The following is a 56,839-nucleotide window of genomic DNA, read 5'->3' on the forward strand; positions in this document are numbered from 1 at the left end:
CTTCGGCGCCAAAATCCTCAGCGACAACTTGCACGCCCTATGCTGCCTTAGCGCCGCGCAGGAACATGAGATTGACTCGGACCGTCGTATCAACCGAACCTTCGCCATCACGGCTCTCAAACCTGTCCTGTCAGCGGCGCTGCTCGGCTTGCGCTGGGCCAAGGCTGCCCTGAATGAGACCTTGGCTTTGATCGCAACACGTGCCCATCGCGTGCGACCGGATCGCAACAAACCTCGTCCGCCTCGCCCAAAGCCTCATCGACATGCTGCTTATAAGGCTTGTTGATGCTTACAGTAACTTGGGTGGATTGGGGAGTTGGTGGGGTAGGGTGTTTATTCTGATAGTGCCTTGCGGCTGGCATCAGGTGGATATCAAATATCCACCTGATGCCGGCCCGCAGGGAAAAAATCACCCCAAATCCCCCGGCGTATCAATATCCCGAAACGCTCCCTCATCCTCAGTCAATATCCGCGTCACCGGCTTCCCCTGAAGAAATCCCCGCGCCCCTTCATCCCCATCGAGCTTCAGCAGGTCGTCCCGCCAGGCAGCACCGAAGCCCACGGGATGCCCGCGCTGGCCATTGCGCCATGGCGCGGCAATCGTTTCAGGGGTGGTGATCGTCAGCGCCACCGCCCGTACCAGTTCCATCGGCAGCCAGGGCATGTCAGCAAGCGCAACCACCCATCCCCGCGCATCAGGCGTCGCCGCCACCGCCGCGCGCAGCGCGGCGCCCATGCCCTGCTCGGCGTCGGCCGATTCGAGCACGCGGCACCCCCCGCGCCTGAGTTCTTCCGCCAATGCCGGATTTCCCGGCCGAATCACCGCAACCGAATCCGGCAACGCCGCCGCCAACGTACGCGCACTGCGCCAGGCGACAGTGCGCCCGCCGGGCAACACTTCAAGCAACTTGTTCCGCTTGCCGGCAGCATCAAACCGCCGGCCAAAACCCGCCGCCAGCAAAATCCCGGTAGGCAGGTCGGTGCGAAGCAAGGGAGCATTGGGAGCGGCAGTCATGGCGGGCACTCGGCTATCACGCGTCAGGTCGACGGACCAGGGGAAACATCGCAGCTGCTGCCGGTGCTGGCAGCCATCTCGCGCGCGGCCTTGGCGCCTTCCACCTGCAGGATGTCCGGCAGCGACACATGGTTCTTGGCCGCAACCACTTCGGCCAGAATCGAGATGGCGATTTCCGGCGGCGTACGGCTGCCAATATAGATGCCAACCGGCCCATGCAGCCGCGCCAGCTGCAACTCGGTCAGATCGAATTCCTTCAGCCGCTCGCGCCGCGCCTGGTTGTTGCGGCGCGAACCCAGCGCGCCCACATAGAAGGCGCTGGTGCGCAGCGCTTCCATCAGCGCCAGGTCATCCAGCTTGGGATCGTGCGTCAGCGCAATCACCGCGCAGCGCTCGTCCAGCTTCATGTCCATCACGGTGTCGTCCGGCATGGTGCGCACCATGGTCACGCCGGGGATGTCCCAGGTTTCCGTGTATTCCTCGCGCGGATCGCACACGGTGACCTGAAAGCCCAGCCCGACTGCGATCTGGCACAGGTACTTGGACAACTGCCCCGCGCCGATCACCAGCATGCGGTAGCGCGGGCCGTGGATGGTCAGCAGCGTCTTGCCGTCGAAGACCAGCCCGTCGGTGGCACTGGCCGGCCCCAGCGTGGCCACACCCGTAGCCATGTCGAGCGTGCGCGCGACCAGCCGGCCGTTTTCCATGGCATCGAGCAATTCGGCGATGCCGCTGGACGGCTTGAGCGGCTCGGCGACCAGTTCGATGGTGCCGCCGCAGGGCAGCCCGAACCGGTGGGCTTCCTCGGCGCTGATGCCGTACTTGATGGCCTCGGGCTGGTCCGACGTGATGCCTTGCCGGCGCACGCGGTCGATGATGTCGTCTTCGATGCAGCCGCCCGAGACCGAGCCGACCACCAGGCCATCATCACGCACCGCCAGCATCGCGCCCTCGGGGCGGGGCGACGAGCCCCAGGTGCGCACTACCGTGACCAGCAGCACGCGATGGCCCTGTTGCTGCCAGTGCACGCTGTTCTTCAGGACTTCGAGATCCACGCTGTCCATGATCGTTTCCGCTTCGGTTCCTCTGTCTGTTCATTCTCGCCGGCGGCTGCGGCGGGGGCGCCCTCGGCCGCTGGCGTTTCTTGTGTGGTGTCCGGTGTGACCGCCTCGGTGAAGCGCGCAAAGAAGGTATCCGCCAGCTTGCGCGCTGCGGCGTCCACCAGCCGCGAGCCGATCTGTGCGATCTTGCCTCCCACATGGGCGTCGACGGTGTACGTCAGCACGGTCTCGTCGCCGTCAGGCTCCAGCTTCACGCGGGCAGTACCCTTGCCGAATCCGGCCGCGCCACCCTGGCCGTCGAAGCGGATGGTGTAGCTGTCCGGGGCCTGGATGTCTTCCAGCGCCATGCGGCCCTTGAAGCGCGCCTTGACCGGGCCTACCGCGGCCATCATGGCCACCTGGTAGGCATTGTCGCCGTCGGGCTCGATACTCTCACATCCGGGGATGCATTGCTTGAGCAGCGCGGTGTCGTTGAGCGCTTCCCATGCCACCTGCTGGGGAATCGGCAGGCGCTGGCTCTGGTTCATTTCCATGGCGGGGCTTCCTTTCTTGGTGGGTTGGTGGCGCCGGCCCGCGCGGGGCCGCCCTGGTCGGACAGCAGGGATTCGAGCGCCAGCAGGCTATCCAGGTTGTGCGCCGGACGCAGCGCGTCGACATGCGGCAGGATCGCCTGCACGCCGCGCGCCTGCGGCGTGAATCCAGGGTAGCGCAGCAGCGGGTTGAGCCAGACGATGCGGTGCGCAAAGCGGCGCAAGCGAGCCATTTCGTCGCCGAGCAGGTCGATATGCTCGTGGTCGAGCCCGTCGGTAACCAGCAGCACGGTGGCGCGCCCGGACAGTGTGCGGCGCGCCCAGTGGCGGTTGAAGCTCGCCAGCGCGGCGCCGATGCGGGTGCCGCCGGCCCAGTCGCGCACCTGGGCGGTGATCACGGCGACGGCTTCGTCGGGGTCGCGTTCGCGCAGCGAGCGGGTGATGTTGGTCAGCCGGGTGCCGAACAGGAACACCGACAGCCGCTCGCGCGACTGCATCAGCGCATGGCAGAAGTACAGCACCGCGCGCGAGTACTGGCTCATCGAGCCGGATATGTCGAGCAGCAGCACCAACGGCGGCTTGCGCTCGGCGTGCTTGCGGAATTTCCAGCGCAGCCATTCTCCGTGCTGGCGCACCGCCAGCCGCGCGCTGGCGCGCAGGTCGGCGTGCGTGCCGCAGGTGGCGGCGCGCAGCCGGCGCGTGCGCTGCAGTGCAAGGCGCGTGCGCCGGGTGCGTACCAGGTGCTGCAGCGCACGCCATTCCTGCGCGGTCAGGGTTTCGAAGTCGCGCTGCGCCAGGCGTTCCTGGTCGGAGAAGGTCAGCGGCACGTGGATGCGTTCCGCCTCGGTCTGCGCCGGGCGTGATGGCATTTCCGGCCGGCGCGCGGCCAGCGCATCGGCAAGGCGGTTGCTGCGCCTGGGCGGCGGCGCCCCCGCGTCGACGCGCGGCAGCAGCAGCGCGCGCAGCTTGCCTTCCCAGTCGGGGTCGCGCCAGAACAGGTCGAAGGCGGCGTCGAACAGCGGCCGCTGGTCGGGGCCGGACAGCACCAGTGCCGCCAGCGCGGCGCGCACGTCGTCGCGCCGGCCGATGTCGACCAGGCGCAGCGCGGTCAGTGCATCGACAGCGTGTGCCGGCGACAGGGCGAAGCCGCCGTCGCGCAGCAGCCGCATGAAGTGGGTGACGTTGCGCGCCAGCAGCGGCAGTCCTGCTTGCGGACCGCCGCTGCGCGCCGCGGGGTGCAGCACGGGCACGGTTCAGCCTCCCGGCGCGGCGCCCGCCAGCAGTTCCGCCACGGTGGGGCCGTCGACGCGCGCCAGGTCGTCCTGGTACTTGAGCAGCACGCCCAGCGTGTCGCGCACCGATTGCGGGTCGAGCTCGGTCACGCCCAGCGCCGCCAGCGCGCGGCACCAGTCGATGGCTTCGGCGATGCCGGGCGCCTTGAACAGGTCGATGCCGCGCAGCCGGTGCACGAAGTCGATCGCCTGCGCCTGCAGCGCCGCGGCGGCCTCGGGTGCGCGCGCGGCGACGATCTGCAGTTCGCGGTCGCGCTCCGGATAGCCCACCCACTGGTACAGGCAACGGCGCTTGAGCGCGTCATGGACCTCGCGCGTGCGGTTGGAGGTGATCACGATCAGCGGCGGCCGCTCGGCGCGGATCACGCCGATTTCGGGAATCGAAACCTGGAATTCGGACAGCACCTCAAGCAGGAAGGCCTCGAACGGTTCGTCGGCGCGGTCGATCTCGTCGATCAGCAGCACGCGCGGCACGCCCGGTGCGGCGGGATCGGGCAGCAGCGACTCCAGCAGCGGGCGCTTGAGCAGGTAGTCGTCGTGGTACAGCGATTGCGCCTCGGGCCGCTCGCCACGGGCTTCGGCCAGGCGCAGCGCCATGATCTGGCGGGGGTAGTCCCATTCATACAGCGCGCTGGCGGCGTCGAGTCCTTCATAGCACTGCAGCCGCAGCAGCCGCGTGCCGAGCACGCCTGCCATCGCCTGCGCCAGCGCGGTCTTGCCGACGCCGGGCTCGCCTTCGAGGAACAGCGGGCGCTGCATGCGCAGGGCAAGGTAGAGCACCGTGGCGGTTTCGCGGTCGGCGAAGTATTGCTGGCGTTCGAGTAGGGCGAGGGTGTCGTCGATGGAGGTGGGGAGCATGGGGCGATCTATATTGCCGACGCGTCTCGCACGCCAGCGGTTTGCTCCCCTCTCCCGCCTGCGGGAGAGGGGAGACCACAACGGGAGCGGCGAAGCGCCACTAGCCTTTCCCGGCCGCTTCCACCGCCCTGGCCGCCAGCACCGGAATCAGATGCGCCCGGTACTCCGCCGACGCATGCAGGTCGGTATTCAGCTGCCCCGCATCGACCTTCACCCCACGCGCCGCCTGCGCGCTGAAGTTGGCGGAAAGCGCCTGCTCCAGCGGCTGGCACCGGAACACGCTGTCGGCAGCCCCGGTGACCGCCACGCGCACCGTACTCCCGAAGCGCGCCACCATCACCCCCACCAGCGCAAACCGCGACGCCGGATTGTGGAATTTCACATACGCCGCCTGGTCGGGAATCGGAAAGCGCACCGCGGTAATCAGCTCATCCGGCTCCAGCGCGGTCTCATACAGCCCCTTGAAAAAGTCATCCGCCGCGATGCTGCGCCGGTCCGTGACCACGGTGGCGCCCAGCCCCAGCACCGCCGCCGGATAGCAGGCCGCCGGATCATCATTCGCCAGCGCGCCGCCGATGGTTCCCATCGCGCGCACCTGCCTGTCGCCGATGCCGCCGGCCAGCGCCGCCAGCGCCGGGATGCGCTGGCGCACCTCGGCGTTCTCGGCCACGTCGGCATGGCGCGCGGCGGCGCCGATGACGATCTCTTTGCCATCGACGCGAATCTCGGCCATGCCGGGGATGCGCGCCACGTCGACCAGCGTCGAAGGCGATGCCAGCCGCAGCTTCATCGCCGCCAGCAGGCTCTGGCCGCCGGCAAGGAACTTGGCATCGGGATCGGCCTTGAGCCTGGCCACCGCCGCCTTGGCATCCGCGGCGCGTTCAAAGTTGAATGCGTACATGTCGGTTTCCTTTGCGGTGCGGGTCAGGGGCGCGCGGCCTGGATCGCCTGCCATACGCGATGCGGCGTGGCGGGCATCTGCACATCCTTCACGCCCAGCGGCGACAGCGCGTCGATCAGGGCGTTGATAAACGCCGGCGGCGAGCCGATCGCGCCGGCCTCGCCGCAGCCCTTCACGCCCAGCGGGTTGTGCGTGCACGGTGTGCCGCTGGCGGTCTCGACGGTGAAGTCGGGCAGGTCGCCCGCGCGCGGCATGGCGTAGTCCATGTACGAGCCGGTCAGCAACTGGCCGCTGTCGTCGTACACGCACTGCTCCAGCATGGCCTGGCCCAGCCCCTGGCCGATGCCGCCATGCACCTGGCCTTCGACGATCATCGGGTTGATGATGTTGCCGAAGTCATCCACCGCGGTGAACTTGACCACCTGCGACTCGCCCGTGTCGGGATCGACTTCGACCTCGCATACATAGGCGCCGGACGGGTAGGTGAAGTTGGTCGGGTCGTAGAACGCGTTTTCGTTCAGGCCCGGTTCCAGCTTGTCGAGCGGGTAGTTGTGCGGCACGTAGGCGCTCAGCGCGACCTCGCCGAAGGTCTTGGTCCGGTCCGTGCCCGCCACGCGGAACACGCCGTTGCTGAACTCGATGTCGTTGTCCGACGCCTCCAGCAGGTGCGCGGCGATCTTCTTGGCCTTGGCCTCGATCTTGTCGAGCGCCTTGACGATGGCCGAGCCGCCCACCGCCAGCGAGCGCGAGCCGTAGGTGCCCATGCCGAACGGCACGCGCCCGGTGTCGCCGTGCACGATCTCGACCTGGTCGAGCTGCAGCCCCAGGCGGTCGGCCACCACTTGCGCGAAGGTGGTCTCGTGCCCCTGGCCGTGGCTGTGCGAGCCGGTGAAGACCGTCACCGTGCCGGTCGGATGCACGCGGATCTCGCCGACTTCGAACAGCCCCGCGCGTGCGCCGAGTGCTCCGGCGATGTTGGAAGGTGCGAGACCGCACGCTTCGATGTAGCAGGAATAGCCGAGGCCACGCAGCTTGCCGCGCTGCTTCGCTTCATCGCGCCGTGCCGGGAATCCCTTGACGTCGGCCAGTTCCTGCGCGCGCGCCAGGCAGGGCTCGTAGTCGCCGGTATCGTAGGTCAGCCCCACCGGGGTGGCATACGGGAACTGCCGGATGAAGTTCTTGCGGCGCAGTTCGGCCGGATCCGTCTTCAGCTCGTGCGCGGCGGTTTCGACCAGCCTTTCGACCACGAAGGTCGCTTCGGGCCGTCCCGCGCCGCGGTAGGCATCGACCGGCGCGGTGTTGGTGAACACCGCCTTGACCTCCGCATAGATCGCCGGCGTGGAGTACTGGCCGGCCAGCAGCGTCGCGTACAGGATGGTCGGCACGCTGCTGGCGAAGGTCGACAGGTACGCGCCCATGTTGGCGACCGTATGCACGCGCATCGCCAGGAACTTGCCGTCGGCATCGAGCGCCAGCTCGGCCTTGGTCACGTGGTCGCGGCCGTGCGCGTCGGTCAGGAAGGACTCGCTACGGTCGGCGGTCCACTTGACCGGGCGGCCGACCTTCTTCGATGCCCACGTCAGCGCCACGTCTTCCGGATACAGGAAGATCTTGGAACCGAAGCCGCCGCCCACGTCGGGCGCGATGATGCGCAGCCGCGATTCCGGCAGCCCCAGCACGAACGCGCCCATCAGCAGGCGTTCGACGTGCGGGTTCTGGTTGGCAACGTAGACGGTGTAGCTGTCGTCCTGGCGCGTATAGCTGGCGTTGACCGCGCGCGGCTCGATCGCGTTGGGGATGAGCCGGTTGTTGACGATCTCCAGCGTGGTCACGTGCGCGGCCTTGGCAAAGGCGGCGTCGGTGGCGGCCTTGTCGCCGTGGCCCCAGGTGTAGCACGTGTTGGCCGGCACGTCGTCGTGCACCAGCGTCGAAGCCGACGCCGCATCCGCGGCGCGGACCACGGCGGGCAGCTCTTCGTAGTCGACGTCGATCTTCTCGGCTGCGTCGCGTGCCTGCAGCAGCGTCTCGGCGATCACCAGCGCCACCTGGTCGCCCACGTGGCGCACCTTGCCCTGGGCAATGACCGGATGCGGCGGCTCTTTCATCGGCGAGCCGTCGATGCTGTGGATCAGCCAGCCGCAGGGCAGGCCGCCGACCTTGTCGGCGGCGAGGTCGTCGCCGGTCAGAACGGCGATCACGCCGGGCGCGTTCAGCGCCTCGGTCTTGTCGATCGAACGGATGCGCGCATGCGCATACGGCGAGCGCAGGAAATACGCGTAGCTCTGCTGCGGCAGCACGATGTCGTCGGTGTACTGGCCGTTGCCCGTCAGGTAGCGGTAGTCTTCCTTGCGCTTGACCGGTGCGCCCACCAGGCGCCCGGGGGTGTCGTGTGTGTCGGGTGCGTTCATGGCGTCTCCCCTTATTCCGCGCTGGCGGCCGTGCCCTGCATGGCCGCCTGGCCCTGCTGCACCGCACGCACGATGTTGTGGTAGCCGGTGCAGCGGCACAGGTTGCCTTCCAGGTGCGCGCGGATGGTGGCGGCGTCGGCGCCGGGATGTTCCCGGACCAGCGCGGTCGCGCTCATCACCATGCCCGGCGTGCAGAAGCCGCATTGCAGCCCGTGGCATTCGCGGAAGGCTTCCTGCATCGGGTGCAGGCCATTGCCAGGCTTGTCGCCTGCCAGCCCTTCGATGGTGGTCACGGTGGCGCCGTCCGCCTGCAGCGCCAGGATGTTGCACGACTTGACCGCCCTGCCATCCATATGGACCGTGCAGGCGCCGCACTGCGCGGTGTCGCAGCCAACGTGCGTGCCGGTCAGGCGCAGCTGTTCGCGCAGGAACTGGACCAGAAGGGTGTTGGGTTCTACCTGCGCGTCAACGGGCTTGCCGTTGACCGTCAGGCGGATCGGAATCGCCATGCTTGTCTCCATGTGGGGTGGACGCGCATGACCAATTCCCAGATCCCGAAAGCAACTGCGCGGGACTGGCCACGACGCGGTACTGCCGCTTGGTATTGCCGCTCAGGACGGCTATAGGACGGCTAATTCGTGATATTGGTGCTGCTGCTGCAACTGCTCCAGGTGCGCCAGCGAACGCTGGGGCCGGCGCATTGGCACGGCCGGCGAACGTTTGGCCGCGACAGGCTCTAACAGTTAATCACAAATCCCTGACAGGTGCCATGAGGTTTGCCCGCGCCCCAACCGGGGTAGGGCGCCTCGCTTCGGACTGACCGGGCCGCTGCTAGAATGGCCCGGCCCTCCTGCCTGCCCCGACATGGAAGCCTTCTTCGACTGGCTGTTTCAAACCGTCGCCTTGCCCAAGGTGGGCCTGCCCGCGATCTTCGTGGTCAGCCTGGTGTCGGCCACGCTGCTGCCGCTGGGCTCGGAGCCGGCCGTGTTCGGCTACGTCAAGCTCAATCCCGAGATGTTCTGGCCGGCGATCCTGGTGGCCACCGCCGGCAATACCGTGGGCGGCGCGATCGACTGGTGGCTGGGCTATGCGGCCAAGCTGGCGCTGGTGCGCTACCACCTGCGGCGCCGGGCGCGCGAGCACGAGCTGGAGCATGAACAGCACCGCGAGCACGCACGCAAGCCGCCCAAGCCCAAGCTCGACGCCAGGTATTTCCGCTGGATGCGCCGGCTGGGTCCGCCCACGCTGCTGCTCTCGTGGTTGCCGGGCATCGGTGATCCATTGTGCACGCTGGCCGGCTGGCTGCGGCTGTCGTTCTGGCCGAGCCTGGCCTGGATGGCGATTGGCAAGTTCCTGCGCTACCTGGCGATGACGGCCAGCTTGCTATGGATCCCGGACAGTTTTTGGCAGAACATTGCGCAAACGGTCAAGTCTTTCTTCTGATAAAAGTGCGCTATAGACCTTGTTTTGGGTGATGTCATCGCCGCCGGGTCACGCCTAATCCCTTGTTCCGACAAGGATTCCGCTTTGTTGCGGTGCGGCGAAACCGGGCCTTGCAGTACAATCGCACTTTAATGAACGATTCGCGCACTGTCCCCGTGCGCAGCAGGAAGCGGTCCCCTCCATGAACGCCCCACTCGTGCTCGACGCCAAGCTCGCCGCGCAGGACGCCCCGCCGCGCCTGCGTGAAATTCCTTATAACTACACGTCCTTCTCGGACCGCGAGATTGTCATCCGGCTGCTGGGCGAGGAAGCCTGGCGCATCCTGGACGAGTTGCGCAGCGAGCGCCGCACCGGCCGCTCCGCGCGCATGCTGTACGAGGTGCTGGGCGATATCTGGGTGGTTCGCCGCAATCCCTACCTGCAGGACGACCTGCTGGAAAATCCCAAGCGCCGCCAGATGCTGGTCAGCGCGCTGCACCACCGCCTGAACGAGATCGAGAAGCGCCGCGCCGCCGACCGTGCCGAGCACGCCGAGCCCGCCGCCGAGGACCGTTCGCACCGCGTGGAGCAGCTGGTCGCCTTCGCCAAGCAGGCGATCGAGGACTTCAAGAACGAATTCGCCGCCGCCTACGACCTGCGCAAGCGCGCGCAGCGCGTGCTGGGCCGCGTTACGCAGAAGGACAACATCAAGTTCGATGGCCTGTCGCGCGTGTCGCACGTGACCGACGCCACCGACTGGCGGGTGGAATATCCGTTCGTGGTGCTGACCCCGGATACCGAGGAAGAGATCGCCGGCTTGGTCAAGGGCTGCTTCGAACTCGGCCTGACCATCATCCCGCGCGGGGGCGGCACCGGCTATACCGGCGGCGCCGTGCCGCTGACGCCGATGAGCGCGGTGATCAATACCGAGAAGCTGGAGCAGCTGGGGCCGGTCGAGCAGACCGACCTGCCGGGCGTGTCACACAAGGTCGCGACCATCTTCTCCGGCGCCGGCGTGGTGACGCGCCGCGTCGCCGATGCAGCCGACAAGGCTGGCCTGGTGTTCGCGGTCGACCCGACTTCGATCGACGCTTCGTGCATCGGCGGCAACGTGGCCATGAACGCCGGCGGCAAGAAGGCCGTGCTGTGGGGCACCGCGCTCGACAACCTGGCCTGGTGGCGCATGGTGGACCCGGAAGGCAACTGGCTGGAAGTCAGCCGGATGGACCACAACCTGGGCAAGATCCACGACGTGCCGGTGGCCACCTTCGAGCTGAAATGGTCGGACGGCAACCGCGCCCCGGGCGAGAAGGTGCTGCGCACCGAGACGCTCGCCATCGAAGGCCGCAAGTTCCGCAAGGAAGGCCTGGGCAAGGACGTCACCGACAAGTTCCTGGCCGGGCTGCCCGGCGTGCAGAAGGAAGGCTGCGACGGCATCATCACCAGCGCGCGCTGGATCCTGCACCGCATGCCGAAGTTCATCCGCACCGTGTGCCTGGAGTTCTTCGGCCAGGCGCGCGACGCCATCCCCAGCATCGTCGAGATCAAGGACTTCCTCGATGCGGAGACCAAAAAGCCCGGCGGCGCCATCCTCGCCGGCCTGGAGCACCTGGACGAGCGCTACCTGCGCGCGGTCGGCTATGCCACCAAGAGCAAGCGCAACGCCTTCCCGAAGATGGTGCTGATCGGCGATATCGTCGGCGACGATGAAGACGCCGTGGCGCGCGCCACCTCGGAAGTGATCCGCATGGCCAACGGCAAGAGCGGCGAAGGCTTTATCGCCGTCAGCCCCGAGGCCCGCAAGAAGTTCTGGCTCGACCGTTCGCGCACCGCCGCGATCGCGAAGCACACCAACGCCTTCAAGATCAATGAAGACGTGGTGATCCCGCTGAACCGCATGGGCGAGTACACCGACGGCATCGAGCGCATCAATATCGAGCTGTCGATCAAGAGCAAGCTGCAGCTGGTCGATGCGCTGGAAGCGTTCTTCGCGCGCGGCAACCTGCCGCTGGGCCGCAGCGACGACGCCAACGAAATCCCCAGCGCCGAGCTGCTGGAAGACCGCGTGCAGCACGCGCTGACGCTGCTGCGCGAGATCCGCGCGCGCTGGCGCTATCTGCAAGACCACCTCGACACGCCGCTGGCGCAGGCCAAGGCCTCGCTGATCGGGCACGGGCTGGGCCTGCTGGGCCAGGAATTCGAAGCGCGGCTGCACCTGCAGCCGGACGCCAGCGTGTTCCACCTGCTGCAGGATCGCACCATCCGCGTGTCGTGGAAGAACGAGATCCGCGCCGAGCTGCGCAAGATCTTCAACGGCGGCGAGTTCAAGCCGATCCTGGACGAAGCCCAGAAGATCCACAAGCAGGTGCTGCGCGGCCGCGTCTTCGTGGCGCTGCACATGCACGCCGGCGACGGCAACGTGCACACCAACATCCCGGTCAACTCCGACGACTACGACATGCTGCAGGACGCGCACCGCGCGGTGGCCCGCATCATGGACCTGGCGCGTTCGCTGGACGGCGTGATCTCGGGCGAGCACGGCATCGGCATCACCAAGCTTGAGTTCCTGACCGAGGAAGAGATCGGCGACTTCCGCGCCTACAAGCAGAAGGTCGACCCGCAGGGCCGCTTCAACAAGGGCAAGCTGCTGCCGGGCGCCGACCTGCGCAATGCCTACACGCCGTCGTTCGGCCTGATGGGGCATGAGTCGCTGATCATGCAGCAGAGCGACATCGGCGCCATTGCCGAAAGCGTCAAGGATTGCCTGCGCTGCGGCAAGTGCAAGCCGGTGTGCGCCACGCACGTGCCGCGCGCCAACCTGCTGTACAGCCCGCGCAACAAGATCCTGGCGACCTCGCTGCTGGTCGAGGCCTTCCTGTACGAAGAGCAGACCCGCCGCGGCATCTCGGTCAAGCACTGGGACGAGTTCTCCGACGTGGCCGACCACTGCACCGTTTGCCACAAGTGCGTGACGCCGTGCCCGGTCAAGATCGACTTCGGCGACGTGTCGATGAACATGCGCAACCTGCTGCGCAAGATGGGGCAGAAGAAGTTCAACCCCGGCACCGCGGCGTCGATGTTCTTCCTCAATGCGACCAACCCCGAGACCATCAACCTGACCCGCAAGGTCATGATCGACTGGGGCTACAAGGCGCAGCGCCTGGGCAACGAGGTGCTGAAGAAGCTGGCGAAGAAGCAGACCGCGCACCCGCCCGCGACCGTGGGCAAGCCGCCGGTGCGCGAGCAGGTGATCCACTTCATCAACAAGAAGATGCCGGGCAACCTGCCCAAGAAGACCGCGCGCGCGCTGCTCGACATCGAAGACAACGAGATCGTGCCGATCATCCGCGACCCGAAGGCGACCACGCCGGAATCGGAAGCGGTGTTCTACTTCCCGGGCTGCGGCTCGGAGCGGCTGTTCTCGCAAGTGGGGCTGGCCACGCAGGCGATGCTGTGGCACGTCGGCGTGCAGACCGTGCTGCCGCCGGGCTACCTGTGCTGCGGCTATCCGCAGCGCGGCAGCGGCCAGTACGACAAGGCCGAGAAGATCGTCACCGACAACCGCGTGCTGTTCCACCGCGTGGCCAACACGCTGAACTACCTCGACATCAAGACCGTGGTGGTCAGCTGCGGCACCTGCTACGACCAGCTCGCCGGGTACGAATTCGAGAAGATCTTCCCCGGCTGCCGCATCATCGACATCCACGAGTACCTGCTCGAGAAGGGCGTCAAGCTGGAGGGCGTGACCGGTACGCGCTACATGTACCACGACCCCTGCCACACGCCGATCAAGACCATGGATCCGACCAGGCTGGTCAACGACCTGATGGGCGGCAACCCCGGGCTGGGCAAGATCGAGAAGAACGAGCGCTGCTGCGGCGAGTCGGGCACGCTGGCGGTGACGCGTCCTGACATTTCGACGCAGGTCCGCTTCCGCAAGGAAGAGGAAATGACCAGGGGCGCCGACAAGCTGCGTGCCGACGGTTTCACCGGTGACGTCAAGATCCTGACCAGCTGCCCGTCGTGCCTGCAGGGCCTGTCGCGCTACAAGGAAGATGCGTCGGTGCAGGCGGATTACATCGTGATCGAGATGGCGAAGCACCTGCTGGGCGAGAACTGGATGCCTGAGTACGTGGCGAAGGCCAACGCGGGTGGCATCGAGCGGGTGCTGGTGTAAGACCCGCTGACTCTTCCTGCTGGTTTGCTCCCCTCTCCCCCAACCCCTCTCCCGCAGGCGGGAGAGGGGAGACAACACTCAGCGTGAAAGGTAGCGCGCCGCATGATCAAGAGTCCCAACTGCCCCCTTTGCGAAACCGACGGCGGCGAACTCATCTGGATGGGCGACCGCGCCCGCCTGATCCTGGTCGAGCATGACCGCTTTCCCGGTTTCTGCCGCATCGTCTGGAACGACCACGTGGCCGAGCTGACCGACCTGGACGAGGCCGACCAGGCCTGGCTGATGCGGCTGGTGGCGCGCGTGGAGCGCGTGGTGCGCGAGGTGATGGCGCCCGACAAGGTCAACCTGGCGGCGTTCGGCAACATGGTGCCGCACCTGCACTGGCACATCATCCCGCGCTACCGCTGGGACACGCATTTCCCCGAGGCAATCTGGGCGGCGCCGCAGCGCGCGGCGGACAGCGTGCGTATGCAGGAGCTGGCCGGCCGGCTGCCGGCGCTGCGCACGGCACTTTCGCTGATCGAAGCTGACGACGCCTGAAGGGGGGCGCGGAACCCGCGCCGGCCCGTAACCGTCTGAATGCTGTTGCCGCCGCGGTCGCGCCCGCGCGCCGCGGCACGAGAACAACAAGCCCGGCCACGCATCCCGCTGGCGGGCCAGAAAGCTGCCGCTATGTCCTCGACCCCCACTTCCGTCACCGTACCGGGCCCGGCCGTTCCCGCCAAGGCCCTCAAGATCCAGAGCCGGCTGCGCATGGCCGCGACCTGGGCGCTGATCAAGCCCTACTGGAAATCCGACGACCGCATCGCCGGCCTCGGCCTGCTCGCGCTGGTGGTCGTGCTCAACCTGGGCATCGTCTATATCAACGTGCTGCTCAACGAGTGGAACCGCGTGTTCTACAACGCGCTGGAGCAGCGCGACTACGCCTCGTTCAAGGTGCTGCTGCTGCGCTTCTCGTGGATAGCGGCATTCTTCATCGTGGCGGCGATCTCGCGCCAGTACTACACCATGATGCTGCAGATGCGCTGGCGTACCTGGATGACGGGCCGCTTCATGGGCCACTGGCTTGGGCACCAGGCCTACTACCGCATCGAACAGACCCGCGCCACCGACAACCCCGACCAGCGGATTGCCGACGACCTGCGCCTGTTCACCGACGGCGCGCTGTCGCTGTCGCTGGGGCTGCTCAACTCGGTGGTGACGCTGCTGTCCTTCGTCGGCATCCTGTGGGCGGTGTCGGGGCCGATCAGCTTTGCGCTGGGCGGCAGGGAATGGACCATCCCCGGCTACATGGTCTGGTTCGCGGCCGGCTATGCGGTGATCGGCTCGCTGGTGGCGCATCTGGTAGGGCGCCCGCTGATCGGGCTGAACTTCCAGCAGGAACAGTACGAAGCGGATTTCCGTTTCACGCTGGTGCGCCTGCGCGAGAACAGCGAGCCGGTGGCGCTGTACCGCGGCGAGCCGACCGAGCAGGCCGGCCTGCGCGCGCGCTTCGACCGCATCCGCGCCAACTGGAACCAGCTGATGCGCTATACGCGGCGGCTGACCTTCGTCAGTTCCGGCTATGCGCAGTTCGCCATCATCTTCCCGATCCTGGTGGCGGCGCCGCGTTACTTCGCCGGCAAGATGACGCTGGGCGGGCTGATGCAGACCAGCTCCGCGTTCGGGCAGGTGCAGGGGGCGCTGTCGTGGTTCGTCGACAGCTATGCCACGCTGGTGGGCTGGAAGGCCGCGGCCAACCGACTGATCGATTTCCAGGAGGCCATCCGCGTGGCCGAACGCCAGGACCTGGCCCCCGGCGGCACGCGCGACGTCGAGGTCGAGCATACCGGCAAGGCGGAGCAAGGCATCGTGATCGACGGCCTCGCGCTGGCGCTGCCGGTACGCGCCGCGCGCGGCAGCGCCGTCGGCCAGCGCCCGCTGGTGGCGCCGTTTTCGCTGTCGGTCGCGCCGGGAGAGCGCTGGCTCGTCAGCGGCCCGTCCGGCTGTGGCAAGAGCGTGCTGTTCCGCGCGCTCGCCGGGATCTGGCCGTATGGCAGCGGCACCGTGACCATGCCCGCGGGCAAGCGCATGCTGTTCCTGCCGCAGCGCAGCTACCTGCCGATCGGCACCCTTGCCGACGCGCTGGCTTACCCGGATGCCGGCACCGAGCACAGCTCGGAATCCCTGCAGGCGGCGCTGCGCCAGGCGCGGCTGGCCGCGTTGACGGACCAGCTCGACGTGTTCGACAACTGGTCGCTGCGGCTGTCTCCGGGCGAGCAGCAGCGGCTGGCGTTCGCGCGCGCGCTGCTGCAGAAGCCCGACTATCTGTTCCTGGACGAGGCCACCAGCGCGCTCGACGAGGACACCGAAGGCGCGATGTACCGATTGATCGTCGAGTCGCTGCCGGACGCAGCCATCGTCAGTATTGCGCACCGCAGCACGGTGGCGGCCTTCCATGGCCGGCGCCTGCGCTATGTGCCGCAGGATGGGGAGGCCGCGCGGGCTGCGCAAGCCGGCGAGCCTGGGGTAAGCTATCGGGTCGTAAGCGAAGCGTGATGCGGCGCGAGGCGGCGCCTGGGGCGCCGCTCGCTCATGCCGCCGCGCCGGATTTCCCCCTACAGAGCGCCCGTGACGGGGCCGCGATCATCATGGCTGGCCTGGAAAAAGACACTCCCCATCCCACCGCACTGACCGTCCATACGCAATCACGCGTGCTGGAGGTCGGCTTCGACAATGGCCGCAGCTTCCGCCTGCCGTTCGAGCTGCTGCGCGTGTATTCGCCATCTGCGGAAGTGCAGGGCCATGGCCCCGGGCAGGAAATCCTGCAGACCGGCAAGCGCGACGTCGGCATCGGTGCCGTCGAGCCGGTGGGCAACTACGCCATCCAGATCCGCTTCACCGACGGCCACGACACCGGCATCTATTCGTGGGAATTGCTGTACCGGCTGGGCGACCAGCAGGACGCGCTGTGGCAGGACTACCTGAAGCGGCTGGAAGCAGCCGGCGTCGATCGCGATACCCCCATGCCTGGCGCCGGCGCGGCCGGCGGCCACGGTTGCGGCCACCACCATTGAGCCGCCCCCGACCACCCTGGAGTCTGAGAAATGAGTGAAACCCACTTCGGGTTTGAGAAAGTCGACGAAACGGAAAAAGCCGGCAAGGTCGCCGGCGTGTTCCATTCGGTGGCGAGCAAGTATGACGTCATGAACGACCTGATGTCGGGCGGCATGCACCGGCTGTGGAAGATGTTTACCATCGCCCAGGCCAATGTGCGGCCCGGCCACAAGGTGCTGGATATCGCCGGTGGCACCGGCGACCTGGCCAAGGCGTTCGCGAAGCAGGCCGGCCCGACCGGCCAGGTCTGGCTGACCGACATCAACGAGTCGATGCTGCGCGTCGGGCGCGACCGGCTGCTGAACAAGGGCATCATCACGCCGGTGGCGCTGTGCGACGCCGAGAAGATCCCGTTCCCCGACAACTACTTCGACCTGGTCACGGTGGCCTTCGGCCTGCGCAACATGACGCACAAGGAGGCCGCGCTGGCCGAGATGCGCCGCGTGGTCAAGCCGGGCGGCAAGGTCATGGTGCTGGAGTTCTCCAAGGTGTGGAAACCCCTGGAGAAGGCGTACGACGTCTATTCTTTCAAGGTACTGCCCTGGCTGGGCGAGCGCGTGGCAGGGGACGCTCCCAGCTATCGCTATCTCGCGGAATCGATCAGAATGCATCCAGACCAGGTTTCACTTGTACGCTTAATGGAACATGCGGGCCTGGAGAATGTCGAATACTTCAATCTGACGGCCGGAGTGGTGGCGCTCCACGTCGGGCGGAAGTATTAAGAATACTTGAAATTGCCATGCTCGCCCAAATATGGGTGAATCTGACAGGGGATAACAGCATATGTCGTCAATTCGTGGAAAATTCCTGGTGGGGTCGCTGGTCACGGCGCTAGCCTTCGGGATGGCGTTCGACGCCGAGGCCAAGCGCATGGGCGGCTCGCGCAGCATTGGCAAGCAGTCTGAATCGGTGACGCAGCGCCAGCAGACGCAGCCCACCTCGCCCACGCAGCAAGCGCAGCAACCTGCACAGCAGGCGGCACCGGCCACGGCCGGGGCTGCCGGCGCGGCAGCGGCCGCGGCGCCCAAGCGTAACTGGGGCGGCATCCTGGGCGGCATCGCCGCCGGCCTGGGTATCGGCTGGCTGCTGTCGCACTTGGGCCTGGGCGGCGCGGCGCTGAGCTTCCTGTCCAACCTGATCCTGATCGCGATCGTCGCCTTCGCGGTGATGTGGCTGATCCGCAAGTTCCGCGGTGGCAGCCAGCGCAGCCAGCAGCCGGCGTATGCAGGCGCGGCAGGTGCCGGCAATGCCGGCGGCATGGGCCGCAGCGCCGAGCCGATGCTGCGCCAGCCGCTGAGCACGCCGGAGAGCACGCCGGCAGCCACCCCGATGATGCAGGGCGCCGCAGCCGCGCCGGTCGCGGCGGGTGCCGTGGCCCAGCAGCCCTGGGGCGTGCCGGCCGATTTCGATACCGAAAACTTCCTGCGCAACGCCAAGGTCCACTTTGTGCGCCTGCAGGCAGCCTGGGACGCCGGCAACCTCGACGACATCCGCGAATTCACCACGCCGGAAATGTTCGCCGAGATCAAGATGGACCTGTCCGAGCGCGGCGCCGAGGTCAACAAGACCGACGTGGTCACGCTGGAAGGCCAGTTGCTCGGCATCGAGTCGACGCCGGCCCAGCATATCGCCAGCGTTCGCTTCTCCGGCATGATCCGAGAGAAGGCCGGCGAGGCGGCGCAGCCGTTCGCCGAGGTCTGGAACCTGGCCAAGCCGGCGACCGGCACCGGCGGCTGGCTGCTCGCCGGCATCCAGCAGGAGTCGTGATGCCGCGCCTCCGTGGCGAGTGATGCGCCCGGGGGAGTAGCTTAGAATGGAGGCCCACGTGAAAACGTGGGCCTTTTTTGTTTTTGGGCGCCCGGCGTGCAACCTCGCCGGATGCCTCACCGCCAGCCAACCCGCGCTGCCATGAACACTCTGCCTTCCGCCCTGGCCACTCCCGCGATCTCGGCTCTGAACCACCTGCTCGAGCAGGAGCCATGGGCCCGTAACCAGCTCGCGCCATTTGCCGGGCGCGTGATCCGTTTCGATGCCGCCGCCTTCGTCCTGTCGCTGAAGGTGACCGCACACGGCGGCACCGAGCAGGCGCCGGAAGCGGAGGATCCCGCGGTGACGCTGCGCGTGCCGCTGCAGCAGTGGCCCCTGGTTGCCGCCGATGTCGCCGAAGGCGGCCAGGCCGCGGCCATGCGCCATGTGCGCATCGAGGGCGATGCCGAGCTGGCCAACACCGTCTCGGCGCTGGCGCGCAACCTGCGCTGGGATGCCGAGGAAGACCTGTCCCTCGCGCTGCGCGGCATCCTGGGCGGGCCGCTCAGCGACAGCGTGGCGCAGCGCGTGGTCGGCGGCGCGCGCCAGGTCCACGAACAGGCTACGCGCATCGGCCGTGCGCTGGTCGACAACTTCACCGATTACCTGCTGGACGAGCAGCCGACGCTGGTGCGCCACGCGGCGCTGGACGCCTTCGGCGCCGACGTGGGCCAACTGCGCGACAGCCTCGCCCGGCTGGAGAAGCGGCTGGAAAAGCTCGAGCGCGTCAACGCGGCCGCCAGCGCCGCCGCGCCCGGCCAGCTGCCGTCGCCGCACCGCTGAGTCCGGGCCCCGCCCGCGTCCACCCCATGCCAACCGCTACCCTGACTGCCTGCCCCGGCCCCGAAAAGACTCCCGAATGACCCGCCTCCTGCGCCTTGGCAAGATCCTCTTCGTCATCCTTTACTACGGCCTGGACGAGCTGGTGCTGTCCGGCTTCAGCAACCGCAAGATCCGTTTCCTGGTGCGCGTCATCACCATCGGGCGCAAGCTCGACATGCCGCGCGGCGAGCGCCTGCGGCTGGCACTGACGGCGCTGGGACCGATCTTCGTCAAGTTCGGCCAGGTCCTGTCGACGCGGCGCGACCTGATGCCGCCCGACATCGCCGACGAGCTGGCGAAGCTGCAGGACCAGGTGCCGCCGTTCGACTCGGCGGTGGCGGTCAGGATCATCGAGCGCTCGCTGGGGCGGCCGATTGCCCAGCTGTTCGAGACCTTCGAGCACCAGCCGGTGGCCAGCGCCTCGATCGCGCAGGTCCACTTCGCCACGCTCAAGGGCGGCCCCAACCACGGCCGCGAGGTCGCGGTGAAGGTGCTGCGCCCGGGCATGCTGCCGGTGATCGACAGCGACCTGGCGCTGATGCGCGACATGGCCACCTGGATGGAGCGCTTCTGGGCCGACGGCAAGCGCCTGAAGCCGCGCGAGGTGGTGGCCGAGTTTGACAAATACCTGCACGACGAACTCGACCTGATGATCGAGGCGGCCAACGCCAGCCAGCTGCGCCGCAACTTTGCCGACACCAGCCTGCTGCTGGTGCCCGAGGTGTTCTGGGACTGGTGCAGCAGCTCGGTGTTCGTGATGGAGCGCATGCACGGCATCCCGATCTCGCGCACCGAATCGCTGAAGGCCGCGGGCGTGGACATGCACCAGTTGGCGGAGGAGGGCGTCGAGATCTTCTTCACCCAGGTGTTCCGCGATGGCTTCTTCCATGCCGACATGCACCCGGGCAACATCCTGGTGTCGGTGCAGCCGGAGTCCTTCGGCCGCTATATCGCGCTGGACTTCGGCATCGTCGGCGCGCTGTCGGAGTTCGACAAGAATTATCTGGCGCAGAACTTTATCGCCTTCTTCCGGCGCGACTACCACCGCGTGGCGCTGCTGCACGTGGAATCCGGCTGGGTGCCGCCCGAGACCCGCGTGGAAGAGCTGGAAAGTGCGGTGCGCGCGTGCTGCGAGCCGTACTTCGACAAGCCGCTGAAGGAAATCTCGCTGGGCATGGTGCTGATGCGCCTGTTCCAGACCTCGCGCCGCTTCAATGTCGAGATCCAGCCGCAGCTGGTGCTGCTGCAGAAGACGCTGCTCAATATCGAAGGGCTGGGCCGCCAGCTCGATCCGGACCTGGACCTCTGGAAGACCGCCAAGCCGTTCCTGGAGCGCTGGATGTACGAGCAGGTCGGCTGGAAGGGCGCCTGGGAGCGGGTCAAGGTCGAAGCGCCGCAGTGGGCCAAGATGCTGCCGGACTTCCCGCGGCTGGCGCACCAGTTCCTGGAGCGGCGCGCGCTGGCCGGCAACGGCGGGCAGGACAAGCTGCTGGCGCAGCTGGTGGCCGAGCAGCGCCGCACCAACCGGCTGCTGGGCACGGCGCTGCTGCTGGCCGGCGGCTTTATCGCCGGCATCGTGCTGACGCACGTGCTGGCGTGGGGCGGCTACTGACAAGCGACCCGCTATATAAGTAAGCAAGCAAGCGAGGAGACAGACCCCATGGCCGACGTGCCCAAGCCCGCTCCGGCGTTCAGCACGCGCAACGCCGCCGACCCCTCGTTCTGGGACGAGCGCTTCGCGCAGGATTACACGCCCTGGGACGCGGGCGGCGTGCCGGACGAGTTCAGCCAGTTCATCGCCGGCCGCGCGCCTTGCCCGACGCTGGTGCCGGGCTGTGGCAACGGCTGGGAGGCAGCCTGGCTGTTCGAGCAGGGCTGGCCGGTGACGGCGATCGATTTTTCGGCCCAGGCGGTGACGTCGGCCAAGCGCGCGCTGGGCCCGGCCGGGGTAGTGGTGCAGCAGGCCGATTTCTTTACCTTTACGCCCCAGCCGCAGTGCCAGCTGGTCTACGAGCGCGCCTTCCTGTGCGCGCTGCCGCCGGCGATGCGGGCGGCCTATGGCGCCCGCGTGGCCGAGCTGCTGCCGCCGGGCGGCCTGCTGGCCGGTTACTTCTACCTGGGCGAGAACCGCGGCGGACCGCCGTTCGCGATGCCAGACGCCGAGCTCGATGCCATGCTTGGGCCAGCCTTCGAGCGCATCGAAGACCGCCCCTCGGCCGCGCCGCTACCGGTGTTCCAGGGGCAGGAGCGCTGGCAGGTGTGGCGACGGCTGGGCCGCTGAGCGCACGCTTCCAGCCGTTGCGGCGCCCCCGGATGCACCCGCGTGGCGCTTTTGCCCCACCCGGGAATTTTTTTCGCCCGCGCTGGTCTGCGTCGCTATAATCCGCGTTTTGATTCGGCTACGACCGCAGGCCCTGCCGCGCGCTCCCGACCTGGGAACTCGCCAAGAAGCTCCACACGCGGCCCCGACCGATGAATTGGACTCCGGGCAGGTGCGCACCTGACGTATCACGCAAGCCGCCCGGCATTCGGTTTTTCGCCACAAGGGCACTTTCTGCATAGGGCAGCGGCATGCTGATCTGGTTCGTCATCATCTACTGGGTAATCTCGGTCGGCATCGGCCTGTGGGCGGCGCTGCGCGTGCGCAACACCACTGATTTCGCCGTCGCCGGGCGCAGCCTGCCGTTCCATATCGTCACCGCCACCGTTTTTGCCACCTGGTTCGGTTCCGAGACCGTGCTCGGTATCCCGGCCGTGTTCCTCAAGGAAGGGCTGTCGGGAGTGGTGTCCGATCCGTTCGGCTCGTCGCTGTGCCTGATCCTGGTGGGCCTGTTCTTCGCCCGGCCGCTGTACCGGATGAACCTGCTGACCATCGGCGATTACTACCACAACCGCTATGGCCGGCTGGCCGAGGTGCTGACCACGCTGTGTATCGTGGTCTCGTACCTGGGCTGGGTCGCGGCGCAGATCAAGGCGCTGGGGCTGGTGTTCTATACCGTGTCGGACGGCGCGCTGTCGCAGGAGGCCGGCATGATGATCGGCGCTGCCAGCGTGCTGGTCTATACGCTGTTCGGCGGCATGTGGTCGGTGGCGATCACCGACTTCATCCAGATGATCATCATCGTGATCGGCATGATGTATATCGGCTATGAGGTCAGCGGCCAGGCCGGCGGCGTCACGGCGGTGGTGTCGCACGCGGCCGCGGCGGGCAAGTTCGAATTCCTGCCGTCGCTGGATTTCGTGCAGATCATCGGGTTTGCCGCGGCGCTGTTTACCATGATGCTGGGCTCGATCCCGCAGCAGGACGTGTTCCAGCGGGTGACCTCGTCGCGCACCGAGCGGATCGCCGGGAGCGCTTCGGTGCTGGGCGGCGTGCTGTATTTCTGCTTCGCCTTCATCCCGATGTTCCTGGCTTATTCGGCCACGCTGATCGATCCGGGCATGGTGGCCAAGTACATCGACACCGATTCGCAGCTGATCCTGCCGCACCTGATCCTGCAGCACGCCCCGATGTTCGCCCAGGTGATGTTCTTCGGTGCGCTGCTGTCGGCGATCAAGAGCTGCGCCTCGGCGACGCTGCTGGCGCCGTCGGTGACCTTTGCCGAAAACATCCTGCGCCCTTACTTCCACCATCTCGACGACAGACAGTTCCTGCGCGTGATGCAGACCGTGGTGCTGGTGTTCACCACGCTGGTGACGCTGTTCGCGCTGAACTCGCACCTGTCGATCTTCCATATGGTCGAAAATGCCTACAAGGTCACGCTGGTGTCGTCCTTCGTGCCGCTGGCCTTCGGCATGTTCTGGAAGCACGCCACCCGTCAGGGCGGCCTGGCCGCGATCCTGCTGGGCCTGAGCTCGTGGCTGACCTGCGAGGTGGCCTTCGCCGATGCGGTGGTGCCGCCGCAGATGATCGGCCTGCTGTTCTCGATCAGCGGCATGGTGGTCGGTTCGCTGCTGCCGCAGTGGATCGCGGATCACGCGCCGGTCAAGGAAGTGCATATCGCCTGACCCGGCGGGACCGCCACCCCAGGCAGGGCCCGATAGGCCTCCATTTCCGGCCATCAGCCAGCCACAGAACGGTTTATAATTCAAGGCTTTGCATCGCCAAGCGGGTCGGCCTGCGCGGGTTTCCGCGCTCCCCGGCACGGCGGCGATGCCCGCCTTGTACCGATTTCCGTAGTTTTCTCGCGAAAAGACACCATGCCGATCTATGCCTACCGTTGCGACGCCTGCGGCCACGGGCGCGATGTGCTGCAAAAAATGAGCGATGCCCCGCTGACGGACTGCCCGTCGTGCGGCACCGCCGGTTCGTTCAAGAAGCAGCTGACCGCGGCCGGCTTCCAGTTCAAGGGCTCGGGCTGGTACGTGACCGACTTCCGCGGCGGCAGCGGCGGCACCAGCGCGCCGGCTGGTGGCGGTGCGGCGGCCGGCGCGGCTGCGGCCAGCGCCCCGGCCGCCGCGGCCGAATCCGCTTCGGCCAGCGCCACCACCGCCGCGCCTGCCGCCGGCGGTTGCGGCAGCGCCTGCGCCTGCCACTGATCCGGATCGCCACGTGGTCGCCAAGAAGACTTCCGCCCTCAAGACCTGGTTCCTGACCGGTCTGCTGGTGCTGGTGCCGCTGGGCATCACGCTGTGGGTGCTCAGCCTGATCATCGGCACGATGGACCAGAGCCTGGCGCTGCTGCCCGAGGCCTGGCGCCCGGACCGGCTCATGTTCGGCAAGCGCGTCACCGGCCTCGGCGCCATCCTGACGCTGCTGTTCATCCTGCTGGTCGGCCTGCTGGCGCATAACTTCATCGGCCAGCGCCTGGTGCGCTGGTGGGAAGCGTTGCTGGGCCATATCCCCGTGGTCGGCCCGATCTACACCAGCGTCAAGCAGGTGTCGGACACGCTGCTGTCCTCGTCGGGCAATGCTTTCCGCAAGGCGCTGCTGGTGCAGTATCCGCGCGAGGGCTCGTGGACCATCGCCTTCCTGACCGGCCGCCCCGGCGGCGACGTGCAGAACCACCTGCAGGGCGAGTACGTCAGCGTCTACGTGCCGACCACGCCGAACCCGACTTCGGGCTTCTTCCTGATGATGCCCAAGGCCGACACCATCGAACTCGACATGACCGTCGACGCCGCGCTCAAGTACATCGTCTCGATGGGCGTGGTTGCGCCGGCCGAACTGCCCCGCAAGAGCGACAGCGGGCCAGTGCCGCAGCGGCCGCCGGCCAGCCGCGCCAGCAGCGGCGAAGCGGTCGAGACGACCGATCCTTAAGCCATTCAAACAGATACGAGCCGCCCGATCTGCTGCGGGCGGCAGCGATTTACCGGGAATCTCCTTATGTCCTCCATGCGTACTCACTACTGCGGTCTGGTGACCGAACAACTCTCGGGCCAGGAAGTGGCCCTGACCGGCTGGGTCCAGCGCCGCCGCGACCATGGCGGCGTGATCTTCATCGACCTGCGCGACCGCGAAGGCCTGGTGCAGGTGGTGTGCGACCCGGACCGCCCCGAGATGTTCAAGGCCGCGGAAGAGATCCGCAATGAGTTCTGCATCCGCGTCACCGGCAAGGTGCGTCCGCGCCCGGCCGGCACCGAGAACGCCAACCTGACCTCGGGCAAGATCGAAGTGCTGTGCCACGAGCTGACCGTGCTGAACCCGTCGGTCACGCCCCCGTTCCAGCTCGATGACGACAACCTGTCCGAAACCACGCGCCTGACGCACCGGGTGCTCGACCTGCGCCGCCCGCAGATGCAGTACAACCTGCGCCTGCGCTACAAGGTGGCGATGGAAGTGCGCAAGTACCTGGACGCCCAGGGCTTCATCGACATCGAGACCCCGATGCTGGGCAAGAGCACGCCCGAAGGCGCACGCGACTACCTGGTGCCGTCGCGCGTGAACCCCGGCCACTTCTTCGCGCTGCCGCAGTCGCCGCAGATCTTCAAGCAGATGCTGATGGTCTCGGGCTTCGACCGCTACTACCAGATCACCAAGTGCTTCCGCGACGAAGACCTGCGCGCCGACCGCCAGCCCGAGTTCACGCAGATCGACTGCGAGACCTCGTTCCTGACCGAGCAGGAGATTCGCGACCTGTTCGAGGACATGATGCGCACGGTGTTCAAGAACGCGATCGATGTCGACCTGGACGCCAAGTTCACGGTGATGGAGTTCCGCGAAGCCATGGCCCGCTTCGGCTCTGACAAGCCTGACCTGCGCGTCAAGCTGGAATTCACCGAGCTGACGGAAGTGATGAAGGACGTCGACTTCAAGGTGTTCTCGGGTCCGGCCAACAGCGACAACGGCCGCGTGGTCGGCCTGCGCGTGCCGGGCGGCGGTGCCATCTCGCGTGGCGAGATCGACGCCTACACCCAGTTCGTCGGCATCTACGGCGCCAAGGGCCTGGCCTGGATCAAGGTCAACGAAGTGGCCAAGGGCCGCGACGGCCTGCAATCGCCGATCGTCAAGAACCTGCACGACGCTGCCATTGCCGAGATCCTGAAGCGCACCGGCGCCCAGGACGGCGACATCATTTTCTTCGGCGCCGACAAGGCCAAGGTGGTCAACGACTCGATCGGCGCGCTGCGCCTGAAGATCGGCCACTCTGACTTCGGCAAGGCCAACGGCCTGTTCGAGGACGCCTGGAAGCCGCTGTGGGTGGTGGATTTCCCGATGTTCGAGTACGACGAGGACGACGCCCGCTGGGTCGCCATGCACCACCCGTTCACCAGCCCCAAGGACGAGCACCTGGAATACCTGGAGACCGACCCGGGCAAGTGCCTGGCCAAGGCCTACGACATGGTGCTGAACGGCTGGGAAATGGGCGGCGGCTCGGTCCGTATCTTCCGCTCCGACATCCAGAGCAAGGTGTTCCGCGCACTCAACATCAACGACGATGAAGCCCGCGCCAAGTTCGGCTACCTGCTGGACGCGCTGCAGTACGGCGCGCCCCCGCACGGCGGCCTGGCCTTCGGCCTGGATCGTATCGTGACGATGATGGCCGGTGCCGACTCGATCCGCGACGTGATCGCCTTCCCCAAGACCCAGCGCGCCCAGGACCTGCTGACCCAGGCCCCGAGCTCGGTCGACGAGAAGCAGCTGCGCGAGCTGCATATCCGCCTGCGCGCTGCCGAGCCGAAGCCGAACGCCTGAGCTGCTTCAAGCACCTGGGTAAGGAAAGCCGCGCCGATGCGCGGCTTTTTTGCTTTCTGCGCAATACCGGGCGGTGCGGTCGTGCTGCTGGCAGCGCTTTGGTTTCGATTTGTTACTGGTAGGAACGAAGCCCGCGGCGGCCGTGTCTCCTTTCTTTGACACGTAATTTGCCGAGGGGCCTCCGCGATGAAGGCTTCCGGCGCTCGGGAGGAAATTCGTGAACCTGAACCTGGATACCGAACTGATCCGCCAGTTCCTGCTGGCCCACCAGGAAACCATCGTGACCTGGCTGGTGGCGGGGCTGGTCATGCTGCTGCTGGCCCGCTTCGAGTTGCGCCGCGCCCAGCGCCGCGCTGCGGCGACCATGTCCGAAGCGGTGGCGACCACCGTGGCCGCGTGCGTGCCCGATATCGCCCACGCCGTGCAGGCGGCGTCGCCGCAGCCGCTGGCCGAGCCGGTCGAGATGCAGCGTGCCGAAGCGCTGCGGCGGCTGGCGCTGGACACCGTCGGCGCGGTCATGACGCGCGGGCGCTGGCTCGATGAGCTGGGCAACCTGCGCCTGGCCGACGACGCGCTGCTGGACGGCCAGCGTGCCGGCGGCGCCGACCCGCTGCTGGTGGTCGCGCCGCAGCCGGCGGTGCAGGCCTACCTGGCGGCCCAGCGCGTGTTCGAGGACGAGGCCGCGCAGGTGCAGGCGCTGCGCCGCGATGCCCAGCGCCATCAGGAAGCGCTGCAGGCGCTGGACGCCGAGGCCGCGCATATCGAGCAGGAAACCGGCAGCATCGTGCTGCGCTTTGAGCAGGTCAATGCGCAGGCCGCCCAGGGCGTCGATGGCGGCGATTACCAGCGCTTCCTGATCCAGAAGTACAACGCGCTCGGCCAGCGTGAGAAGGAAATCGCGCAGGAGCGCGTACACCTGCAGGCCCAGGCGAGGCTGAGCGCCGACGTACTGGCCGAGCGCGCCCATGCTGCCGCCCGGCGCTATCGCGAGTCACTGGCGCCGCTGATGGAACAGCTGCGTGCCGCCTGGGGCCATGGCGATTCGCCGCAGGTGTTCGATACCTGGCAGCATAAAGTCACCGGGCAGGGCACCGAGCCATACCTGGCGCCCCACGCCCCCGCGCGCAACGCGGCCTGAGGCAGGGCCATCGGTCCTGGGGAACTGCGCTTTCGCGTGGCAAGCGCGCGCGGCTGCGCTATCCTTGGGTTTGTCCTTTCGCCCAGTCCCATGCCCTACAAGATTCCGGAATCCGTGCTGGTCGTGATCTACACGCCAGATCTTCAAGTCTTGCTGCTGGAACGCGCCGATCGCCCAGGATTCTGGCAGTCCGTGACCGGCAGCCTCGATACCCTGGACGAACCCCTGGCACTGACCGCCGCGCGCGAGGTGGCGGAGGAAACCGGCATCATCGCCGGCGAGCATCTGCTGGCCGACTGGGGCCATTCGATCCAGTACGAGATCTACCCGCAATGGCGGCACCGCTATGCCGAAGGCGTCACGCGCAATACCGAGCACTGGTTCGGCCTGCGCGTGCATGAAGCGCTGCCGGTGACGCTGGCGCCACGCGAGCACCTGCAATACAAGTGGCTGCCGTGGGAACAGGCCGCCGCGCAGTGCTTTTCCAGCAGCAACGCCGAGGCCATCCGGCAACTGGCCTGGCGCGCCACCGCGGCGGCCGGGAAGCAGGCACTATGCGGAGCGCAGCCATGAAACTGCGCGTGGTCACTTACAACATCCACAAGGGGGTGACCGGCCTGTCGCGGCGCCCGCGCATCCAGAACGTGCGGGCCGGCCTGCATGCGATGGATGCGGACATCGTCTTCCTGCAGGAAGTGCAGGACCGCAACGACCGCCTGGTGGCGGCGGCGCTGTTCGATCCCGACCATACCCAGCTCAACTACCTGGCGACCGATGCGTACCCGCATTCGGTCTACGGGCGCAACGCGGTCTATGACTACGGCCATCACGGCAACGCGATCCTGTCGCGCCATCCGATCCTGATGTCCGAGAACCTCGACATTTCCGACCACCGTTTCGAGCAGCGTGGGCTGCTGCACGCGGTGGCGGACATCCACGGCATCGAGACCCACCTGATCTGCGTGCATTTCGGCCTGTTCGCCCGCAGCCGCGCCCGCCAGGCCGAGGCGCTGGTCGAGCGCGTGCGCAATGTGGTGCCCGAGGGGGTGCCGCTGGTGATCGCCGGCGACTTCAACGACTGGAACCACCGGCTCGACGCGCAGATCTGCAATACGCTGCATGCGGTCGAGGCGTCGCACGCGCGCGGCGCGCGGCTGCATACGTTCCCAAGCCATATGCCGTGGTGGCAGCTTGACCGCATCTACGTGCGCGGCTTCGAGATCGAGCGTGCGCACGCGCTGACCGGGCGGGATTGGGCGCAGCGGTCGGACCATGTGCCGCTGGTGGCGGAGCTGGGGCGTCCGCTAGCGGAGGCGGTGGAAGCGGCGGAGCAGCGGGACAAGGCTGCCTGAAACCGCCCTGCATGGCGCTCTGCTTTCTCCCGTACTTTCGCAAGGCGACGGGGGAGAGCACATCCCCCAGTCAGCGGCTCGAATAGTCGCGGATAAAGGCAAAGACGGAGTCGGCGTCGTTCAGGTCCAGCACCGGCAACGACGTCATCGCCGCGGCGGCGGCCACGTCGTCGCTCGCTACCGCGATCACGCCGGGTACCTCGTCCCACAGCGGCGTACGCCCCAGTCCGGGCCGGAACACTTCCAGCTTGGGAAAATCGCTGCGCTTGTAGCCCTCCACCAGCACCAGGTCGGTGTCGGCCGGCAGCACCGCCAGCGCGTCGTCCAGCTCGGGTGATGGCACTGCCTCGGGGTAATGCCGCATCAGCGTCAGGTGGCGCGCGCCGACGAGTACGACGTTGGCGCAGCCGGCCTCGCGCATGCGCCAGGAGTCCTTGCCCGGCGTGTCGGGATCGAAGCCGTGGTGGGTGTGCTTGACGCCGGCCACGCGCAGGCCGGCGGCGACGAAACGGGGGATCAGCTGGTCGAGCAGCGTGGTCTTGCCGCTGCCGGACGAGCCGGTGATGCCGAATACCTTCACGATCGGTTCCGTGGGGGGCGCGTCGATGATGGCGACGACGATAGCAGAGATCCGCGCGCATGTGCAGGCGGCGCCTTGCAGGCAGCATTCTGTCCGATAATCTCGGCATGTCACGGATATCCCACTCCGAGCGGCCGGATACGACCGCCGCTGGCACTGCCGAAAACACTGCCGAGGGGCAACGCCATCGCATGCTGCGCTGGAACTGGCGCCGAGGCAAGCCGACCGCCGGCAACACTGTGCGCCTGCTGCACGGCGGACAGGACTTCTTTCCCGCGCTGATCGCCGCGATCGACCAGGCCGTGTTCCAGGTGGTCCTGGAAACCTACATCTATGCCGACGACGATATCGGCCGCGCCGTCAGCGACGCGCTGATCCGCGCCGCCGCGCGAGGCGTCTCGGTGCGCGTCACCGTCGACGGCTTCGGCGCCGGCGACATGCCCGCCGCAATGGCCGAACGCCTGGGCGCGGGCGGCGTGCAGCTGCGCGTCTACCGCAAGCTGCGCGGCTTCCGGCTGGCCCGGCGCCACCTGCGCCGGCTGCACCGCAAGCTGGCGGTGATCGACGGCCAGGTGGCCTTCGTCGGCGGCATCAACATCATCGACGACCTCAACCACGGCCCGTTCGAAGGCGCCAGCCTGGGACCGCGCTACGACTTCGCGGTGCAGGTCAGCGGGCCGCTGGTGGACCGCATCGCGCTGACCGCCGAACGGCTCTGGTGGCGCCTGGCGCTGCGCGACACGCACGGCAGCGGCCGCGCCGCCGCGGTGGCGGACTACCCGCTGCTGACCGACCTGCCACCGCGTGCCGAGCCCACCGGCGGCGTGCGCGCCGCGCTGCTGCTGCGCGACAACCTGCGCAATCGCCGCACCATCGAGCGCGAGTACCTGCGCGCGCTCGGCGCCGCGCGCCAGGAGGTGATCCTGGCCAACGCCTATTTCCTGCCCGGCCACAAGATGCGGCGTGCGCTGCTGGCCTGCCGCCAGCGCGGCGTGCGCGTGCGGCTGCTGCTGCAGGGTATGGTCGAATACCGGCTGCAGCACTATGCCACGCACGCGCTCTATGCCTCTTTGCTGGAGGCGGGCGTCGAGATCTACGAGTACGCAGAGAGCTTCCTGCACGCCAAGGTCGGCGTGGTCGACGAAGCGTGGGCCACCGTGGGCTCGAGCAATATGGACCCGTTCAGCCTGCTGCTGGCGCGCGAAGCCAACGTGGCCGTTTATGATGCTGCCTTTGCCGCGGAACTGCGCACCGCGCTGGAACGCGCCATTGCGCACCGCAGCGTGCGCGTCATGCCTGAAGTCCATGCACGGCGCTCGCCGCTGCACCGGTTGGCGAACTGGACCGCTTACATGCTGCTGCGGCTCGGCGTGATCATCGCCGGCGTCGCGGGGCGCTACTGAAACGGTTCCCCACTGTGCGTTTGCTGCCATGCGGCAACGCGCGGCTTGCACGCCTTTGCGCCGCCTGGCGTGACGGGCATGCTGCATTGCGGCCCGTTTAGAAACACGGGTCTAATTAAAAGCTTGAAGGTCGACTGCTGCACCAGAATAATCTGAACGACCGTTCTTTTTTGGCTTAGACTGCGTGCATTCGCGGTATGCAGCGGCAAATTCGCCGGCTGCCCGCAAACAAATGCAACGTCAGGGTCATACGCACAGGCCGCAGCAGGGCCTTTGCAGAACGGAGAAATAACATGCGACACCAGTCAGCCCGTCTCGAATCCGCCGCCGCTTCCCCCGCGCCCATGCGCAAGGGGGAGATGACGCGCGTGGCGATTCTGGATGCCGCACTGGAGCTGTCGTCCCGCGACGGGCTTGAAGGTCTGACCATCGGCCTGCTCGCGGAACGCATGCAGATGAGCAAGAGCGGTGTCTTTGCGCACTTCGGTTCGCGCGAGGACCTGCAGGTGGAGGTGGTGCGGGAGTATCACCGCCGGTTCGAGCAGGAGGTGTTCTACCCCTCCTTGCAGGAGCCGCGCGGTTTGCCCCGGCTGTGGTCGATGGTGCGGCGCTGGATGGAGAAGCGCATCCAGGAAGTGACGACTGGGTGCATCTACATCAGCGGCGCCGTGGAGTATGACGACCGCACCGGCAGCCTGGTGCGTGACGAGCTGGTCAAGAGCGTCACCATCTGGCGGGCAGCGCTGAAACGCGCCATCAACCAGGCCAAGGAGGAGGGGCACCTGCGTGCGGATTGCGATCCGCGCCTGATGCTGTTCGAGATGTACAGCCTTGAACTAGGCTTGCATCATGACGCCCGTTTCCTGCGCCTGCCTGACAGTGCCGAGCTTGCCATGGTCGCGCTCAACAAACTGATTCAGTCTTACCGCACCTGAGGCCGTCGGGTCGGACCGGATCGCGTGAAGCGAGGCGGGCGGCGTGGCGGCATCGTATAACTCCAAGGAGTCTCTGATGGGCCAGTACACCGCACCGTTGCGCGACATGCAGTTCGTGCTCCATGAACTGCTCGGCGCCGAAGCCGAACTCAAGGCGATGCCGCCGCACGCGGACATCGACGCGGACACCATCAACCAGGTCATCGAGGAAGCCGGCAAGTTCTGCTCGGACGTGGTGTTCCCGCTCAACCAGGTGGGCGACCGCGAGGGCTGCACCTATGTCGGCGACGGCGTGGTCAAGGCTCCCACCGGCTTCAAGGAAGCCTACCAGCAGTACGTCGAGGCCGGCTGGCCGGCGCTGGCGTGCGACCCGGCCTTCGGCGGCCAGGGCCTGCCGATCGTGGTCAACAACGTGGTCTACGAGATGCTCAACTCGGCGAACCAGGCGTGGACCATGTACCCGGGCCTGTCGCACGGAGCGTATGAGGCGCTGCATGCGCACGGCACGCCCGAGCTGCAGCAGGCCTACCTGCCCAAGCTGGTGTCCGGCGTCTGGACCGGCACCATGTGCCTGACCGAGCCGCACTGCGGCACCGACCTGGGCATCCTGCGCACCAAAGCCGAACCGCAGGCCGACGGCTCCTACCTGATCACCGGCACCAAGATCTTCATCTCCGCCGGCGAGCACGACCTCGCCGAGAACATCATCCACCTGGTGCTGGCGCGCCTGCCGGACGCGCCGCAAGGCACCAAGGGCATCTCGCTGTTCGTGGTGCCGAAGTTCATCCCCGATGCCAGCGGCAACCCGGGCGAGCGCAACGGCATCCAGTGCGGCTCGATCGAGCACAAGATGGGCATCCACGGCAACGCCACCTGCGTGATGAACCTGGACGGCGCGCGCGGCTGGCTGGTGGGCGAGGCCAACAAGGGCCTGAACGCCATGTTCGTGATGATGAACGCCGCGCGCCTGGGCGTGGGCGCGCAGGGCCTGGGCCTGACCGAGGTGGCGTACCAGAACTCGGTCGCCTACGCGAGGGACCGCCTGCAGATGCGCGCGCTGACCGGCCCGAAGGCGCCGGAAAAGGCCGCCGACCCGATCATCGTGCACCCCGACGTGCGCCGCATGCTGCTGACCCAGCGCGCCTACGCCGAAGGCGGCCGCGCCTTCAGCTACTGGACCGCGCTGCAGATCGACCGCGAGCTGTCGCACCCGGACGAAGCCGTGCGCAAGCAGGCCGGCGACCTGGTCGCGCTGCTGACGCCGGTGATCAAGGCCTTCCTGACCGACAACGCCTTCACCTCGACCAACGAAGGCATGCAGGTGTTCGGCGGCCACGGCTACATCTCCGAATGGGGCATGGAGCAATACGTGCGCGACGCCCGCATCAACATGATCTACGAAGGCACCAACACGATCCAGTCGCTGGACCTGCTGGGCCGCAAGATCCTGGGCGACATGGGCGCCAAGATGAAGGCCTTCGGCAAGATCGTGCAAGACTTCGTGGAAGAAGAGGGCACCAACGAGGCCATGCAGGAGTTCGTCAACCCGCTGGCCGACCTGGGCGACAAGGTGCAGAAGCTGACCATGGAAATCGGCATGAAGGCCATGGGCAATGCGGATGAGGTAGGCGCCGCCGCGGTGCCGTACCTGCGCGTGGTGGGCCATCTGGTGTTCTCGTACTTCTGGGCCCGCATGGCCAAGATCGCGCTGGAGAAGGAAGCCAGCGGCGATAAGTTCTACACCGCCAAGCTGGCCACGGCGCGCTTCTACTTTGCCAAGCTGCTGCCGGAAACCGCGGCGGAAATCCGCAAGGCGCGGGCTGGTTCGGCTTCGCTGATGGCGCTGGACGCGGATTTGTTCTGATTCGGCAAGGCGGCTTTCCATGCCGCCGGTTTGCTCCCCTCTCCCAGAGGGGGAGGGGAGCAAACCTACCGCCAACGGAAGCGCCTGCAAAAACTCTCACCTCAACGCTCACTGACCTAGGAGCGCGCATGTCCAATTTCATCGTCAAGAAAGTCGCCGTGCTGGGTGCCGGCGTCATGGGCGCGCAGATCGCCGCCCATCTGATCAACGCGCGCGTGCCCGTGGTGCTGTTCGACCTGCCTGCAAAAGAAGGCCCGAAGAACGGCATCGCGCTGCGCGCCATCGAGAACCTGAAGAAGCTGTCGCCCGCGCCGCTGGGCCTCAAGGACGAGGCCGGGCTAATCCAGGCCGCCAATTACGAAGACGATATCGCCCTGCTCAAGGAATGCGACCTGGTGATCGAGGCGATCGCCGAGCGCATGGACTGGAAGCACGACCTGTACAAGAAGGTCGCGCCGCACCTGGCCTCGCACGCGATCTTCGCCACCAACACCTCGGGCCTGTCGATCACCGCGCTGTCGGACGGGTTAGGCGGGGAAAATGCGGACAGCCTGAAGTCGCGCTTCTGCGGCGTCCACTTCTTCAACCCGCCGCGCTACATGCACCTGGTCGAACTGATCCCGACCGCGACCACGCAGCCGGACATCCTCGACAAGCTGGAAGCCTTCCTGACCACCACGCTCGGCAAGGGCGTGGTGCGCGCCAAGGATACGCCCAACTTCATCGCCAACCGCGTTGGCATCTTCTCGATCCTGGCGGTGTTCGCCGAGGCCGAGAAATTCGGCATCCCGTTCGACGTGGTCGACGACCTGACCGGCTCCAAGCTGGGCCGCGCCAAGTCCGCCACCTTCCGCACCGCGGACGTGGTCGGCCTGGACACCATGGCGCACGTGATCAAGACCATGCAGGACAACCTGCACGACGACCCGTTCGCGCCGGTGTACAAGACCCCGGCCGTGCTCAAGGGCCTGGTCGACGCGGGCGCGCTGGGCCAGAAGACCGGCGCCGGCTTCTACAAGAAGGAAGGCAAGGCCATCAAGGTGCTGGATGCCAAGGCCGGCCAGTACGTCGATGCAGGCAAGAAGGCCGACGAGATCGTGGTGCGCATGCTGAAGAAGGAGCCGGCCGAGCGCATCAGGCTGCTGCGCGAGTCGACCAACCCGCAGGCCCAGTTCCTGTGGGCGGTGTTCCGCGACGTGTTCCACTACATCGCCGTGTACCTGGAGCAGATCGCAGGTTCCGCCGCCGATATCGACCTGGCGATCCGCTGGGGCTTCGGCTGGAACTCGGGCCCGTTCGAGGACTGGCAGTCGGCCGGCTGGAAGCAGGTGGCCGAGTGGGTGAAGGAAGACGTGGTCGCGGGCAAGGCACTGTCGGCTGCGCCGCTGCCGGCATGGGTCTTTGACGGCCCCGTCGCCGAGCGCCAGGGCGTGCATGCCCCCGAAGGTTCGTGGTCGCCTGCGACGCAGTCGTTCGTCGCGCGCAGCACGCTGCCGGTGTACCGGCGCCAGGTGTTCCGTGCCGCGCTCCAGGGCAGCGCAGCGGTCGACCCGCGCAAGGCCGGCCGCACCGTCGAGGAAAACGATGCCGTGCGCATCTGGGTGAGCGAAGGCCAGGACGACGTGCTGGTGGTTTCGTTCAAGAGCAAGATGAATACCATCGGGCCGGACGTGATCGACGGCTTGACCCGTGCCATCGACCTCGCCGAAGCGCAGTACAAGGGCCTGGTGGTGTGGCAGCCGACCTCCCTGCAACTCGGCGCGCCGGGCGGCCCGTTCTCCGCGGGCGCGAACCTGGAAGCGGCGATGCCGGCCTTCATGATGGGCGGGGCCAAGGGCATCGAGCCATTCGTGAAGAAGTTCCAGGACGGCATGATGCGCGTGAAGTATGCGTCGGTGCCGGTGGTGTCGGCGGCGTCCGGCATCGCGCTGGGCGGGGGCTGCGAACTGATGCTGCATTCGGCTGCACGCGTGGCTGCGCTCGAAACGTATGTCGGCCTGGTGGAAGTCGGCGTGGGCCTGGTCCCGGCCGGCGGCGGGTTGAAGGAAGCCGCGCTGGCCGCCGCACGCGCCGCGCAGGCGGGAGGCAGCACCAACTACCTGCAATTCCTGACCAGCCGCTTCCAGAGCGCGGCGATGGCCAAGGTATCCGCATCGGCGCTGGAAGCGCGCCAGATGGGCTACCTGCAGCCGTCCGACAAGATCGTCTTCAACGTGCATGAGCTGCTGCACGTGGCGCAGAACGAAGTGCGCGCGCTGGCCGACGCCGGCTACCGTGCGCCGCTGCCGGCGCTGATCCCGGTGGCTGGCCGCTCGGGCATCGCCACTATCAAGGCATCGCTGGTCAATATGCGCGACGGTGGCTTTATCTCCGCGCACGACTTCCTGATTGCCGCCCGCATCGCCGAAGTCGTGTGCGGCGGCGACGTCGAGGCCGGCTCGCTGGTCAGCGAAGACTGGCTGCTGACGCTGGAGCGCAAGGCCTTCGTCGACCTGCTGGGAACCGGCAAGACGCAGGAGCGCATCATGGGCATGCTGCAGACCGGCAAGCCGGTGCGTAACTAACAGGGCAAGCGAGGAACCGACATCATGAAACAACTGCAAGACGCATACATCGTTGCGGCCACCCGCTCGCCGATCGGCAAGGCCCCCAAGGGCGCGTTCAGGAACACGCGCCCGGACGACCTGCTGGCAACCATCCTGAAGGCCGCGGTGGCGCAGGTGCCGGACCTGGACCCGAAGCTGATCGAGGACGCCATCGTCGGCTGCGCCATTCCTGAAGCGCAGCAGGGCCTGAACGTGGCCCGCATCGGCGCGCTGCTGTCGGGCCTGCCCAATACCGTGGGCGGCATCACTGTCAATCGCTTCTGCGCCTCGGGCGTCAGCGCGGTGGCAATGGCGGCCGACCGTATCCGCGTGGGCGAGTCCGACGTGATGATCGCCGCCGGCATCGAGTCGATGAGCATGGTGCCGATGATGGGCAACTCGCCGTCGATGTCGCCGGATATCTTTACTCGCGACGACAACGTGGGCATTGCCTACGGCATGGGCCTGACCGCCGAGAAGGTGGCGCAGCAATGGAAGGTCAGCCGCGAGGACCAGGACGCGTTCTCGCTGGCCTCGCACCAGAAGGCCATTGCTGCGCAACAGGCCGGCGAGTTCAAGGACGAGATCACGCCGATCGGGATCGTCGAGCGCTTCCCCGACCTCGCCAGCGGCCAGGTCAGCGTGAAGACCCGCACCATCTCGCTGGACGAAGGCCCGCGTCCTGAAACCTCGCTGGAAGGCCTCGGCAAGCTGCGCCCGGTGTTCGCCAACAAGGGCAGCGTCACCGCCGGCAACAGCTCGCAGACCTCGGACGGCGCCGGCGCGCTGGTCCTGGTTTCGGAAAAGATCCTCAAGCAGTTCAACCTGGTGCCGCTGGCGCGCTTCGTCTCGTTCGCGGTGCGCGGCGTGCCGCCGGAGATCATGGGCATCGGCCCGAAGGAAGCGATCCCGGCCGCGCTGAAGGCAGCCGGCCTGACGCAGGACCAGATCGACTGGATCGAGCTGAACGAAGCATTCGCCGCGCAATCGCTGGCCGTGATGCGCGACCTGGATCTCGATCCCGCCAGGGTCAACCGCATGGGCGGCGCGATCGCGCTGGGGCACCCGCTCGGCGCTACCGGTGCGATCCGGTCGGCCACGGTGGTGCATGCGCTGCGCCGCCACAACCTGAAGTACGGCATGGTGACCATGTGCGTCGGCACGGGCATGGGCGCTGCAGGGATCTTCGAGCGCGTCTGATCGCCCAGCCACCAAAGAGGAGGAGATCATGAGCATCCTTACCCGCATCGAGCAAGGCATCCTGACGCTCGAGTTCGACCGCATCGACAAGAAGAACGCCATCACCGCGGCGATGTACCAGGCACTGGCCGACGCACTGCGCGCGGCCGAGACCGATCGCAACGTGCGCGCAATCCTGCTGCGCGGCAAGCCTGAGATCTTCACCGCCGGCAACGACCTGGAAGACTTCATGCAGCGCCCGCCGACTGCGGGCGAAGGCGCCGGGCAGGCGCCGGTGTTCCAGTTCCTGTACCAGATCAGCCATGCCAGCAAGCCGGTCGTCGCGGCGGTCAGCGGCGCGGCGGTCGGCGTGGGCACCACCATGCTGCTGCATTGCGACCTGGTCTACGCGTCGGACACGGCCAGGCTGTCGCTGCCGTTCGTGCAGCTGGGGCTGTGCCCCGAGGCGGCGTCGAGCCTGTTGCTGCCGCGCCTGGTCGGCTACCAGCGCGCCGCCGAGAAGCTGATGCTGGGCGAGGCGTTCAGCGCGCAGGAAGCGCTGGAGATCGGCCTGGTGACGCGTGTGTTGCCCGTGGCGGAACTGCACGACTTCGCGCTGCAGCAGGCGCGCAAGCTGGCGGCGCTGCCGGCTTCGTCGCTGCGCGAGACCAAGCGGCTGATGAAATCGGGTGCGGTGGCCGAAGTGGAAAAGCAGATGGCCGACGAGGGTGCGGTGTTCCGGCGCATGCTGGTGGCGCCGGAGGCGAAGGAGGCGTTCAGCGCGTTCTTTGAGAAGCGGAAGCCGGATTTTTCGAAGTTCGAGTGAGGGGCCGGGAGACTTCGCTCTACCACTTGTTTGCTCCCCTCTCCCGCTTGCGGGCGAGGGGTTGGGGGAGAGGGCCGGCGCTCGGCAAGCACGCTTACGCCTCACTACGTAGAGACTCCCGCCCTCACCCCAACCCTCTCCCGCACGCGGGAGAGGGAGCACACCGATCGATAAGCGATAGCCTCTGGGCCCTCAGGCCGTCGGCAACACCCGCGGCTGCCGCGACTCATCCGTCGCCACGTACGTCAAGGTCGCCTCGGTCACCTTGACGATCTCATTGCTGTGCCGCATCCGCTGCGCATAAACCTCCACCTCGACCGTGATCGAGGTGCGCCCGGTCTTGACGATCTCGGCATAGAAGCTCACCAGGTCGCCGACAAATACCGGATGCTTGAACAGGAAGGAATTGACTGCCACGGTCGCGACGCGGCCCTGCGCGCGCTCGACCGCGGGGATCGAGCCGGCAATATCCACCTGCGCCATGATCCAGCCGCCGAACACGTCGCCGTGCACGTTGGCGTCGGCAGGCATCGGCACCACGCGCAGCGCGGGATTCTTGCCGGCGGGCAGGGCGGGGACGGTATGGGGAGTGTTCATGACAATATGCGGGTGGACTTCCGAAGGGGGCGCAGGCCGCGACGAAAAACCCTTCGCCTGCCGCGCAATGCGATTCCTGCGACAATCTCGCATTGGCCCGGATTCTAACGTATGCGCCGCTATTCCACGACCGCCGAGCAGGCCCCCGACCCCGCCTCGGTCAAGCTCTTCCCCGTCCAGCGCGCCCCCCGCAGCGACTGGCAGACCGTCCGCAACCTGCTGCCCTATGTCTGGCACTACAAGTGGCGCGTGATGCTGGCACTGGTGTGCCTGGTCGCGGCCAAGGTGGCCAACCTGGGCGTGCCGGTGCTGATGAAGCGCCTGATCGACAGCATGAACCTCGCCGCCGGCGATCCGCGCGCATTGCTGGTGGTGCCGGTGGGGCTGATTGTCGCCTACGGCATGTTGCGGCTGTCGGCGACGCTATTCACCGAGTTGCGGGAAATCCTCTTTTCCAAGGTCACGCAGAGCGCCGTGCGCGAGATCGCGCTGCAGGTGTTCCGCCACCTGCATGCGCTGTCGCTGCGTTTCCACCTGGACCGGCAGACCGGCGGCATGAGCCGCGACATCGAGCGCGGCACGCGCGGCATCCAGTCGCTGATCTCGTATTCGCTGTACAGCATCCTGCCCACGCTGGTGGAGATGGGGCTGGTGATCGGCTTCTTCATCCTGCACTACGACGTCTGGTTCGCCGCGATCACCGGCTGCGCGCTGGTGAGCTATATCGTCTTCACCATCGTCGTGACGGAATGGCGCACGCACTTCCGCCGCAAGATGAACGAGCTGGATTCGCGCGCCAACCAGAAGGCGATCGATTCGCTGCTGAACTTCGAAACGGTCAAGTACTTCGGCAATGAGGAATACGAAGCCCGGCGCTACGACGAGAACCTGCTCAATTACCGCGCCGCGGCGATCCGCTCGCAGAATTCGCTGTCGTTCCTGAACTTCGGCCAGCAGGTCATCATCGCCGTGGGGCTGATCCTGATCCTGTGGCGGGCCACCGTGGGCGTGGTGGACGGCAAGCTGACGCTGGGCGACCTGGTGCTGGTCAACACGCTGATGATCCAGCTCTATATCCCGCTGAACTTCCTCGGCGTGATCTACCGCGAGATCAAGCAGGCGACCACCGACATGGACCGGATGTTCGTGCTGCTGGGCACGCACCAGGAAGTGGCCGACACGCCCGGCGCGCAGCCGCTCAGGGTCAACGGCGCGCAGGTGCGGTTCCGCGACGTGCGCTTCGGCTACGAGCCGGACCGCACGATCCTGGATGGCGTGGATTTCAATATCGCGGCCGGCACCACGACCGCCGTGGTCGGCCACAGCGGCTCGGGCAAGTCCACGCTGGCGCGGCTGCTGTTCCGCTTCTACGACGTCAACAGCGGCGCGATCGAGATCGACGGGCAGGATATCCGCGCGATCACGCAGGACAGCCTGCGCCGCGCCATCGGCATCGTGCCGCAGGACACGGTGCTGTTCAACGACAGCATCTACTACAACATCGCCTACGGCCGCCCCGACGCCACGCGCGAGGAAGTCATCGCCGCGGCGCGGGCGGCGCAGATCGACGCCTTTATCCGCGAGTTGCCGCAGGGCTACGACACGCCGGTGGGCGAGCGCGGCCTGAAGCTGTCCGGCGGCGAGAAGCAGCGCGTGGCGATCGCGCGCACGCTGCTGAAGAACCCGCCGGTGCTCGTCTTTGACGAAGCCACCTCCGCGCTCGACTCGCGCACCGAGCAGGCGATCCAGGCCGAACTGATGCGGCTGGCGCAAAACCGCACCACGCTGCTGATCGCGCATCGACTGTCCACCGTGGTGCATGCCGACCAGATCCTGGTGATGGACCATGGCCGCGTGGTCGAGCGCGGCACGCATGCCGAACTGATGCGCGCGCGCGGCCGCTATGCGGAGATGTGGGATATCCAGGCCCGCGCCGCCGCGCAGGGCGGCGAGGCCGAACGCAGCGCCGACGCGCTCGCCGTCGACGTGGGGGACGCCACGCAGGACGCGTAACAGCGCGCGCGCACCAAAGCGCGGCAGCCATTGGGCAGGTGACGCGCCCCGGCGCGCGGTGGATAATCCGGCGTCATGGAAATCAAATGGCTTGAAGACTTTGTCAGCCTGGCCGAGACGCACAGCTTCTCGCGCTCGGCCGAGCTGCGCCACGTGACGCAGCCCGCATTCTCCCGGCGCATCCAGTCGCTGGAGGCGTGGGTCGGCACCGAGCTGATCGACCGCTCCAGCTATCCCACCAGCCTGACGGCGGCCGGCAAGGTGTTCTACGAGCAGGCACTGGCGATGCTGGCGCAGGTCAGCGAGACCCGCGCGCTGATGCGCGGGCAGCGCTCGGCCAACGCGCAGGTGCTGGAGTTCGCGGTGCCGCATACGCTGTCGCTGACGTTCTTCCCGGAATGGCTCAAGGCGCTGGAACGCAAGATCGGCACGCTGCCGTGCCGGCTGCGCGCGCTCAACGTCCACGATGCGGTGCTGATGCTGGTCGAGGGCGGCTGCGACCTGGTGATGGTCTACCACCACGCGCGCCAGGCCATCCAGCTCGATCCGGCGCGGTACGACATGCTGGTGCTCGGTACCGAGCGGCTGTCGCCGTACAGCGTGCCGGACGCCGCCGGCAAGCCGCAGTTCCGGCTGCCCGGCACCGACAAGAAGCCGGTGCCGTTCCTGAGCTACACCCCCAATGCTTTCCTCGGCCGCATGGTCGACCTGCTGCTGTCGGATACCGCCGAAGCGCTCAAGCTCGACAAATGCTACGAGACGGACATGGCCGAGGCGCTCAAGGTGATGGCGTTGTCCGGCCATGGCATGGCGTTCCTGCCCGAGAGCGCGGTGCGGGAGGAGGTGGCCCAGGGCAAGCTGGTGCGGGCGGAGTCGGCGCGCGGGCTGCCGTTGTCGATCGACATGGAGATCCGGCTGTATCGGGAGAAGCCGGGGGAGAACGGCGGGGAGCGACGCGGTGCGGGCGCACGGCGCAAGCGGCAGCTGGTGGACCAGGTATGGTCGACCTTGTCGGAAACCTGACGCGCACCAAAAACATCGTTGACAAGTCACCCTCAAACGTTATGCGCATCTTGCATAACCGGATGAGCAAACGGCATTGGATTCCGGCAGGCCGCCAAGCCTAAGCTTGCGGCCATCCTCCACCCCGGAACCAACCGATGTCCTCCGCAGCACCGACCAACATTGCTGGCCAAAAGCACGCACTCCCGTCCTACCTCAACGCCGACAACCTCGGCCCCTGGGGCATCTACCTGCAGCAAGTCGATCGTGTCACGCCCTACCTGGGCTCGCTGGCACGCTGGGTCGAAACCCTGAAGCGCCCCAAGCGCGCGCTGGTCGTCGACGTTCCCATCGAGCTGGACAACGGCACCATCGCCCATTTCGAGGGCTACCGCGTGCAGCACAACCTGTCGCGCGGCCCGGGCAAGGGCGGCGTGCGTTTCCACCAGGACGTGACGCTGTCGGAAGTGATGGCGCTGTCGGCATGGATGTCGGTGAAGAACGCCGCGGTGAACGTGCCCTACGGCGGTGCCAAGGGCGGCATCCGCGTTGACCCGCGCACGCTGTCGCACGCCGAGCTGGAGCGCCTGACGCGCCGCTACACCAGCGAAATCAACATCATCATCGGACCGAGCAAGGACATCCCGGCGCCGGACGTCAACACCAACGCCCAGGTGATGGCATGGATGATGGACACCTACTCGATGAATTCGGGCAGCACCTCCACCGGCGTGGTGACCGGCAAGCCGATCTCGCTGGGCGGCTCGCTGGGGCGCCATGAGGCGACCGGCCGCGGCGTGTTCGTGGTGGGTTCGGAGGCTGCGCGCAATATCGGCCTGGAAATCAAGGGCGCGAGCGTCGCCGTGCAGGGCTTCGGCAACGTGGGCGCCGTGGCCGCCAAGCTGTTCCATGAGGCCGGCGCCAAGGTGGTGGCGGTGCAGGACCACCGCACCACGCTGTTCGATCCGGCCGGCCTGGACGTGCCGGCGATGATGGAATACGCCGCGCACAACGGCACCATCGAAGGCTACCGCGGCGAAGTCCTGCGCACCGAGCAGTTCTGGGAAGTCGACTGCGACATCCTGATTCCGGCCGCGTTGGAAGGCCAGATCACCGCCAAGAACGCGCCGCTGATCAAGGCCCGCCTGGTAATCGAGGGCGCCAATGGCCCGACCACCCCGGAAGCCGACGATATCCTGCGCGAGCGCAATATCCTGGTGGCGCCGGACGTGATCGCCAACGCTGGCGGCGTAACCGTTTCCTACTTCGAATGGGTGCAGGATTTCTCCTCGTTCTTCTGGACCGAAGAGGAAATCAACCAGCGTCTGGTACGGATCATGCAAGAGGCGTTCCGCGCAATCTGGCAGGTGGCGCAGGATAACAAGGTGACGCTGCGCACCGCGGCGTTTATCGTCGCCTGCTCGCGGATCCTGCAGGCGCGCGAAATGCGCGGCCTGTATCCCTGATCGCAGGGTGCGGGTGAACCGGAACGAGGCGCGAAGCACTGGCATGGTGCGATGCAGCAGCCGATCCGGTTCCCAGCTTCATGACCGCCAGACGCGGTCTCCGGCTAGCGCCGGAGACCGCGTTGTCGTATCCGGACGACGTGCGCACCGATTGCCCTGAATAAGGGTTCTAGGAGAAAACCCAGTTGTATTGCGGCGGATGCTGCGCAATACTGTTTCACCAGAGGGGGTTTTATCTCAAGAATCCCGCTTTCTCTTCTATGGTCAAGGAGATGTTATGAATTTTGCCAAGTTGGCTTCCCTGATGATTGCCGCCGGGGTGATGTGCGGAACGGCTCAGGCAGCTGAACAACTGACGGGCACGCTGAAGAAGATCAAGGACACCGGCGTGATTACGCTGGGCGTGCGCGAGTCGTCGATTCCGTTCAATTACAACCTGGGCGGCGTGCGCCAGGTCGGCTATTCCTACGATATCAACATGAAGATCGTGGAAGCCATCAAGGACCAGCTGAAGCTGCCGAACCTGCAGGTCAAGGAAATCCCGATCACCTCGCAGAACCGCATCCCCCTGCTGCAGAACGGCACCATCGACATGGAGTGCGGTTCGACCACCAATAACCTGGAACGCCAGAAGCAGGTCGCCTTCACCAACTCCATCTTCATCATCGGCACGCGCATCATGGTGAAGAAGGATGCCGGCATCAAGGACTGGGCCGACCTGAAGGGCAAGAACGTCGTCACCACCGCCGGCACCACGTCGGAGCGCCTGCTGCGCAAGATGAACGACGAGCAGAAGCTGGGCCTGAACATCATCAGCACCAAGGATCACGGCCAGTCGTTCCTGACGCTGGAATCGGGCCGTGCGGTGGCCTTCATGATGGACGATGCGCTGCTGTACGGCGAGCGCGCCAAGGCCAAGAACCCCGCCGACTGGATCGTGGTGGGCAAGGCCCAGTCGCGCGAGTCGTATGGCTGCATGATCCGCAAGGACGACCCGCAGTTCAAGAAGCTGTCCGACACCGTGATCTCCGGCATGATGAAGGACGGTTCGGTCAACACGCTGTACACCAAGTGGTTCATGCAACCGGTTCCGCCCAAGGGCCTGAACCTGGACTTCCCGCTGTCCGAAGACATGAAGGCCCTGATCAAGGCGCCGAACGACAAGGCGCTGGACTGATCTGACCGGGACAGCAGTGCGAAACGGAAGGCATGTCCTTCCGTTTCTTTTTGAGGACGCAACATGAACTACAACTGGCATTGGGGAGTCTTCCTCGAACAGGCCGCCCAGAACGAGACCTACCTGGACTGGATGATCTCCGGCCTGAAGGTCACGATCGCGCTGGGACTTTCGTCCTGGGTCATTGCCCTGGTCATCGGCTCGGTGCTCGGCGTGCTGCGCACCGCGCCCAACAAGTGGCTGGCCGGTTTCGCCGCCACCTACGTCGAGATCTTCCGCAACATCCCGCTGCTGGTGCAGCTGTTCATCTGGTATTTCGTCATGCCCGAGCTGCTGCCCGGCGGCGAGGCGATCAAGCAGATGAACCCGTTCGCGCAGCAGTTCCTGGCCGCCATGCTGTGCCTGGGCACCTTCACGGCCGCGCGCGTCTGCGAGCAGGTGCGCTCGGGCATCAACTCGCTGGCGCGCGGGCAGAAGAACGCGGGCCTGGCGATGGGCTTCACGCTGCCGCAGACGTACCGCCACGTACTGCTGCCGATGGCGTTCCGCGTGATCGTGCCGCCGCTGACTTCCGAATTCCTGAACATCTTCAAGAACTCGGCAGTGGCGTCGACCATCGGCCTGCTGGAGCTGGCCGCGCAGGGCCGCCAGCTGGTGGACTACACCGCGCGCCCGTATGAATCGTTCATCGCGGTTACGCTGATGTACGCGCTGATCAACATCACGGTGATGCTGCTGATGCGCTGGGTCGAGGCCCGCACGCGCGTGCCGGGCTTCATCGGCGGCAAGTAAGGGGGCGCCATGGCTTATTCCTTCGATTTCACCTCGATCAACCCGAGCACGTTGCACGTGCTGGGCGAGGGCATGATGGTCTCGCTCAAGATCACCGTCACCGCGGTGGTGGTCGGCATCATCTGGGGCACCATCCTGGCGATGATGCGGCTGTCGTCGTTCAAGCTGCTGAACTGGTTCGCGCAGGGGTACGTGACTATCTTCCGCTCCATCCCGCTGGTGATGGTGCTGTTGTGGTTCTTCCTGATCATTCCGCAGGTGCTGCAGGGGATCTTCAACCTGTCGCCCGCGACCGATCTGCGCATGACCTCGGCGCTGGTGGCGTTCGCGTTGTTCGAGGCGGCGTACTATTCCGAGATCATCCGCGCGGGGATCCAGAGCGTGTCGCGCGGGCAGATGTTCGCGGCGCAGGCGCTGGGCATGACCTACGGGCAGTCGATGCGGCTGGTAATCCTGCCGCAGGCGTTCCGCAACATGGTGCCGCTGTTGCTGACCCAGGGCATCATCCTGTTCCAGGATACGTCGCTGGTGTACGTGAGCGCGCTGGCTGACTTCTTCGGCCAGGCCTACGGCATCGGCGAGCGCGACGGGCGTATCGTCGAGTTGCTGCTGTTCGCCGGCCTGGTGTACTTCATCATTTGTTTCTCCGCTTCGCTGCTGGTCAAGCGTTACCAGAAAAAGGTGGCTGTATGATCGAAATCAACAATGTTTCCAAGTGGTACGGCTCCTTCCAGGTGCTGACCGACTGCACCACCAAGGTTGCCAAGGGTGAAGTGGTGGTGGTGTGCGGCCCGTCGGGTTCGGGCAAGTCCACGCTGATCAAGACTGTCAACGCACTGGAGCCGTTCCAGAAGGGCGACATCCTGGTCGACGGCACCTCGGTGGGCAATCCCAAGACCAACCTGCCCAAGCTGCGTTCGCGCGTGGGCATGGTGTTCCAGAACTTCGAGCTGTTCCCGCACCTCTCGATCACCGAGAACCTGACCATCGCGCAGATGAAGGTGCTTGGCCGTTCGAAGGACGAGGCAATGGCCAAGGGCCTGAAGTACCTCGAACGCGTGGGCCTGAAGAGCCAGGCCGAGAAGTACCCCGGCCAGCTGTCGGGCGGCCAGCAGCAGCGCGTGGCAATCGCGCGCGCGCTGTCGATGGACCCGATCTGCATGCTGTTCGACGAGCCGACCTCCGCGCTGGACCCGGAAATGGTCAACGAAGTGCTGGACGTGATGGTGCAGCTGGCGCAGGAAGGCATGACCATGATGTGCGTGACGCACGAAATGGGCTTTGCGCGCAAGGTGGCCAACCGCGTGATCTTCATGGACCAGGGCAAGATCGTCGAAGACGCCGACAAGGAAGAGTTCTTCGGCAATATCGAAGCCCGTTCGGAGCGCGCGCGGCAGTTCCTGTCGAAGATCCTGCACCACTGAACGGACTGCCAGCCATATGAAAAAGGGACGCCGCGGCGTCCCTTTTTCATATGTGCCGGGCGGCTCAGGTACAAGCCGTATTGGCGGCGTTCTTGGCCTGGACTTCGGGCGGGATCGGCACGGTCAGCGTCATCACCGGACGCCCGTGCTCGAACATGATCAGCTCGCCCGGGGCGAACTGGGTCCAGGTCTCGTTGTCGGTCAGCGGAGCGGTGGCGATCACCGCAACGCGGTCGTCCGGCGTGGTCACCTGGGCGAAGTCGATCGACAAGTCCGCATCAATCAGGTGCGCGGTCGAGAATGGCCACTCCCGCACGATGTAGTACAGACGGGTAGAGCAGTGGGCAAACAGTGCCTGGCCGTTGCTCAGCAGGAAATTGAATACGCCATGCAGCGTGATATCGCGTGTGATATCGGCCAGCGCATGGCCGAGTTCATTCAGCGGCGGTTGCGAGCCCGGGAAGCGCTTGCGCAGGCCTTGCATCAGCGTGCAGAAGGCCAGTTCGCTGTCGGTATCGCCCACCGGCTGGTACACGCCCGACAGGAACGGCGAAAAATTCAGCAGGTCGCCGTTGTGGGCAAAGATCCAGTGCCGGCCCCACAGCTCGCGCATGAACGGGTGGCAGTTCTCCAGCAGCACCGTTCCCTGCGTGGCCTTGCGGATATGCGAGATGACGTTCTTGGACTTGATCGGGTAGCGCTTGATCAGGTCAGCCACCGGCGACGTGCCGGCGGACTGGTTGTCGATAAACAGGCGGCAGGCCTTGTCTTCAAAGAAGGCGACACCGAAGCCGTCGGCGTGGTGATCGGTCACGCCGCCGCGGGCGGCGAAGCCGGTAAAGGAGAACGTCACGTCGGTCGGCGTGGCGCAGTTCATGCCTAGCAACTGGCACATATCGGGGCACCGGTCGGCAGCGGGCTGCCGCTTTGCAATAGAATGCAGACATTATCCCGCGCGCCCGGGCCGCTGCCAAGCAACCCGCGGGCGCTCCAGTGCGGTGCCAACGGCGCCACCATACCTGCTAGCAATCCCGAGAACGATGAGCCAATACAAGATTGCCGTGATTCCCGGAGACGGAATCGGCACGGAAGTCATGCCCGAAGGCATACGCGTGATGGACGCCGCGGCGCGCCGCTTCGGCATCGGCTTCCAGTGGGATCACTTCGATTTTTCCAGCTGCGACTATTACGCCCGTCACGGCAAGATGCTGCCCGACGACTGGTTCGACACGCTGGTCAGGTACGACGCCATCTACTTCGGCGCGGTCGGCTGGCCGGATACGGTGCCCGACCACATCTCGCTGTGGGGCTCGCTGCTGCAGTTCCGCCGTTCCTTCGACCAGTACGTCAACCTGCGCCCGGTGCGGCTGATGCCCGGTATCCGGAGCCCGCTGGCGGGCCGCGAGCCTGGCGACATCGATTTCTACGTGGTGCGCGAGAACACCGAGGGCGAATACTCCAGCATCGGCGGCCGCATGTTCCCCGGCACCGACCGCGAGATCGTGGTGCAGGAAACGGTGATGAGCCGCACCGGCGTCGACCGCATCCTGAAGTTTGCCTTCGAGCTGGCGCATAAGCGCCCGAAGAAGCACCTGACGTCGGCCACCAAGTCAAACGGCATCTCGATCACAATGCCGTACTGGGACGAACGGGTCGAGGCAATGGCCGCAAATTATCCCGGCCTGAAGGTTGACAAGTACCACATCGACATCCTGACCGCCCATTTCGTCCAGCACCCGGACTGGTTCGACGTGGTGGTCGCCAGCAACCTGTTCGGCGACATCCTGTCCGACCTGGGGCCGGCCTGCACCGGCACCATCGGCATTGCCCCGTCGGGCAATATCAACCCGGACCGGACCTTCCCCAGCCTGTTCGAGCCGGTGCACGGCTCCGCCCCGGACATCGCCGGGCGCGGCGTGGCCAACCCGATCGGCCAGATCTGGTGCGGTGCCATGATGCTGGAACACCTGGGCCATGACGAGGCCGGCGCCGCCGTGCTGGGCGCGATCGAGAAGGTGCTGGCCGCCGGGCCGGAGCACGCGCCGCTGACGCGCGATATCGGCGGCAAGGCCGGTACTGCAGACCTGGGCCGCGCTATCGCGGAGGCGCTGTGAGCGCCGCGTTCGCGGGGGACGCCCGCGCACTGCTGCTCGAGACCTTCCACGCCGCCGTGGCGGCGGCCGACCCGCTGCAGATCGTCGCGCAGCACCTGCCACCGCCGCACGCCGGTGGCCGCACGCTGGTGGTGGGCGCGGGCAAGGCCGCCGCGTCGATGGCCGCCGCGGTCGAGCGCGCCTATGCCGGCAAGGCTACGCTCGAAGGGCTGGTGGTCACGCGCTACGCGCACGGCATGCCGACCGACCATATCCGAGTGATCGAGGCCGGCCACCCGGTGCCGGACGAATCGGGCGAGCAGGCCGCGGCGGAGATCCTTGCGGCGGTGCAATCGCTGACGCCGCAGGACCGGCTGCTGGTGCTGGTTTCGGGCGGCGGTTCGAGCCTGCTGTCGCTGCCGGCCGAGGGCATTCCGATGGCCGACCTGAAGGCGACCACCAGGGAATTGCTGCGCTGTGGCGCGCCGATCACCGACATGAACATCGTGCGCAAGCACATCTCGCGCATCCAGGGCGGCCGGCTGGCGCAGGCGAGCCAGGCGCCGGTGACCACGCTGATTGTCTCGGACGTGGCCGGCGACGATCCCAGCGCGATCGCCTCGGGCCCGACCGTGGCCGACCCCAGCACCTTCGGCGACGCGCTGGAGATCCTGCGCCGCTACGGCGCGCAGGTGCCGGCCAGCGTGCAGTCGCACCTGGAACGCGGCGCGCGCGGCGAGGTGGCCGAGACGCCCAAGCCTGGCGATCCCTTGTTCGATCGGGTCGACAACATCATGATCGCGACCGCCCACGGCAGCCTGGAAGCCGCCGCGGCGCTGTTCCGCGCACGCGGCATCACGCCAGTGGTACTGGGTGACACGGTGACGGGCGAGGCGCGCGAAGTGGCGCGGGTCTATGCCGCGCTGGTGCGCGAGATCCGCGCGTACAATGCGCCGTTCGCCACGCCCGTGGCGCTGATTTCCGGAGGTGAGTGCACGGTCACTTTGCCGGCCGGCGGCGGCGCGGGCAAGGCGCGCGGCGGGCGCTGCTCGGAGTTCCTGCTGTCGCTGGCGGTCGAACTGGCAGGCATGCCCGGGGTGCACGCGATCGCGGCCGACACCGACGGCATCGATGGCTCGGAAGACAACGCCGGCGCGCTGGCCGACCCGACCACGCTGGCGCGTGCCGAAGCCGCCGGCCGGCCGGGGCAGCGCCAGCTCGACGCGCACGACGCCTGGGGCCTGTTCGATGCCATCGGCGACCTGGTTGTCACCGGACCCACGCGCACCAACGTGAACGATTACCGCGCCATCCTGATTCTCTGATTCTGAAAAAGCGCCCGCCGCCGTTCCCCGCGGCGGGCCCAAGCAAGCCATGACCCAGAAGCTCACCATCACCCGCCCGGACGACTGGCACCTGCACCTGCGCGACGGCGCGGCCCTGGCGGCTGTACTGCCCGACACCGCCCGCCAGTTCGCCCGCGCGATCATCATGCCGAACCTGAAGCCTCCCGTGACCACGGTGGAGCAGGCGCAGGCCTACCGTGCCCGCATCCTGGCGGCGCTGCCGGCCGGCATGCAGTTCGAGCCGCTGATGACGCTGTACCTGACGGACAACACCAGCCCCGAGGAAATCGTCGCGGCCAAGGCCAGCGGCTTCGTGCACGGTGTCAAGCTGTACCCGGCGGGCGCTACCACCAACAGCGACGCCGGCGTGACCGACATCCGCCGCTGCTACGCTGCGCTGGAAGCGATGCAGCGTGAAGGCCTGCCACTGCAGGTGCACGGCGAAGTCACCGATCCGGCCATCGATATCTTCGACCGCGAGGCCGTGTTCATCGATCAGGTGATGACCCCGCTGCGCCGCGACATGCCCGAGCTGAAAGTGGTGTTCGAGCACATCACCACCAAGGATGCCGCCCAGTACGTGCTCGAAGCCAGCGGCCCCGTCGGCGCCACCATAACCGCCCACCACCTGCTGTACAACCGCAACGCCATCTTCACCGGCGGCATCCGTCCGCACTACTACTGCCTGCCGGTGCTCAAGCGCGAAACCCACCGCGAGGCGCTGGTCGCGGCCGCTACCTCCGGCAACCCGCGCTTCTTCCTGGGCACCGACAGCGCGCCGCACGCGCGCGGCCTGAAGGAACACGCCTGCGGCTGCGCCGGCTGCTACACCGCGCTGCATGCGATGGAGTTGTACGCCGAGGCCTTCGATGCCGCCGGCGCGCTGGACAAGCTGGAAGCCTTCGCCAGCTTCAACGGCCCGGCCTTCTATGGCCTGCCGCGCAACACCGGCACGCTGACGCTGGAGCGTGAAGACTGGCAGCTGCCGGCCGAACTGCCGTATGGCGACACCACGCTGGTGCCGCTGCGCGGCGGCGAAACGCTGCGCTGGAAGGCGCGCTGATCGCTGCGGCGTTGCAAGCCGGAGCAATTGCGGCGGGCGAATCCTTCACCGCCGCGCTGGCCGGGATCGACTGGTCCCGGCCATGGTTCCAACCCTTTATCCCGCGCGGTGCAGCGCTCGCCGCGGCAGTGCAGGGCGGCGCCGACCTGCGCGCGCTGCTCGATGCCCAGGCTGAGGCACTGGGCTTGCAAAATGCGCGCGGGCTGCCGCTGCGCTTTATCCCCCAGCAGGACTTGCCCGAGGGCAGCGCCTATGAAGCGCATATCCTCGCCACAGGCGAAGTCCCGACGCGCGACAACCTCCACGATTTCTTCAATGCGCTGGTCTGGCTGCATTTCCCCCAAGCCAAGCGCGTACTCAACCAGATCCAGGCCACGGTGATCGCGCGCGAAGGCGTGCGGACCGCGCGCGGCGGCGTACGCGACGCGGCCACGCTGTTCGACGAGAACGCAGTGCTGTTCCTGAGCGAGGGCGACGAATACGCCGAAGCGCTGCGCGGGTTTGCCTGGCGGCAACTCTTTGTCGCGCAGCGCGACGCGTGGGGTACCGCGTGCAGGGTGGTGCCGTTCGGCCATGCACTGCTGGAAAAGCTGGTGCAGCCGTACAAGGGCGTGACCGCCCATGCCTGGACGCTGCCGCTGATGCCGGGTGGCGCGCTGGACAAGGCGGTGGCATTGTCGCTGGAACAGGCGGCTGAAACCGGCACGCTGCGCGGCGGCCGCTGCTTTGCGCCATTGCCGGTAATGGGCATTCCGGCATGGTGTGACGATAACGCCTCGCCTGATTTCTATGCCGACACCACGGTATTCCGGCCCGGGCGCATGCGGGATTTACCCCGGCAACCCGATTGAATCGGTGTTAGACTGCGGCCCGCAAAGCAGGCCAGGCAACCGCTGCCTGCACCGCAAGGTGCAGGGGGAGGAAAGTCCGGACTCCACAGGGCAGGGTGTTGGCTAACAGCCATCCACGGCAACGTGCGGAATAGGGCCACAGAGACGAGTCTTGCCGCCGGGTCCGCCCGGCGGGAAGGGTGAAACGCGGTAACCTCCACCTGGAGCAATCCCAAATAGGCAGGCGATGAAGCGGCCCGCTGAGTCTGCGGGTAGGGAGCTGGAGCCGGCTGGTAACAGCCGGCCTAGAGGAATGGTTGTCACGCGCCGCTGGCCGCAAGGCGGGCGGTGCGCACAGAATCCGGCTTATCGGCCTGCTTTGCTTCAGTCTTCGGCATGACCCGGCGCCCGCGCGGCACACCGGGCCGGCCACCTTTCATCAGCCTTCGACGATTTCCAGCGTGTGCGTGATCTCGGCCGTCTTGGCCAGCATGATCGACGCCGAGCAGTACTTCTCGTGCGACAGCTTGATCGCGCGCTCGACTGTGGCGGGGTTGAGATTCCTGCCGGTCACCACAAAATGGAAGTTGATGCGGGTGAAGACCTTGGGGTCTTCGCTGGCGCGCTCGGCCTGCAGCTGCACGCTGCAGCCGCGCACGTCCTGGCGGCCGCGCTTGAGGATCAGCACCACGTCATAGGCAGTGCAGCCGCCCGTGCCGACCAGCACCATTTCCATCGGCCGCGGCGCCAGGTTATGGCCACCACCCTCGGGCGCGCCGTCCATCGCAACGATATGGCCGCTGCCGGTTTGGGCCACGAAGCTCATGCCGTCGGCGCCCATCCATGTTACTTTGCATTCCATTCTGTTCGTTCCTGTCGCTTATGTTGTGGGATTGCGATCACTATCGCGTGATCTCGCATCTTGCAATTCCCAGTATATGGCATCGTCAAGTTCGGGCGCGGGCTGCCGATAACCCTATAAAATCCGAGGGTTTCCTCTAATGTGACGGCTCTGTGACAACGGTCTTTCGCGCATAACCAATTGTTTTAAAAGGAAATTATGATGTTGGTGGGGCGGGGATGGTCATCCCGCCATGCGAAACCCCATTTCGCAGTACAAATTTCCCTTGCATCAGGGAAAACCCCATGTATAATTTCAATCATTGAACGACGGCGCTGACAGCGCGCCAGAGTGCGAAAGCGAAGCCTCCCGGATACGCCAGCCGCACCGCCCGCAGGTCCCCCGTCGATCTCCAAGTGTCTCCTCCACCCTCCTCCTTTGGTGGATTCAAACCCAAGCTAAACCAGCTTGGGTTTTTTTTTCGCCCTGCGCGGATGCGATGCGGTTCCTGCGGCCAGAGTGGTGCTCGCTGCCCAGGCAAGCGATCTGTTGCAACGATCTTGACGAAAACCACAGTCTTTGCTTGTGCCAGCCCGACCGCCGCCATTATAATCGTGGGCTTTTCCGTCATGCCCGCGGGAAAGATGAGCAGCATCCGGCCAGTCCCCAGGACGGGCCACAAGACTTGCAGGGGCGAGTACAAGCCTTCGCGAGTCGGATTCGGGCACGAACTAATAGTCAGGAAAAATCATGAAGACCTTTTCCGCCAAGCCTCATGAGGTAAAGCGCGACTGGTACGTGATTGACGCGACGGACAAAGTCCTCGGCCGTGTCGCCAGCGAAGTGGCACGCCGTCTGCGCGGCAAGCACAAGCCGGAATTCACTCCGCACGTCGACACGGGTGATTACATCATCATCGTCAATGCAGCCAAGCTGCGTGTCACGGGTACCAAGGAAACGGACAAGAAGTACTATCGCCATTCGGGTTACCCGGGCGGTATCTACGAAACGACGTTCGGCAAGATGCAACAGCGTTTCCCGGGCCGTGCCCTGGAAAAAGCTGTGAAAGGCATGCTGCCGAAGGGTCCGCTGGGCTACGCGATGATCAAGAAGCTGAAGGTTTACGCCGAAGCCGAGCATCCGCACGAAGCGCAGCAGCCCAAGGCGCTGGAAATCTAAGGAGGCCAATCCATGATCGGTAACTGGAATTACGGTACTGGCCGCCGCAAGAGCGCTGTGGCTCGTGTCTTCATCAAGTCGGGCAAGGGCGACATCGTCGTCAACGGCAAGCCCATCAAAGAGTATTTCGCTCGCGAAACCTCGCTGATGATCGTGCGCCAGCCCCTGGAACTGACCGCCCACGGCGAAACGTTCGACATCAAGGTCAACGTGACCGGCGGTGGCGAAACCGGCCAGGCCGGCGCAGTGCGCCACGGCATCACCCGCGCCCTGATCGACTACGATGCGACCCTGAAGCCGGCCCTGTCGAAGGCTGGCTACGTCACGCGCGATGCACGTGAAGTCGAACGTAAGAAGGTCGGCTTCCACAAGGCGCGTCGTCGCAAGCAGTTCTCGAAGCGCTGATGCGTTTTCGCGGTTCCGGTCCTGCCGGATGCCGCGAAATCCAAAGAAACCGCACGCTGGCCGTGCGGTTTTTTTTCGACTGCGTCCTGCGGATTCGCATCCGGCCGTTGAAAATAGCGGTGGGCCCCCAGACTTTTGTGGGGTATGCGCTGCACGCGGCTACAATCACGCCCTGTCGCCATCGGCAAGCCGTCTGCCATGGCGATGCGCCCCGGGCCGTCGGGCCTGGTACGAACGAGAGAGGAGTGAGCGATGCTGTTTTCTAAGAAGAAGGGCCTTTCGATCGATACGCTGATCGGCGCAGACACCGCCATCGACGGCGACCTGGTGTTTGCCGGTGGCCTGCGGCTGGACGGGCGTGTGCGCGGCAACGTCACCGCCGCGCCGGGCAAGGCAAGCATGCTGGTAATCAGCGAGAAGGGCATGGTCGAGGGCGAGATCAGCGTCGGCCACCTGGTGCTGAACGGCACGGTGAAGGGGCCGGTGCATGCGACCGACCTGCTGGAACTGCAGCCACAAGCCCGCGTGCTGGGCGACGTGCGTTATGCGGCGCTGGAGATGCACCAGGGTGCGCTGGTCGAAGGAAGGCTGGTACCGCTGGCACAGGGCACAGCCGGTGAAATCAAGGCGTTGCCCAACGTGGTCGATGCCGGAGCGGTCACAGAAGTGACGGGAGAGGCGGCTGATGCCGATGCCGCGGATGAGGAAACTCCGCCAGTCGTAGCCAGTCCCACGGAAAAGGCCGCGTGAGCAGCCTGCTGCACGTCCGGAAACCCTTGAAAACAAAGGGGTTCGGCACGATCTTTCAGTAGCGCTTAGAATACAGGCGTATCTAAACAGGAGAACCCCCCATGAACGCAGTCGCAGAGGCACCCGTTACCGAGGACGTGCCGGCACCGTTCGTCTTTACCGACAGCGCCGCCGACAAGGTCAAGCAGTTGATCGAGGAAGAGGGCAATGCCGAGCTGAAACTGCGCGTGTTCGTGCAGGGCGGCGGCTGCTCGGGCTTCCAGTACGGCTTCACCTTCGACGAGGAAGTCAACGAAGACGACACCACCATGGTCAAGAATGGCGTCACCCTGCTGATCGACTCGATGAGCTACCAGTACCTGGTGGGCGCCGAGATCGACTACAAGGAAGACATCAACGGCGCCCAGTTCGTGATCAAGAACCCGAATGCCTCGACCACCTGTGGTTGCGGCTCGTCGTTCTCGGTCTGAGCGGTTCCGGCCCCCAAAAAACGCACCTTCGGGTGCGTTTTTGTTTTGTGGGCATGGTTACTTGCAGGCGCGCCAGACCACCGGAAACCAGTCCTCGCGCAAGCGCTCTCCGGTCTGCTGGCCGATGCCGGGAAACGGCGGCGAGGTACGTCCCGGCCGCTGCATGAAGCGCACGTCGTCGCCCAGGAAACGCGCGGAGAATGCGCGCCGGCGGCCGGCGCCACTATTGCCCGCGGCACCGTGCACGGTGCGGAAGTCGAACACCACCGCATCGCCAGGCTCGAGTTCCGGCGCGAGCAGCGTGTGGCTGCCGTCCTCGACATCCGGCATGTCCATGAACGCACTGTCATCGTCGTCCTGGCTGCCATAGAAGCTTTCGTTGCTGGCCCAGCGCTTGGGCCGCACCAGCTTCGGCCAGCGATGCGAGCCGGCCACCACGCGCAGCGTATTGGCCTGCGTGACGGGATCCAGCGGGATCCAGTAGCTCGCGGTCTGGGCGCCGTCGACGCAGTAATAGGGCAGGTCCTGGTGCCAAGGCGTGGGCTTGGCCGTGCCGGGCTCCTTGACCAGGATGTGTTCGTGGAACACCTGCACGGCCTGCGATTGCATGATGCGGCCGGCGATGGACGCCGCCGGGGACCGCCGGATAAATGCATCGAACGGCGCGATTCGCTGCCAGTTGCAGTAGTCCTCGAAAAAGCGCCCGCCTTCGCCGGGCCGTACATTCTCGATGGCGAACGGCCCGGGTTCGGCCAGGTTCTGCGCGAAACCTTCGCGCAGCGGCTCGACCCAGTCAGCGAACGCGCCGCGCAGCACCAGCACGCCGTCGCGCTGGTAGGTATCGATCTGTTCCTGGGTGATTTCCATGGCGGGGGCTCCGTTTGGCGATGCTCGCAGTATCGGCATTTGCCATGGATAGGAAAAGCATATATTTCCTATGGTGTGATATAGGAAAACATGATCCCTTTCTCTTTCCGCCAGCTCGAGTACTTTGTCGCCGCCGCCG

Annotated in this window: 53 protein-coding genes, 1 other RNA gene and 1 pseudogene (1 of these 55 cut by a window edge); 41 read left to right on the forward strand and 14 right to left on the reverse strand. The window is 66.3% G+C overall.

The window, feature by feature from the left end; all coding sequences use genetic code 11:
- Positions 1-286, forward strand: a pseudogene (locus K309_RS43040) (IS4 family transposase); the annotation flags it as partial.
- A 123-nt stretch (positions 287-409) separates the two neighbouring features.
- Here the strand turns inward: K309_RS43040 and K309_RS0122400 are convergent.
- The 8 genes from K309_RS0122400 to K309_RS0122435 all read right to left on the reverse strand — a co-directional run bounded on the left by K309_RS0122400 (position 410) and on the right by K309_RS0122435 (position 8,574).
- Positions 410-1,015 (reverse strand): nucleotidyltransferase family protein, encoded by a 606-nt coding sequence (locus tag K309_RS0122400; RefSeq protein ID WP_029048505.1) that lies wholly within the window; start codon positions 1,013-1,015, stop codon positions 410-412.
- 23 nt (positions 1,016-1,038) lie between these two features.
- On the reverse strand, positions 1,039-2,079 hold the full coding sequence (locus tag K309_RS0122405; RefSeq protein ID WP_029048506.1) for an XdhC family protein: 1,041 nt from the start codon (positions 2,077-2,079) through the stop codon (positions 1,039-1,041).
- Complete coding sequence (locus K309_RS0122410; protein WP_029048507.1) at positions 2,052-2,609, reverse strand: SRPBCC family protein; 558 nt, start codon at positions 2,607-2,609, stop codon at positions 2,052-2,054. The genes K309_RS0122405 and K309_RS0122410 overlap by 28 nt, the downstream gene beginning before the upstream one ends.
- Entirely contained in the window at positions 2,600-3,856 is a 1,257-nt protein-coding gene (locus K309_RS0122415; RefSeq protein WP_369796485.1) for a vWA domain-containing protein, read from the reverse strand. Before K309_RS0122415 ends, K309_RS0122410 begins: the two co-directional genes overlap by 10 nt.
- A gap of 3 nt (positions 3,857-3,859) precedes the next feature.
- Positions 3,860-4,756 carry an AAA family ATPase gene (locus K309_RS0122420; protein WP_029048509.1) on the reverse strand — a complete coding sequence of 299 codons (897 nt, stop codon included), beginning with the start codon at positions 4,754-4,756 and terminating at the stop codon, positions 3,860-3,862.
- Between the two features lie 100 nt (positions 4,757-4,856).
- Positions 4,857-5,657: an FAD binding domain-containing protein gene (locus tag K309_RS0122425; RefSeq protein ID WP_029048510.1), complete on the reverse strand. Its 801-nt coding sequence runs from the start codon at positions 5,655-5,657 to the stop codon at positions 4,857-4,859.
- 23 nt (positions 5,658-5,680) lie between these two features.
- On the reverse strand, positions 5,681-8,065 hold the full coding sequence (locus K309_RS0122430; protein ID WP_029048511.1) for a xanthine dehydrogenase family protein molybdopterin-binding subunit: 2,385 nt from the start codon (positions 8,063-8,065) through the stop codon (positions 5,681-5,683).
- Between the two features lie 11 nt (positions 8,066-8,076).
- Complete coding sequence (locus tag K309_RS0122435; RefSeq protein ID WP_029048512.1) at positions 8,077-8,574, reverse strand: (2Fe-2S)-binding protein; 498 nt, start codon at positions 8,572-8,574, stop codon at positions 8,077-8,079.
- Between the two features lie 355 nt (positions 8,575-8,929).
- On the opposite strand from K309_RS0122435, the gene K309_RS0122440 reads away from it, so the two are divergent.
- The 17 genes from K309_RS0122440 to K309_RS0122520 all read left to right on the forward strand — a co-directional run bounded on the left by K309_RS0122440 (position 8,930) and on the right by K309_RS0122520 (position 29,013).
- The gene (locus K309_RS0122440) at positions 8,930-9,508 is read left to right on the forward strand and encodes a YqaA family protein (protein WP_029048513.1); all 579 of its coding nucleotides are present in this window, start codon (positions 8,930-8,932) and stop codon (positions 9,506-9,508) included.
- A 181-nt stretch (positions 9,509-9,689) separates the two neighbouring features.
- On the forward strand, positions 9,690-13,664 hold the full coding sequence (locus K309_RS0122445; RefSeq protein WP_029048514.1) for a DUF3683 domain-containing protein: 3,975 nt from the start codon (positions 9,690-9,692) through the stop codon (positions 13,662-13,664).
- A 102-nt stretch (positions 13,665-13,766) separates the two neighbouring features.
- A complete protein-coding gene (locus tag K309_RS0122450; RefSeq protein ID WP_029048515.1) occupies positions 13,767-14,204 on the forward strand; it encodes an HIT family protein in 438 nt (145 codons plus the stop codon).
- 132 nt (positions 14,205-14,336) lie between these two features.
- Positions 14,337-16,202 carry an ABC transporter ATP-binding protein/permease gene (locus K309_RS0122455; RefSeq protein ID WP_029048516.1) on the forward strand — a complete coding sequence of 622 codons (1,866 nt, stop codon included), beginning with the start codon at positions 14,337-14,339 and terminating at the stop codon, positions 16,200-16,202.
- A gap of 92 nt (positions 16,203-16,294) precedes the next feature.
- Entirely contained in the window at positions 16,295-16,720 is a 426-nt protein-coding gene (locus K309_RS0122460; protein WP_029048517.1) for a gamma-butyrobetaine hydroxylase family protein, read from the forward strand.
- 30 nt (positions 16,721-16,750) lie between these two features.
- On the forward strand, positions 16,751-17,482 hold the full coding sequence (gene ubiE / locus K309_RS0122465) for a bifunctional demethylmenaquinone methyltransferase/2-methoxy-6-polyprenyl-1,4-benzoquinol methylase UbiE (RefSeq protein WP_029048518.1): 732 nt from the start codon (positions 16,751-16,753) through the stop codon (positions 17,480-17,482).
- Between the two features lie 61 nt (positions 17,483-17,543).
- Positions 17,544-18,527, forward strand: a complete 984-nt coding sequence (locus K309_RS0122470) for a Tim44 domain-containing protein (protein ID WP_029048519.1) — start codon at positions 17,544-17,546, stop codon at positions 18,525-18,527.
- Between the two features lie 141 nt (positions 18,528-18,668).
- Positions 18,669-19,349: a ubiquinone biosynthesis accessory factor UbiJ gene (locus tag K309_RS0122475; RefSeq protein ID WP_029048520.1), complete on the forward strand. Its 681-nt coding sequence runs from the start codon at positions 18,669-18,671 to the stop codon at positions 19,347-19,349.
- Positions 19,350-19,425: 76 nt separating this feature from the next.
- Complete coding sequence (gene ubiB / locus K309_RS0122480) at positions 19,426-21,000, forward strand: ubiquinone biosynthesis regulatory protein kinase UbiB (RefSeq protein WP_029048521.1); 1,575 nt, start codon at positions 19,426-19,428, stop codon at positions 20,998-21,000.
- A gap of 48 nt (positions 21,001-21,048) precedes the next feature.
- Entirely contained in the window at positions 21,049-21,669 is a 621-nt protein-coding gene (locus tag K309_RS0122485) for a methyltransferase domain-containing protein (RefSeq protein WP_029048522.1), read from the forward strand.
- Between the two features lie 290 nt (positions 21,670-21,959).
- Positions 21,960-23,396 carry a high affinity choline transporter 1 gene (locus K309_RS0122490; protein WP_029048523.1) on the forward strand — a complete coding sequence of 479 codons (1,437 nt, stop codon included), beginning with the start codon at positions 21,960-21,962 and terminating at the stop codon, positions 23,394-23,396.
- 192 nt (positions 23,397-23,588) lie between these two features.
- Positions 23,589-23,927, forward strand: coding sequence for an FmdB family zinc ribbon protein (locus K309_RS0122495; protein ID WP_029048524.1), 339 nt, complete (start codon positions 23,589-23,591; stop codon positions 23,925-23,927).
- 13 nt (positions 23,928-23,940) lie between these two features.
- The gene (locus tag K309_RS0122500) at positions 23,941-24,648 is read left to right on the forward strand and encodes a DUF502 domain-containing protein (protein WP_029048525.1); all 708 of its coding nucleotides are present in this window, start codon (positions 23,941-23,943) and stop codon (positions 24,646-24,648) included.
- 66 nt (positions 24,649-24,714) lie between these two features.
- Positions 24,715-26,523, forward strand: coding sequence for an aspartate--tRNA ligase (aspS, locus tag K309_RS0122505; RefSeq protein WP_029048526.1), 1,809 nt, complete (start codon positions 24,715-24,717; stop codon positions 26,521-26,523).
- 223 nt (positions 26,524-26,746) lie between these two features.
- Complete coding sequence (locus tag K309_RS0122510) at positions 26,747-27,661, forward strand: hypothetical protein (protein ID WP_029048527.1); 915 nt, start codon at positions 26,747-26,749, stop codon at positions 27,659-27,661.
- Positions 27,662-27,751: 90 nt separating this feature from the next.
- The gene (gene nudB / locus K309_RS0122515) at positions 27,752-28,234 is read left to right on the forward strand and encodes a dihydroneopterin triphosphate diphosphatase (RefSeq protein ID WP_029048528.1); all 483 of its coding nucleotides are present in this window, start codon (positions 27,752-27,754) and stop codon (positions 28,232-28,234) included.
- Positions 28,231-29,013, forward strand: a complete 783-nt coding sequence (locus tag K309_RS0122520) for an endonuclease/exonuclease/phosphatase family protein (protein ID WP_029048529.1) — start codon at positions 28,231-28,233, stop codon at positions 29,011-29,013. The genes nudB and K309_RS0122520 overlap by 4 nt, the downstream gene beginning before the upstream one ends.
- Positions 29,014-29,083: 70 nt before the next feature.
- On the opposite strand, the gene mobB is transcribed toward K309_RS0122520, so the two are convergent.
- Complete coding sequence (mobB, locus tag K309_RS0122525) at positions 29,084-29,593, reverse strand: molybdopterin-guanine dinucleotide biosynthesis protein B (RefSeq protein ID WP_029048530.1); 510 nt, start codon at positions 29,591-29,593, stop codon at positions 29,084-29,086.
- A 59-nt stretch (positions 29,594-29,652) separates the two neighbouring features.
- Here mobB and clsB point away from each other — a divergent pair, with 59 nt between their 5' ends.
- The 6 genes from clsB to K309_RS0122555 all read left to right on the forward strand — a co-directional run bounded on the left by clsB (position 29,653) and on the right by K309_RS0122555 (position 38,385).
- Positions 29,653-30,996 (forward strand): cardiolipin synthase ClsB, encoded by a 1,344-nt coding sequence (gene clsB / locus K309_RS0122530; protein ID WP_029048531.1) that lies wholly within the window; start codon positions 29,653-29,655, stop codon positions 30,994-30,996.
- A 344-nt stretch (positions 30,997-31,340) separates the two neighbouring features.
- Entirely contained in the window at positions 31,341-31,931 is a 591-nt protein-coding gene (locus K309_RS0122535; RefSeq protein WP_029048532.1) for a TetR/AcrR family transcriptional regulator, read from the forward strand.
- 76 nt (positions 31,932-32,007) lie between these two features.
- Entirely contained in the window at positions 32,008-33,795 is a 1,788-nt protein-coding gene (locus K309_RS0122540; protein ID WP_029048533.1) for an acyl-CoA dehydrogenase C-terminal domain-containing protein, read from the forward strand.
- Positions 33,796-33,923: 128 nt separating this feature from the next.
- Positions 33,924-36,359 (forward strand): 3-hydroxyacyl-CoA dehydrogenase/enoyl-CoA hydratase family protein, encoded by a 2,436-nt coding sequence (locus K309_RS0122545; RefSeq protein WP_029048534.1) that lies wholly within the window; start codon positions 33,924-33,926, stop codon positions 36,357-36,359.
- A 21-nt stretch (positions 36,360-36,380) separates the two neighbouring features.
- The gene (locus K309_RS0122550) at positions 36,381-37,580 is read left to right on the forward strand and encodes an acetyl-CoA C-acyltransferase (RefSeq protein ID WP_029048535.1); all 1,200 of its coding nucleotides are present in this window, start codon (positions 36,381-36,383) and stop codon (positions 37,578-37,580) included.
- Positions 37,581-37,608: 28 nt separating this feature from the next.
- Entirely contained in the window at positions 37,609-38,385 is a 777-nt protein-coding gene (locus tag K309_RS0122555) for an enoyl-CoA hydratase (protein ID WP_029048536.1), read from the forward strand.
- A gap of 192 nt (positions 38,386-38,577) precedes the next feature.
- Here K309_RS0122555 and K309_RS0122560 read toward each other — a convergent pair whose 3' ends face one another.
- Complete coding sequence (locus tag K309_RS0122560) at positions 38,578-38,982, reverse strand: acyl-CoA thioesterase (RefSeq protein WP_029048537.1); 405 nt, start codon at positions 38,980-38,982, stop codon at positions 38,578-38,580.
- Positions 38,983-39,093: 111 nt separating this feature from the next.
- On the opposite strand from K309_RS0122560, the gene K309_RS0122565 reads away from it, so the two are divergent.
- The 7 genes from K309_RS0122565 (at position 39,094) to K309_RS0122595 (ending at position 46,856) form a co-directional block, all read left to right on the forward strand.
- Positions 39,094-40,995, forward strand: coding sequence for an ABCB family ABC transporter ATP-binding protein/permease (locus K309_RS0122565; protein ID WP_029048538.1), 1,902 nt, complete (start codon positions 39,094-39,096; stop codon positions 40,993-40,995).
- Positions 40,996-41,070: 75 nt separating this feature from the next.
- Positions 41,071-42,018, forward strand: a complete 948-nt coding sequence (locus K309_RS0122570; protein WP_029048539.1) for a LysR family transcriptional regulator — start codon at positions 41,071-41,073, stop codon at positions 42,016-42,018.
- Positions 42,019-42,155: 137 nt separating this feature from the next.
- Positions 42,156-43,463, forward strand: a complete 1,308-nt coding sequence (locus K309_RS0122575) for a Glu/Leu/Phe/Val family dehydrogenase (RefSeq protein ID WP_029048540.1) — start codon at positions 42,156-42,158, stop codon at positions 43,461-43,463.
- A gap of 277 nt (positions 43,464-43,740) precedes the next feature.
- Positions 43,741-44,640: a glutamate/aspartate ABC transporter substrate-binding protein gene (locus K309_RS0122580; RefSeq protein ID WP_029048541.1), complete on the forward strand. Its 900-nt coding sequence runs from the start codon at positions 43,741-43,743 to the stop codon at positions 44,638-44,640.
- Positions 44,641-44,703: 63 nt separating this feature from the next.
- Positions 44,704-45,432, forward strand: a complete 729-nt coding sequence (locus tag K309_RS0122585; protein WP_029048542.1) for an amino acid ABC transporter permease — start codon at positions 44,704-44,706, stop codon at positions 45,430-45,432.
- A 9-nt stretch (positions 45,433-45,441) separates the two neighbouring features.
- Complete coding sequence (gltK, locus tag K309_RS0122590; RefSeq protein WP_029048543.1) at positions 45,442-46,125, forward strand: glutamate/aspartate ABC transporter permease GltK; 684 nt, start codon at positions 45,442-45,444, stop codon at positions 46,123-46,125.
- On the forward strand, positions 46,122-46,856 hold the full coding sequence (locus tag K309_RS0122595; protein WP_029048544.1) for an amino acid ABC transporter ATP-binding protein: 735 nt from the start codon (positions 46,122-46,124) through the stop codon (positions 46,854-46,856). The genes gltK and K309_RS0122595 overlap by 4 nt, the downstream gene beginning before the upstream one ends.
- 64 nt (positions 46,857-46,920) lie before the next feature.
- Here the strand turns inward: K309_RS0122595 and K309_RS0122600 are convergent, their stop codons facing one another.
- Complete coding sequence (locus tag K309_RS0122600) at positions 46,921-47,751, reverse strand: class II glutamine amidotransferase (protein WP_029048545.1); 831 nt, start codon at positions 47,749-47,751, stop codon at positions 46,921-46,923.
- 145 nt (positions 47,752-47,896) lie between these two features.
- Here K309_RS0122600 and K309_RS0122605 point away from each other — a divergent pair, with 145 nt between their 5' ends.
- The 5 genes from K309_RS0122605 (at position 47,897) to rnpB (ending at position 52,573) form a co-directional block, all read left to right on the forward strand.
- On the forward strand, positions 47,897-48,970 hold the full coding sequence (locus tag K309_RS0122605) for a tartrate dehydrogenase (protein WP_029048546.1): 1,074 nt from the start codon (positions 47,897-47,899) through the stop codon (positions 48,968-48,970).
- Positions 48,967-50,274 (forward strand): glycerate kinase type-2 family protein, encoded by a 1,308-nt coding sequence (locus tag K309_RS0122610; protein ID WP_029048547.1) that lies wholly within the window; start codon positions 48,967-48,969, stop codon positions 50,272-50,274. The genes K309_RS0122605 and K309_RS0122610 overlap by 4 nt, the downstream gene beginning before the upstream one ends.
- A 49-nt stretch (positions 50,275-50,323) precedes the next feature.
- Complete coding sequence (pyrC, locus tag K309_RS0122615) at positions 50,324-51,358, forward strand: dihydroorotase (protein ID WP_029048548.1); 1,035 nt, start codon at positions 50,324-50,326, stop codon at positions 51,356-51,358.
- Positions 51,359-51,369: 11 nt separating this feature from the next.
- The gene (locus K309_RS0122620) at positions 51,370-52,209 is read left to right on the forward strand and encodes a DUF3025 domain-containing protein (protein ID WP_232232454.1); all 840 of its coding nucleotides are present in this window, start codon (positions 51,370-51,372) and stop codon (positions 52,207-52,209) included.
- 23 nt (positions 52,210-52,232) lie between these two features.
- An RNA gene (gene rnpB, locus K309_RS39250) (RNase P RNA component class A) lies at positions 52,233-52,573 on the forward strand.
- A gap of 54 nt (positions 52,574-52,627) precedes the next feature.
- Here rnpB and K309_RS0122630 read toward each other — a convergent pair.
- Positions 52,628-53,050 (reverse strand): OsmC family protein, encoded by a 423-nt coding sequence (locus K309_RS0122630; protein ID WP_029048550.1) that lies wholly within the window; start codon positions 53,048-53,050, stop codon positions 52,628-52,630.
- Positions 53,051-53,348: 298 nt separating this feature from the next.
- On the reverse strand, positions 53,349-53,684 hold the full coding sequence (locus K309_RS41835; RefSeq protein ID WP_156914420.1) for a hypothetical protein: 336 nt from the start codon (positions 53,682-53,684) through the stop codon (positions 53,349-53,351).
- Positions 53,685-53,779: 95 nt separating this feature from the next.
- Here K309_RS41835 and rplM point away from each other — a divergent pair, with 95 nt between their 5' ends.
- From rplM to erpA, 4 genes are all read left to right on the forward strand, one after another.
- A complete protein-coding gene (gene rplM / locus K309_RS0122635; protein WP_010813907.1) occupies positions 53,780-54,208 on the forward strand; it encodes a 50S ribosomal protein L13 in 429 nt (142 codons plus the stop codon).
- 12 nt (positions 54,209-54,220) lie between these two features.
- Complete coding sequence (gene rpsI, locus K309_RS0122640) at positions 54,221-54,613, forward strand: 30S ribosomal protein S9 (RefSeq protein WP_029048551.1); 393 nt, start codon at positions 54,221-54,223, stop codon at positions 54,611-54,613.
- Positions 54,614-54,865: 252 nt separating this feature from the next.
- Complete coding sequence (locus K309_RS0122645; RefSeq protein WP_029048552.1) at positions 54,866-55,363, forward strand: bactofilin family protein; 498 nt, start codon at positions 54,866-54,868, stop codon at positions 55,361-55,363.
- A 101-nt stretch (positions 55,364-55,464) separates the two neighbouring features.
- Entirely contained in the window at positions 55,465-55,833 is a 369-nt protein-coding gene (gene erpA, locus K309_RS0122650) for an iron-sulfur cluster insertion protein ErpA (protein WP_010813904.1), read from the forward strand.
- Positions 55,834-55,890: 57 nt separating this feature from the next.
- Here erpA and K309_RS0122655 read toward each other — a convergent pair whose 3' ends face one another.
- Positions 55,891-56,700: a phytanoyl-CoA dioxygenase family protein gene (locus K309_RS0122655; RefSeq protein ID WP_029048553.1), complete on the reverse strand. Its 810-nt coding sequence runs from the start codon at positions 56,698-56,700 to the stop codon at positions 55,891-55,893.
- A 90-nt stretch (positions 56,701-56,790) separates the two neighbouring features.
- Here K309_RS0122655 and K309_RS0122660 point away from each other — a divergent pair, with 90 nt between their 5' ends.
- Positions 56,791-56,839, forward strand: the beginning of a protein-coding gene (locus K309_RS0122660) for a LysR family transcriptional regulator (RefSeq protein ID WP_029048554.1). 869 nt of this gene lie beyond the right edge of the window; the window shows 49 of its 918 coding nt (coding positions 1-49); the start codon lies at positions 56,791-56,793; its stop codon lies beyond the right edge, outside the window.

Source organism: Cupriavidus phytohabitans, assembly GCF_000426345.1.
In the GTDB taxonomy this organism is placed as follows: Bacteria; Pseudomonadota; Gammaproteobacteria; order Burkholderiales; family Burkholderiaceae; genus Cupriavidus.

Excerpts from the sequence above, each read along its gene's own strand:
- K309_RS0122400 (WP_029048505.1), bottom strand. The coding sequence starts at position 1,015 with ATGACTGCCGCTCCCAATGCTCCCTTGCTTCGCACCGACCTGCCTACC.
- K309_RS0122405 (WP_029048506.1), bottom strand. The coding sequence starts at position 2,079 with ATGGACAGCGTGGATCTCGAAGTCCTGAAGAACAGCGTGCACTGGCAG.
- K309_RS0122410 (WP_029048507.1), bottom strand. The coding sequence starts at position 2,609 with ATGGAAATGAACCAGAGCCAGCGCCTGCCGATTCCCCAGCAGGTGGCA.
- K309_RS0122420 (WP_029048509.1), bottom strand. The coding sequence starts at position 4,756 with ATGCTCCCCACCTCCATCGACGACACCCTCGCCCTACTCGAACGCCAG.
- K309_RS0122425 (WP_029048510.1), bottom strand. The coding sequence starts at position 5,657 with ATGTACGCATTCAACTTTGAACGCGCCGCGGATGCCAAGGCGGCGGTG.
- K309_RS0122430 (WP_029048511.1), bottom strand. The coding sequence starts at position 8,065 with ATGAACGCACCCGACACACACGACACCCCCGGGCGCCTGGTGGGCGCA.
- K309_RS0122435 (WP_029048512.1), bottom strand. The coding sequence starts at position 8,574 with ATGGCGATTCCGATCCGCCTGACGGTCAACGGCAAGCCCGTTGACGCG.
- K309_RS0122440 (WP_029048513.1), top strand. The coding sequence starts at position 8,930 with ATGGAAGCCTTCTTCGACTGGCTGTTTCAAACCGTCGCCTTGCCCAAG.
- K309_RS0122445 (WP_029048514.1), top strand. The coding sequence starts at position 9,690 with ATGAACGCCCCACTCGTGCTCGACGCCAAGCTCGCCGCGCAGGACGCC.
- K309_RS0122450 (WP_029048515.1), top strand. The coding sequence starts at position 13,767 with ATGATCAAGAGTCCCAACTGCCCCCTTTGCGAAACCGACGGCGGCGAA.
- K309_RS0122455 (WP_029048516.1), top strand. The coding sequence starts at position 14,337 with ATGTCCTCGACCCCCACTTCCGTCACCGTACCGGGCCCGGCCGTTCCC.
- K309_RS0122460 (WP_029048517.1), top strand. The coding sequence starts at position 16,295 with ATGGCTGGCCTGGAAAAAGACACTCCCCATCCCACCGCACTGACCGTC.
- ubiE (WP_029048518.1), top strand. The coding sequence starts at position 16,751 with ATGAGTGAAACCCACTTCGGGTTTGAGAAAGTCGACGAAACGGAAAAA.
- K309_RS0122470 (WP_029048519.1), top strand. The coding sequence starts at position 17,544 with ATGTCGTCAATTCGTGGAAAATTCCTGGTGGGGTCGCTGGTCACGGCG.
- K309_RS0122475 (WP_029048520.1), top strand. The coding sequence starts at position 18,669 with ATGAACACTCTGCCTTCCGCCCTGGCCACTCCCGCGATCTCGGCTCTG.
- ubiB (WP_029048521.1), top strand. The coding sequence starts at position 19,426 with ATGACCCGCCTCCTGCGCCTTGGCAAGATCCTCTTCGTCATCCTTTAC.
- K309_RS0122485 (WP_029048522.1), top strand. The coding sequence starts at position 21,049 with ATGGCCGACGTGCCCAAGCCCGCTCCGGCGTTCAGCACGCGCAACGCC.
- K309_RS0122490 (WP_029048523.1), top strand. The coding sequence starts at position 21,960 with ATGCTGATCTGGTTCGTCATCATCTACTGGGTAATCTCGGTCGGCATC.
- K309_RS0122495 (WP_029048524.1), top strand. The coding sequence starts at position 23,589 with ATGCCGATCTATGCCTACCGTTGCGACGCCTGCGGCCACGGGCGCGAT.
- aspS (WP_029048526.1), top strand. The coding sequence starts at position 24,715 with ATGTCCTCCATGCGTACTCACTACTGCGGTCTGGTGACCGAACAACTC.
- nudB (WP_029048528.1), top strand. The coding sequence starts at position 27,752 with ATGCCCTACAAGATTCCGGAATCCGTGCTGGTCGTGATCTACACGCCA.
- K309_RS0122520 (WP_029048529.1), top strand. The coding sequence starts at position 28,231 with ATGAAACTGCGCGTGGTCACTTACAACATCCACAAGGGGGTGACCGGC.
- clsB (WP_029048531.1), top strand. The coding sequence starts at position 29,653 with ATGTGCAGGCGGCGCCTTGCAGGCAGCATTCTGTCCGATAATCTCGGC.
- K309_RS0122535 (WP_029048532.1), top strand. The coding sequence starts at position 31,341 with ATGCGCAAGGGGGAGATGACGCGCGTGGCGATTCTGGATGCCGCACTG.
- K309_RS0122540 (WP_029048533.1), top strand. The coding sequence starts at position 32,008 with ATGGGCCAGTACACCGCACCGTTGCGCGACATGCAGTTCGTGCTCCAT.
- K309_RS0122545 (WP_029048534.1), top strand. The coding sequence starts at position 33,924 with ATGTCCAATTTCATCGTCAAGAAAGTCGCCGTGCTGGGTGCCGGCGTC.
- K309_RS0122555 (WP_029048536.1), top strand. The coding sequence starts at position 37,609 with ATGAGCATCCTTACCCGCATCGAGCAAGGCATCCTGACGCTCGAGTTC.
- K309_RS0122560 (WP_029048537.1), bottom strand. The coding sequence starts at position 38,982 with ATGAACACTCCCCATACCGTCCCCGCCCTGCCCGCCGGCAAGAATCCC.
- K309_RS0122565 (WP_029048538.1), top strand. The coding sequence starts at position 39,094 with ATGCGCCGCTATTCCACGACCGCCGAGCAGGCCCCCGACCCCGCCTCG.
- K309_RS0122570 (WP_029048539.1), top strand. The coding sequence starts at position 41,071 with ATGGAAATCAAATGGCTTGAAGACTTTGTCAGCCTGGCCGAGACGCAC.
- K309_RS0122575 (WP_029048540.1), top strand. The coding sequence starts at position 42,156 with ATGTCCTCCGCAGCACCGACCAACATTGCTGGCCAAAAGCACGCACTC.
- K309_RS0122580 (WP_029048541.1), top strand. The coding sequence starts at position 43,741 with ATGAATTTTGCCAAGTTGGCTTCCCTGATGATTGCCGCCGGGGTGATG.
- K309_RS0122585 (WP_029048542.1), top strand. The coding sequence starts at position 44,704 with ATGAACTACAACTGGCATTGGGGAGTCTTCCTCGAACAGGCCGCCCAG.
- gltK (WP_029048543.1), top strand. The coding sequence starts at position 45,442 with ATGGCTTATTCCTTCGATTTCACCTCGATCAACCCGAGCACGTTGCAC.
- K309_RS0122595 (WP_029048544.1), top strand. The coding sequence starts at position 46,122 with ATGATCGAAATCAACAATGTTTCCAAGTGGTACGGCTCCTTCCAGGTG.
- K309_RS0122600 (WP_029048545.1), bottom strand. The coding sequence starts at position 47,751 with ATGTGCCAGTTGCTAGGCATGAACTGCGCCACGCCGACCGACGTGACG.
- K309_RS0122605 (WP_029048546.1), top strand. The coding sequence starts at position 47,897 with ATGAGCCAATACAAGATTGCCGTGATTCCCGGAGACGGAATCGGCACG.
- pyrC (WP_029048548.1), top strand. The coding sequence starts at position 50,324 with ATGACCCAGAAGCTCACCATCACCCGCCCGGACGACTGGCACCTGCAC.
- K309_RS0122630 (WP_029048550.1), bottom strand. The coding sequence starts at position 53,050 with ATGGAATGCAAAGTAACATGGATGGGCGCCGACGGCATGAGCTTCGTG.
- K309_RS41835 (WP_156914420.1), bottom strand. The coding sequence starts at position 53,684 with ATGCTGCTCATCTTTCCCGCGGGCATGACGGAAAAGCCCACGATTATA.
- rplM (WP_010813907.1), top strand. The coding sequence starts at position 53,780 with ATGAAGACCTTTTCCGCCAAGCCTCATGAGGTAAAGCGCGACTGGTAC.
- rpsI (WP_029048551.1), top strand. The coding sequence starts at position 54,221 with ATGATCGGTAACTGGAATTACGGTACTGGCCGCCGCAAGAGCGCTGTG.
- K309_RS0122645 (WP_029048552.1), top strand. The coding sequence starts at position 54,866 with ATGCTGTTTTCTAAGAAGAAGGGCCTTTCGATCGATACGCTGATCGGC.
- erpA (WP_010813904.1), top strand. The coding sequence starts at position 55,465 with ATGAACGCAGTCGCAGAGGCACCCGTTACCGAGGACGTGCCGGCACCG.
- K309_RS0122655 (WP_029048553.1), bottom strand. The coding sequence starts at position 56,700 with ATGGAAATCACCCAGGAACAGATCGATACCTACCAGCGCGACGGCGTG.